The 45,373-nt window shown below is 69.3% G+C and carries 42 protein-coding genes; 20 read left to right on the forward strand and 22 right to left on the reverse strand.

All coding sequences use genetic code 11. The features are described 5' to 3' along the window. Window positions 1-172 precede the first annotated feature (172 nt). The gene (locus ABZ441_RS24300; protein WP_358977781.1) at window positions 173-757 is read right to left on the reverse strand and encodes a hypothetical protein; all 585 of its coding nucleotides are present in this window, start codon (window positions 755-757) and stop codon (window positions 173-175) included. 342 nt (window positions 758-1,099) lie between these two features. Between ABZ441_RS24300 and ABZ441_RS24305 the strand changes: the two genes are divergently transcribed. From ABZ441_RS24305 to ABZ441_RS24320, 4 genes are all read left to right on the forward strand, one after another. Then, on the forward strand, window positions 1,100-1,444 hold the full coding sequence (locus tag ABZ441_RS24305; protein ID WP_358977783.1) for a MerR family transcriptional regulator: 345 nt from the start codon (window positions 1,100-1,102) through the stop codon (window positions 1,442-1,444). 306 nt (window positions 1,445-1,750) lie between these two features. Beyond that, a complete protein-coding gene (locus tag ABZ441_RS24310; RefSeq protein ID WP_014155340.1) occupies window positions 1,751-1,954 on the forward strand; it encodes a cold-shock protein in 204 nt (67 codons plus the stop codon). Between the two features lie 303 nt (window positions 1,955-2,257). Continuing rightward, window positions 2,258-3,826 carry a DEAD/DEAH box helicase gene (locus ABZ441_RS24315; protein WP_358977786.1) on the forward strand — a complete coding sequence of 523 codons (1,569 nt, stop codon included), beginning with the start codon at window positions 2,258-2,260 and terminating at the stop codon, window positions 3,824-3,826. A gap of 64 nt (window positions 3,827-3,890) precedes the next feature. Next, window positions 3,891-4,199 (forward strand): SCO5918 family protein, encoded by a 309-nt coding sequence (locus tag ABZ441_RS24320; RefSeq protein ID WP_358977787.1) that lies wholly within the window; start codon window positions 3,891-3,893, stop codon window positions 4,197-4,199. Window positions 4,200-4,277: 78 nt separating this feature from the next. Here ABZ441_RS24320 and ABZ441_RS24325 read toward each other — a convergent pair whose 3' ends face one another. Continuing rightward, a complete protein-coding gene (locus tag ABZ441_RS24325) occupies window positions 4,278-5,186 on the reverse strand; it encodes a zinc-binding dehydrogenase (protein ID WP_358977789.1) in 909 nt (302 codons plus the stop codon). Between the two features lie 262 nt (window positions 5,187-5,448). Between ABZ441_RS24325 and ABZ441_RS24330 the strand changes: the two genes are divergently transcribed. After that, window positions 5,449-6,213: a glucose 1-dehydrogenase gene (locus tag ABZ441_RS24330; RefSeq protein WP_358977791.1), complete on the forward strand. Its 765-nt coding sequence runs from the start codon at window positions 5,449-5,451 to the stop codon at window positions 6,211-6,213. 17 nt (window positions 6,214-6,230) lie between these two features. Here the strand turns inward: ABZ441_RS24330 and ABZ441_RS24335 are convergent, their stop codons facing one another. After that, window positions 6,231-7,142: a ScbA/BarX family gamma-butyrolactone biosynthesis protein gene (locus ABZ441_RS24335; RefSeq protein ID WP_358977793.1), complete on the reverse strand. Its 912-nt coding sequence runs from the start codon at window positions 7,140-7,142 to the stop codon at window positions 6,231-6,233. Between the two features lie 106 nt (window positions 7,143-7,248). Here ABZ441_RS24335 and ABZ441_RS24340 point away from each other — a divergent pair, with 106 nt between their 5' ends. Together ABZ441_RS24340 and ABZ441_RS24345 are read left to right on the forward strand one after the other, a co-directional pair. After that, on the forward strand, window positions 7,249-7,905 hold the full coding sequence (locus tag ABZ441_RS24340) for a ScbR family autoregulator-binding transcription factor (RefSeq protein WP_358977795.1): 657 nt from the start codon (window positions 7,249-7,251) through the stop codon (window positions 7,903-7,905). Between the two features lie 79 nt (window positions 7,906-7,984). Continuing rightward, complete coding sequence (locus ABZ441_RS24345; RefSeq protein WP_358977797.1) at window positions 7,985-8,719, forward strand: peptidoglycan recognition protein; 735 nt, start codon at window positions 7,985-7,987, stop codon at window positions 8,717-8,719. 18 nt (window positions 8,720-8,737) lie between these two features. On the opposite strand, the gene ABZ441_RS24350 is transcribed toward ABZ441_RS24345, so the two are convergent. Then, window positions 8,738-9,103, reverse strand: a complete 366-nt coding sequence (locus tag ABZ441_RS24350; protein WP_358977799.1) for a PH domain-containing protein — start codon at window positions 9,101-9,103, stop codon at window positions 8,738-8,740. 125 nt (window positions 9,104-9,228) lie between these two features. On the opposite strand from ABZ441_RS24350, the gene ABZ441_RS24355 reads away from it, so the two are divergent. Further along, window positions 9,229-10,107 carry a transglycosylase family protein gene (locus ABZ441_RS24355; protein WP_358977801.1) on the forward strand — a complete coding sequence of 293 codons (879 nt, stop codon included), beginning with the start codon at window positions 9,229-9,231 and terminating at the stop codon, window positions 10,105-10,107. Between the two features lie 84 nt (window positions 10,108-10,191). Here the strand turns inward: ABZ441_RS24355 and ABZ441_RS24360 are convergent, their stop codons facing one another. Continuing rightward, complete coding sequence (locus ABZ441_RS24360) at window positions 10,192-10,410, reverse strand: hypothetical protein (RefSeq protein ID WP_358977803.1); 219 nt, start codon at window positions 10,408-10,410, stop codon at window positions 10,192-10,194. A gap of 175 nt (window positions 10,411-10,585) precedes the next feature. Between ABZ441_RS24360 and ABZ441_RS24365 the strand changes: the two genes are divergently transcribed. Continuing rightward, window positions 10,586-11,347, forward strand: a complete 762-nt coding sequence (locus ABZ441_RS24365) for an HAD-IA family hydrolase (RefSeq protein WP_358977805.1) — start codon at window positions 10,586-10,588, stop codon at window positions 11,345-11,347. Beyond that, on the forward strand, window positions 11,347-13,776 hold the full coding sequence (locus ABZ441_RS24370) for a glycosyl hydrolase family 65 protein (protein WP_358977807.1): 2,430 nt from the start codon (window positions 11,347-11,349) through the stop codon (window positions 13,774-13,776). The genes ABZ441_RS24365 and ABZ441_RS24370 overlap by 1 nt, the downstream gene beginning before the upstream one ends. 82 nt (window positions 13,777-13,858) lie before the next feature. Here the strand turns inward: ABZ441_RS24370 and ABZ441_RS24375 are convergent, their stop codons facing one another. From ABZ441_RS24375 to ABZ441_RS24385, 3 genes are all read right to left on the reverse strand, one after another. Continuing rightward, the gene (locus tag ABZ441_RS24375) at window positions 13,859-14,551 is read right to left on the reverse strand and encodes a class E sortase (RefSeq protein WP_358977809.1); all 693 of its coding nucleotides are present in this window, start codon (window positions 14,549-14,551) and stop codon (window positions 13,859-13,861) included. Between the two features lie 79 nt (window positions 14,552-14,630). Then, window positions 14,631-16,295, reverse strand: a complete 1,665-nt coding sequence (locus ABZ441_RS24380) for an ATP-binding cassette domain-containing protein (protein WP_358977812.1) — start codon at window positions 16,293-16,295, stop codon at window positions 14,631-14,633. A gap of 584 nt (window positions 16,296-16,879) precedes the next feature. After that, window positions 16,880-17,998 (reverse strand): NADH:flavin oxidoreductase, encoded by a 1,119-nt coding sequence (locus ABZ441_RS24385; RefSeq protein ID WP_358977814.1) that lies wholly within the window; start codon window positions 17,996-17,998, stop codon window positions 16,880-16,882. 289 nt (window positions 17,999-18,287) lie between these two features. On the opposite strand from ABZ441_RS24385, the gene ABZ441_RS24390 reads away from it, so the two are divergent. Further along, window positions 18,288-19,172 carry a sulfurtransferase gene (locus ABZ441_RS24390; RefSeq protein ID WP_358977816.1) on the forward strand — a complete coding sequence of 295 codons (885 nt, stop codon included), beginning with the start codon at window positions 18,288-18,290 and terminating at the stop codon, window positions 19,170-19,172. Between the two features lie 99 nt (window positions 19,173-19,271). Here ABZ441_RS24390 and ABZ441_RS24395 read toward each other — a convergent pair whose 3' ends face one another. After that, entirely contained in the window at window positions 19,272-19,529 is a 258-nt protein-coding gene (locus ABZ441_RS24395; protein ID WP_358977818.1) for a hypothetical protein, read from the reverse strand. A 1,130-nt stretch (window positions 19,530-20,659) separates the two neighbouring features. On the opposite strand from ABZ441_RS24395, the gene ABZ441_RS24400 reads away from it, so the two are divergent. From ABZ441_RS24400 to ABZ441_RS24415, 4 genes are all read left to right on the forward strand, one after another. Beyond that, complete coding sequence (locus tag ABZ441_RS24400; protein WP_358977820.1) at window positions 20,660-21,259, forward strand: hypothetical protein; 600 nt, start codon at window positions 20,660-20,662, stop codon at window positions 21,257-21,259. A gap of 610 nt (window positions 21,260-21,869) precedes the next feature. Next, window positions 21,870-22,640 carry a polysaccharide deacetylase family protein gene (locus tag ABZ441_RS24405; protein WP_358977822.1) on the forward strand — a complete coding sequence of 257 codons (771 nt, stop codon included), beginning with the start codon at window positions 21,870-21,872 and terminating at the stop codon, window positions 22,638-22,640. Between the two features lie 242 nt (window positions 22,641-22,882). Beyond that, complete coding sequence (locus tag ABZ441_RS24410) at window positions 22,883-23,092, forward strand: hypothetical protein (RefSeq protein ID WP_358977824.1); 210 nt, start codon at window positions 22,883-22,885, stop codon at window positions 23,090-23,092. A 290-nt stretch (window positions 23,093-23,382) separates the two neighbouring features. Then, a complete protein-coding gene (locus ABZ441_RS24415; protein WP_358977826.1) occupies window positions 23,383-23,895 on the forward strand; it encodes a GNAT family N-acetyltransferase in 513 nt (170 codons plus the stop codon). Window positions 23,896-24,063: 168 nt separating this feature from the next. Here ABZ441_RS24415 and ABZ441_RS24420 read toward each other — a convergent pair whose 3' ends face one another. After that, entirely contained in the window at window positions 24,064-24,984 is a 921-nt protein-coding gene (locus ABZ441_RS24420) for an MBL fold metallo-hydrolase (RefSeq protein ID WP_358977828.1), read from the reverse strand. 238 nt (window positions 24,985-25,222) lie between these two features. On the opposite strand from ABZ441_RS24420, the gene ABZ441_RS24425 reads away from it, so the two are divergent. From ABZ441_RS24425 to ABZ441_RS24435, 3 genes are all read left to right on the forward strand, one after another. Continuing rightward, entirely contained in the window at window positions 25,223-25,432 is a 210-nt protein-coding gene (locus ABZ441_RS24425) for a hypothetical protein (protein ID WP_358977830.1), read from the forward strand. Beyond that, window positions 25,419-26,816, forward strand: a complete 1,398-nt coding sequence (locus ABZ441_RS24430) for an amidase (protein ID WP_358977832.1) — start codon at window positions 25,419-25,421, stop codon at window positions 26,814-26,816. Before ABZ441_RS24425 ends, ABZ441_RS24430 begins: the two co-directional genes overlap by 14 nt. Window positions 26,817-26,916: 100 nt before the next feature. After that, the gene (locus ABZ441_RS24435) at window positions 26,917-27,477 is read left to right on the forward strand and encodes a TetR/AcrR family transcriptional regulator (RefSeq protein ID WP_358977834.1); all 561 of its coding nucleotides are present in this window, start codon (window positions 26,917-26,919) and stop codon (window positions 27,475-27,477) included. Window positions 27,478-27,859: 382 nt separating this feature from the next. Here the strand turns inward: ABZ441_RS24435 and ABZ441_RS24440 are convergent, their stop codons facing one another. The 3 genes from ABZ441_RS24440 to ABZ441_RS24450 form a co-directional block, all read right to left on the reverse strand. Beyond that, on the reverse strand, window positions 27,860-28,693 hold the full coding sequence (locus ABZ441_RS24440) for a PIG-L family deacetylase (RefSeq protein WP_358977836.1): 834 nt from the start codon (window positions 28,691-28,693) through the stop codon (window positions 27,860-27,862). A gap of 308 nt (window positions 28,694-29,001) precedes the next feature. Continuing rightward, on the reverse strand, window positions 29,002-30,177 hold the full coding sequence (locus ABZ441_RS24445) for a hypothetical protein (RefSeq protein WP_358977838.1): 1,176 nt from the start codon (window positions 30,175-30,177) through the stop codon (window positions 29,002-29,004). Between the two features lie 289 nt (window positions 30,178-30,466). Further along, the gene (locus ABZ441_RS24450; protein ID WP_358977840.1) at window positions 30,467-31,048 is read right to left on the reverse strand and encodes a helix-turn-helix domain-containing protein; all 582 of its coding nucleotides are present in this window, start codon (window positions 31,046-31,048) and stop codon (window positions 30,467-30,469) included. Between the two features lie 142 nt (window positions 31,049-31,190). On the opposite strand from ABZ441_RS24450, the gene ABZ441_RS24455 reads away from it, so the two are divergent. Together ABZ441_RS24455 and ABZ441_RS24460 are read left to right on the forward strand one after the other, a co-directional pair. Next, window positions 31,191-32,009, forward strand: a complete 819-nt coding sequence (locus ABZ441_RS24455; RefSeq protein WP_358977842.1) for an SDR family oxidoreductase — start codon at window positions 31,191-31,193, stop codon at window positions 32,007-32,009. Continuing rightward, the gene (locus ABZ441_RS24460) at window positions 32,006-32,959 is read left to right on the forward strand and encodes a DMT family transporter (protein WP_358977845.1); all 954 of its coding nucleotides are present in this window, start codon (window positions 32,006-32,008) and stop codon (window positions 32,957-32,959) included. The genes ABZ441_RS24455 and ABZ441_RS24460 overlap by 4 nt, the downstream gene beginning before the upstream one ends. A gap of 608 nt (window positions 32,960-33,567) precedes the next feature. Here ABZ441_RS24460 and ABZ441_RS24465 read toward each other — a convergent pair. From ABZ441_RS24465 to ABZ441_RS24505, 9 genes are all read right to left on the reverse strand, one after another. Next, window positions 33,568-35,025, reverse strand: coding sequence for an FG-GAP repeat protein (locus tag ABZ441_RS24465; protein ID WP_358977847.1), 1,458 nt, complete (start codon window positions 35,023-35,025; stop codon window positions 33,568-33,570). Between the two features lie 854 nt (window positions 35,026-35,879). After that, window positions 35,880-36,551: a nucleotidyl transferase AbiEii/AbiGii toxin family protein gene (locus ABZ441_RS24470; RefSeq protein WP_358977849.1), complete on the reverse strand. Its 672-nt coding sequence runs from the start codon at window positions 36,549-36,551 to the stop codon at window positions 35,880-35,882. Then, window positions 36,548-36,895: a transcriptional regulator gene (locus ABZ441_RS24475; RefSeq protein ID WP_358977851.1), complete on the reverse strand. Its 348-nt coding sequence runs from the start codon at window positions 36,893-36,895 to the stop codon at window positions 36,548-36,550. The genes ABZ441_RS24470 and ABZ441_RS24475 overlap by 4 nt, the downstream gene beginning before the upstream one ends. A 351-nt stretch (window positions 36,896-37,246) precedes the next feature. After that, entirely contained in the window at window positions 37,247-37,639 is a 393-nt protein-coding gene (locus ABZ441_RS24480; RefSeq protein WP_358977853.1) for a hypothetical protein, read from the reverse strand. 585 nt (window positions 37,640-38,224) lie between these two features. Beyond that, window positions 38,225-42,934 (reverse strand): putative T7SS-secreted protein, encoded by a 4,710-nt coding sequence (locus ABZ441_RS24485; protein ID WP_358977855.1) that lies wholly within the window; start codon window positions 42,932-42,934, stop codon window positions 38,225-38,227. Window positions 42,935-42,937: 3 nt separating this feature from the next. Then, the gene (locus ABZ441_RS24490; protein WP_358977857.1) at window positions 42,938-43,588 is read right to left on the reverse strand and encodes a hypothetical protein; all 651 of its coding nucleotides are present in this window, start codon (window positions 43,586-43,588) and stop codon (window positions 42,938-42,940) included. Beyond that, complete coding sequence (locus tag ABZ441_RS24495; protein WP_358977859.1) at window positions 43,585-44,043, reverse strand: hypothetical protein; 459 nt, start codon at window positions 44,041-44,043, stop codon at window positions 43,585-43,587. The genes ABZ441_RS24490 and ABZ441_RS24495 overlap by 4 nt, the downstream gene beginning before the upstream one ends. A gap of 504 nt (window positions 44,044-44,547) precedes the next feature. Next, window positions 44,548-44,949 (reverse strand): PIN domain-containing protein, encoded by a 402-nt coding sequence (locus ABZ441_RS24500; RefSeq protein ID WP_358977861.1) that lies wholly within the window; start codon window positions 44,947-44,949, stop codon window positions 44,548-44,550. Further along, the gene (locus tag ABZ441_RS24505; protein ID WP_358977863.1) at window positions 44,946-45,194 is read right to left on the reverse strand and encodes a type II toxin-antitoxin system CcdA family antitoxin; all 249 of its coding nucleotides are present in this window, start codon (window positions 45,192-45,194) and stop codon (window positions 44,946-44,948) included. Before ABZ441_RS24505 ends, ABZ441_RS24500 begins: the two co-directional genes overlap by 4 nt. Window positions 45,195-45,373: the final 179 nt, after the last annotated feature.

Below are 45,373 nucleotides of genomic sequence, written 5' to 3' on the forward strand. Positions count from 1 at the left end.
TCAGGCTCAGGAGCAGGCCGGCCTTGGAGCTCGAGGTCTTCCTGGGCATCCGTGCGCCTCCCGTCATCGCTGCGCGTCCCCTCCGTCCACGTAACCGGCTCCGGGGCGGGTCCGCAATCGGGGGCCCTCCGGGGCGGCTGCCCGGACGCGCGGTCCGGACGGCTTCGGTGGCTCAGGCGAAGAGGAAGCCGGCCGCCGTCGCGGCCCCCACGGCCGCACCCGCTGCCGTCTGGGCCACCGAGTGGTAGCGCAGGGCCACCCGCGACCAGCACACGGCGAGGACGGCGGCGCCGGCGCACAGCCACCACAGGGAGTGCGTGACGCCGAGCAGGGCGACCACGGCCGACGCGACCGCGGAGTCGACCGAGATCTTCCAGAGCGTGTTGACCGCCAGGAGCACCGTCGTCATGACCCACAGGGAGATCATCGCGATCAGGATGCCGGGGGGTGCACCGCCGAGAACCATGATCAGCGCACCGGTGCCGAGCGAGCCCAGGATCACCAGGAAGATCGGCGCCCGCTGCGTCCTGTCCACCACGTGCCGGTCGCCCCAGGTGCCGCGACCGCGCTCCCACTCGATGTAGCCGGCGGGGACGAGGCCGGCGCACAGGGCGCCGAGGAAGCCCCAGGGGAGCCCGGTCCAGTTTCCGGCGGAGGCCAGTCCGATGCCGAGCATGCCGACGAGCAGTACATTGCGGGGCTGCAGGACGTCCGTGACCCTGCGGGCCGTCGTCGTGGTCCTGTCCGTGCCGCTCATGTTGTGTGTGCTCCGGGTCGCGCGGGCCGCGCGACCGGGCGGTGCCGGGGGCCGCGCATCAACGTAGCCCTTCACGACGGGGGATGCGTGAAGGGCTACCCATGCAGTATGACCTTTCGCGGGTCCGCGGACAACTGACCGGTCGGTCAGCCCTGTTGGGGTTGCCGTGCGATTACGGAGGGCTCCCGCCGGGGCGCCGCGCGGCAGCGGGCGCCGTGCGTGCGACGCCGGAGACCGGGGAAACCTGTTTCGGCGGCAATAGACATGTCCTATCCCTACGCCTAGGCTTTCTTGTGCAGCCAGGCCATATCGGTGGTCCGGTGCGCAGCAGAAGAGGTGCAGATGCCCCCGGAATCCCCGTCGCAAGCTTCGGACCGTCTCGACGACGACGACTACCCCGCGTACACGATGGGGCGGGCCGCCGAGATGATCGGTGCGACGCCAGGCTTCCTCAGGGCCATCGGCGAGGCGCGCCTGATCGCCCCGCTGCGCTCCGAGGGGGGCCACCGCCGCTACTCGCGTTACCAGCTGCGCATCGCGGCCCGCGCCCGGGAGCTGGTGGACGGCGGCACGCCGATCGAGTCCGCCTGCCGCATCGTCATCCTGGAGGACCAGCTCGAGGAGGCCCTGCGCCTCAACGAGCAACTGCGCCGGCCGGCGTCGGGCCGGGGTGGCACGGATTCCTGACCGGCGTGCGGGTGCATATCTGTTTCGGCGGGCACAGAAATACGCGCTATGAGCGGTGAGGGTTTATGCCGTGTGTGACGGAGTGAAGCCGTAGTGATATGGCGTACAGCTCGCTCGTACCCGAATCGTGCTACTGTTGATCTCAGTTGCAGTTGTGGTTCCCAAAACTTCAAGTGCACTCACCTGTCATCACTTCGGTGGGCGCACTTTTGTATTTCCGGTCTCTTCCGGACGGGGCAATCATTTGCGGCGACGTAGGGCTCGCACAGTGTGGGCCCACGGGCAACGCCCCGAAGGAGATTAGACATGGCTACCGGTACCGTGAAGTGGTTCAACTCGGAAAAGGGCTTCGGCTTCATCGAGCAGGAGGGTGGCGGCGCTGACGTGTTCGCCCACTACTCGAACATCGCCGCCCAGGGCTTCCGCGAGCTCCAGGAAGGCCAGAAGGTGAACTTCGACGTCACGCAGGGCCAGAAGGGCCCGCAGGCGGAGAACATCACCCCCGCCTGATCACACAGGCGTACGGCGCAGCTGGGGCCCGCACCTTCGGGTGCGGGCCCCAGCTCGTTGCGTTTTCCCGGCCGCTGCCAGGGGCGTCGCACCGAGTGGGTAATTCCCGGTGTGTGCGCGAGGCGCGGTGCATCACTGCAGTCATATGGAGTGCCGAATCCTGCTGGTTCATCCGGCGGACGCATTCCGTTATTCGATATTTCACCGGCTCGTTCTTGCGATTCTTGATTCCTGGCGCCGTACATGGCTGCAGCCGCCCGGAAGAATCCCTCGATACGTGCCATTCGAGGGAAAGGTTCTCCATTGAACCGCGATCGCACATCTCGCACGAACGACCGATTCTCCAGGACGCGCTCCGGGGGATCCGCCGGCAGCCGTACCGCCAACGGATTCCGCTCGGCGGGATCCGGCCGGCCGGGCGCCCCGGGTTCGCAGGGCCGCTCCGGGGGACCGAAGCGCTCCGGCGGCTACGGCCGCCGCTCCTCCGCCGTCACGGGTGAGTTCGCCCTGCCGGTGACCATCACCCCCGCCCTGCCCGCCGCGGAGTCCTTCGCGGACCTGGACATGCCCGCGCCGCTGCTGGCGGCGCTCGCCTCCGAAGGCATGTCGGTGCCGTTCCCGATCCAGGCGGCCACCCTGCCGAACTCGCTCGCCGGACGGGACGTCCTCGGCCGGGGACGCACGGGATCGGGCAAGACGCTCGCCTTCGGCCTGGCCCTGCTGGCCCGCACCGCGGGCAACCGCGCCGACGCGCGCCGTCCGCTCGCCCTGGTCCTCGTCCCCACCCGGGAACTGGCCCAGCAGGTCACCGACGCGCTCACCCCGTACGCCCGGTCCCTCAGGCTCCGGCTGGCCACGGTCGTCGGCGGCATGTCGATCGGCCGCCAGGCCAGCGCGCTGCGCGGCGGCGCCGAAGTCGTGGTCGCCACTCCGGGCCGGCTCAAGGACCTCATCGAGCGCGGCGACTGCAAGCTCGACCGGGTCGCCATCACCGTCCTCGACGAGGCCGACCAGATGGCCGACATGGGCTTCATGCCGCAGGTCACCGAGCTGCTGGACCAGGTCGGCCCCGACGGCCAGCGGATGCTGTTCTCGGCCACCCTGGACCGCAACGTGGACCTGCTGGTCCGCCGCTACCTGAACGACCCGGTCGTCCACTCGGTGGACCCCGCCGCCGGCGCGGTGACGACGATGGAGCACCACGTGCTCTACGTCCAGGGCGCCGACAAGTACGCGACGACGACGGAGATCGCCGCCCGCGAAGGCCGGGTGATCATGTTCCTGGACACCAAGCACGCGGTGGACAAGCTCACCGACCACCTCCTGCACAGCGGTGTGCGGGCGGCCGCTCTGCACGGCGGTAAGTCGCAGCCGCAGCGGACCCGCACCCTCGACCGGTTCAAGACCGGTCATGTCACGGTGCTGGTCGCCACGAACGTCGCCGCACGGGGCATCCACGTCGACAACCTCGACCTGGTCGTCAACGTCGACCCGCCCAGCGACCACAAGGACTACCTGCACCGTGGCGGGCGTACCGCGCGCGCCGGGGAGTCCGGCAGTGTCGTCACGCTCGTGCTGCCCAACCAGCGCCGCGAGATGACCCGGCTGATGGCCGACGCCGGTATCACGCCGCAGGTCGCCCAGGTCCGCTCCGGCGAGGCCGAGCTCAACCGCATCACCGGAGCACAGGCACCGTCGGGTGTGCCCGTCACGATCACCTCGCCGGTGTCGGAGCGCCCCAAGGGCAACGGTTCCGGGCCTCGCGGCCGACGAGGTGCGCGTCCCGGCCAGGGCCGCCGTTCCAACGCCAACACCGCTACGCCGCAGGCGCGTGCCGCCGCAGCGCAGCGCCGGACCAACAAGGCCGCGTAGTCGTCCGGCCGGACCTCCGGCCGACCGTTTCCCGCATTTACCGCGACCATCCTGTTGAGGCACCATGCGCTGTGTCATCGCCCGTTTCCCCTTCGACCTCTTCAAGAACGAGGTCGAGGACTCCATGAAGGGCGTCAAGCCCGAGCCCGTCACCGGTGACGCGGTGGTCATCAGCCGCCGTGTCTATCCCGTCAAGCAGGTCGGCGAGATCATCACCCGCCAGGACCGCAGGGACTTCACCGCCGGCGAGGTGACCAGGGCGCTGTCGCGTCTCGGCTTCACCTGCCGCCCGGCGGAGGCGCCCGCGCCCGCGGCGCCCCTCACTCCACTGGAGAACGCGTCCGCCCTGCTCGGGACGCCCGGCGACGCCTGAGGCGTCGCGCTTCGACGCACCGCACCCCCCGAGGCCGTCCGGCCTCGGGGGGTGCGGTGCGTCCGGGCCGTGGCCCGCTCAGGGTGTCAGGATCAGCTTCCCGGTGGTCCGGCGTGCGAGCAGGTCCTCATGGGCGCGACGGGCATCGGCGAGCGGGTAGCTGCCGCCGGGTACGGGCTTGAGGCGGCCCTCGGCGACCAGGGCGAAGAGCTCCTTGAGGGGACCGCTCACCGCGCCCGGAGCGGCGAGGGCCGGGCGTAGCCAGAATCCGACGACGGAGGCGTTGAGCCGGCCCAGCCGGCCCGGATCGACCGGGGTGAAGCCGGTGCGGTCGGCGTTGCCGTAGGTCACCAGGCGGCCGTACGACGCCAAGGAGTCCAGGGCCCGGTCGAAGAGGTCTCCGCCGACGGCGTCCAGGACGACGTCCGCCTTCTCCGCCAGGGGGTAGCTGATCACCGCGTCCGCGCCCAGGTCCAGGACGAGCCGCTCCTTGGCCGGGGCGGAGACCTGGGCGAGTACCCGGCCCGCTCCGAACTCCCGGGCCAGCTGGACGGCGAGGCTGCCGACACCTCCCGCCGCGGAGTGCACGACGACGGTCTCGCCCCGCTGCAGGCGGGCCGACGACCGCAGCAGGTGCCAGGCCGTCAGCCCCTGCATCATCAGGGCGAGCGCCTGTGCGGCGCCGAGCTCCTCGGGGATGTCCAGGACCGCGGACTCCTTGGCGGTCACCTGCTCCGCGTACCCGTGCGAGACCCGGGCCAGCACCCGCCTGCCGTCCGGGGTGCGGCCCACGACCTCGCTGCCCGGGACGTACGGCAGGGCGTCGGCGCCGAGGTAGGAGCCGTCCACCTGATGGGTGTCCGCGAAGTTCACCCCTGCGGCCTCGACGGTGAGGAGCACCTCCCCGGGCCCGGGCACGGGGGCGGACAGTTCCACGGTGCGGAGCACTTCTGGACCACCGAAGCGGTCGAACTGGACAGCGAGCATGCCGCACGGTATCGCAGGCCCCTCCGGGCAGGCGGCGGAGTCGGTGCTCCGCTGCCGGTATTTCATGAGGAGAGTCGCCAAAACAGTACAAACGGTTTGTTATGGCGGTGACCCTGCGTCGGGGTCCGGGGGCATGGAACGGGCACTCCCCGCCGTAACGCCCGGCCCCCCGTACGCCCCGGAGCCGTGGCGGTCCGGGGCAGGACCGGGCGGTACGGAAACGCCCGTGGCCGCGGCGCGGAGGGCCTGCGAGACTGCGGCCATGAGCGATCTTCTCCACGACAGAGTCGTCCTGATCACCGGGGCGAGCAGCGGAATCGGTGCGGCGGCGGCGCGGGTGTTCTCCGAGGAGGGCGCGACGGTCGTCCTGGCGGCGCGCAGGGAGGACCGACTGGCGTCGCTGGTGGCCGAACTGCGGGACAAGGGTGCCCAGGCGTCCTACGTCGTCTGTGACGTCACGGTGGCGCAGGACGCCGCCCGCGCCGTCGGCTTCGCGGTCGACACCTACGGACGGCTGGACTCGGCCTTCAACAACGCGGGACTCGGAGGCGACCGAACTCCCCTGCACCTCATGGGTGATGACGTCTACGACGCGGTCATGGACGTCAATGTGCGCGGTGTCTGGAACTGCCTCCGGCACGAGATCGCGGCCATGCTGACGAACGCGGGCGACTGCTCCATCGTGAACAACAGCAGTGTGGGCGGCCTGGTTGCCATACCGGCGGCCGCTCCCTACATAGCGGCCAAGCACGCTGTCGTGGGTCTCACCAGGGCCGCTGCGGACGAGTACGCCCAACAGGGCATCAGGGTCAACGCGGTGGCGCCCGGCACCACCCGCAGCGAGATCACGGCCGACTGGTTCGGACGCAATCCGGGCCTGGAGGAGATGGTCAACAGCCGTACGCCGCAGGGCCGCACGGCCGAGCCGGAGGAGATCGCCAACGCCGTCGCCTGGCTGCTCAGCGACCGTTGCCCCTTCCTCACCGGCACGGTGATGCCGGTGGACGGCGGCTTCATCAACCAGTAAGGGCGCCCGGTCGCCCGTCAGCCGCAGGGTCCGCTCAGCCGGCTCCGGAAGACCGTTTCCCCGTCCTGTGTCGCCGTGACCAGGACCGAGGTCTCCCCGGGGACGGCGGGCAGGACCTCCGCCCCGATCCAGCAGGGGCGGTCGAACTCGGCGTAGCGTTCGAACACGCTGGTGACAGTGGTCGATTCGAAGCTCGCCGGGAACAGGGCGGCGTTGGCAGCCTGTTGGGCCGCTTCCATGAGGGCGAGCCCCGGGACGTGGTCGACCGGGTGGTCGTACAGCACCTCGTTGTCCACGTCGTTGCGCAGCTGCCAGTGACGGGGCCCTTCACCGGCCGACAGGGCTACCTCGACGGGTGCGCTCCTGCCGACGGTGCGGTGATCGACCGGAGCGGGCAGTGGCCATGCGTTCCAGTCGACGTTGAAGTGCTCGCCACGGAGCCGGCGGTATACGCGGGTGGAGAGCCAGCCGAATTCGGAATCCGCGCGGGCCACCGTGCTGTCACCCTGGAGTATGCGGAACTCCATGTCGAGTGAACTGACCTTCTTCCCGCGCTTCTTGGCATTCTTGACGGTGACCTCGACGGCAAGGTCGCAGGACGCGTCAGGGGGTACTGCGAACCCGGGTGTGACGGTGAAGTCGAAGTAGCTCAGCACGGTGTGATCGGACAGGGGTGCGCCGTAAGCCGCATGCGCGATGGTCAGACCACTCTGCCGGACGGTCTGTGTGAGCATCCGCTGGTCGTAGGCGAGGTCGCCGACGGGGGCCGGCCACCTGGCGGACAGCGAGAACTCGCCATCTTCCCTGCGCCACCAAGACGTGAGGAGAACCATGTCGGAACGTCCCAGGTGGACGTACTCCTTGCGGATGCCGTCCCGCCCCTCGGCTGCGGAGAGCGGGGGATGCGGAACAGCGGGTATGTCGGGCACGGCCCTCCCGGGACATGGCGCAAAATAGGTGTTACGGCGCTGATATGATACCGGCTAACCGGTACTTTTTGAAGCAGCGTCATGCACGTTCAAAGGGGAGCGCGAGTTGGCACGACAGCAACGGGCGATCCGCACGCGCCGAATCTTTTTGCAAGCCGCTGCCGAGGTCTTCGACGAGCACGGCTACGACGCAGCCACCATCGCCGCGATCCTCGACCGGGCCGGTCTCACGCGGGGCGCCCTCTACTTCCACTTCACGTCGAAGGAAGAGCTGGCCCGTGGTGTCCTCCAGGAGGCGGTGACCTCGGACGGGGTCACTCCGCAGACCTTCAAACTGCAGGAGTGGGTGGACATGGCTCTCCTGCTCGCTTACCGGCTGCCACGGGAACCCCTGCTCAGCGCCTCGATCCGGCTGTCCGTCGACCCGCGGGCGCGCGGACTCTTCGGCACCCGCTGGCCGGACTGGATCGCTCTCGGGACGGAGATGCTGACCGAGGCCAAGGAGCGCGGGGAGCTGCTTCCGCACGTCGATCCGGAGGCCACGTCCCGGCTGGTCGTCGGGGCATGGACAGGGGTTCAGCTGGTGACCGAGTCCATGGCCGAGCCGCCGGACCTGGTCGCCGAGATATCCGCACTCTTCGAGCTCATCCTCCCCAACAACGCGGTACCCGGTGTGCTGGCCCGGCTGGACACGTCCCCGCACCGCGCGGCACGGATCATGGAGCAGCAGGCGGTGGCCGCTTCCTGGCCGCCCGTGCGGTGACACGCGGCACGCTGCCACATGTCACCCGATCGGGCGCGTGGCGCCTGCGACGTTGCTGGTCAGCGCGCATGGTGGCCCTATGTGGCTTCGCCGAACAGCCGTGTGCGCCATGGTCGTACCGCTGGCCTTCCTGGTCCTCAGGGACGCGCCGGTGCGGCTGGGCGCACCCGAGCACGCCACCGCGAAGCAGGCCGCTCCGGGCGGGGCCCCGCGGCCCGCGATCGTCAGCCGGGCGCAGTGGCACGCGGACGAGAGCTTGGTGAAGGAGGACGCGGTGTACACGGGGACGGTGAAGGCCGTCTTCGTCCATCACACCGGTCACACCAACAGGTACGACTGCGCCGACGCCCCCAGGATGCTCCGGGCCATGGAGGAGATGCACGTACGGGGCGAGGGCTGGGACGACATCGGCTACAACTTCGTCGTCGACCGCTGCGGGACCATCTACGAGGGCCGGGCGGGCGGCGTCGGGCGCTCCGTGCGAGGAGCCCACACCACCGGGTTCAACGCGCACAGCGTGGGGATCGCGGCCCTCGGCACCTTCGGCCCCGGCGTGCCGGTGCCCAAGGCGCTCATCGAGGGGATCGCGAGGGTGGGCGCGTGGAAACTGGACCGCACCGTCGACCCGCGGGGCTTCGTGCGGATGGTCTCGACGAACGACGACAGCCTGTACGAGCGCGGCGAGGTCGTCCACCTCCACGCCGTGGCCGGCCACCGCGACACCTTCCAGACGTACTGCCCCGGCGAAGCGCTCTACGCGGCACTGCCCGCTGTCCGGGCCGCGATGGCCGGACTGCGGGACGTGAAGCGGTAGCGGACCACGGGGCGGCCCTCAGCGCGCGACGTACTGGGTGAGGACTGCCTGCACCTCGTAGATGTCGACTCCCTTGGTGAACGTCTTCTGGATCGGGGTGGCGGAGCCCGAGATCCAGATCTTGAGCTCGGCGTCCAGATCGAAGGTGCCCGCCGTCTCCACCGCGAAGTGCGTGATGCTCCGGTACGGGACGGAGTGGTACTCCACCTTCTTGCCGGTGATCCCCTGCTTGTCGATGAGGACGAGCCTGCGGTCGGTGAAGAGAATCGTGTCGCGGATCAGCAGATACGCGGCGTGCACCTGCTCCCCGTGCCCGAGAAGCCGCGCGTAGTCACGCTGCGCGGCAGCCGGATCGACGGTGTGCGCGTTACCGAACAGTGCCATGAGATGCCCCCCACCCGAGTGAATGTGCGGGCGTTGAACGCGTCAAAGCCCAGGGAAAAGCATATCGGCGGCTTATCTGTTCGTGCCCTTGCACACCATCCGGAGCACAGCGGAGGAATACCGTCATGCCGGCATCACCCCTCGCCAAGCGGCCCGTCGAATCGGTGCTCGCACTTCTGCTCGTACTCCTGAGCGTGCTGGGCCTCTCCGGCCGCAGCGCCGCGGACTCCCCGGCCCAAGCCCCCGTCCAGGCGGCGCCGGCCCCGGCCGCCCCCGTCCGGGCCGCCGTCGCGCCGACCGTCACCGCGCCGACCGTCGCGGCCGGTACGGACTGGGACCGCATCGCCGAGTGCGAGAGCAGCGGCCGCTGGAACATCAACACCGGCAACGGCTACCACGGCGGACTGCAGTTCGCCCCCTCCACCTGGCGGGCCTACGGCGGCGGGCAGTACGCACCCCGCGCCGACCTCGCCACCCGGTCCGAGCAGATCGCGGTCGGTGAACGCGTCGCCCGCTCCCAGGGAATGGGCGCCTGGCCCACTTGCGGTCGCCTCGGTGCAGGCGGTTCGTCGAACTCGTCCTCCTCGTCGTCCGCCCCGTCCGGCAGCGTCGACCGGAACGACACGGCACAGTCGGCCCCGCAGCGGGAGTCGTCCGGCACCTCCGCCGGCAGCGCGTCGTCCGGAGGTAGCGCGTCCGGCAGCTCGTCGTCCGGCAGCTCGTCGTCCGGCAGCTCGGCGTCCGGTGACGAAACGGGCAACGGGAACGGCAACGGGAGCAGCAGCGGGAACAGCAGCGCATCCGACAGCGGCGTCGCGCAGCATTCCGAGGACCTGACCGACGCGGAGACGTACGTCGTCGAGAAGGGCGACTGCCTCTCGGTGATCGCGGAGCGGGCGGACGTGTCCGGCGGCTGGCACGCGCTGTACGAACTGAACCGTGAGGTGCTCGACCAGGGACCGCACCTCGTCTTCCCCGGTCAGCGCATCCGCCTGGACGCCTGAGCCATGGCACCCACCGCGAGGTGCACGCGCCGCCCGGAAGAGGCGGGCCCCGCTGTTCGGATCAGGTCCGACCGCGAACGCCCCTCACCGGCCGACGGAGCCCGCGTCCCGGGCAGCGCCGGACGATGCACCGGACTCCGCCTCGTAGCTGTGGCACTCAGGGTTGTGACACGGTCCGGGTCCCCAGTGCGGGACGAAGATGCCGAGGGTCTTGTGCCGCGCCAGCGTGGTCGCGACGGGCTGCTTGCAGGCCGGACACACGTACTCCGCCTGTCTGTCGCTCTGAAGCTTGGTTCTGGCCATGGTTTTACGGTAGCTCCGAAGGGGACGTAGAGAAACTTTTGCGACTTTTTACCGGGGGAGCCGCGAGAACCTGCCGTTCCAGCGGCGGATTCGCCCCGGTGGCCACAAGGAGCGGTCCGGACAGGAACCTGGTGCCATGGAACGGGGGACGCCTCGACGAAGGGACCACCCGGTCATGGCACGCGCACCGTCACCGGCCTCAGTCCTGCTCTCCGTTCACGCCGTGGTCTTCGACACGGACGGCGTGATCACCGACTCCGCTCCGGCGCACGCCGCGGCCTGGAAAAAGGCCTTCGACGCCTGTCTGGACACCCACGAAGGGCAGCGGCCGTTCGACGGGAAGGAGGACTACCGGCGCTACGTCGACGGAAGGTCACGCAAGGACGGCGCCGCCGCCTTCCTCGCGTCCAGGGGGCTCGACCTCCCCGAAGGCAGCCCCGACGACTCCCCGGGCACGGGGACGGTGTGGGCCGTCGCCGCGCGCAAGGACGAGGCGTTCACCCGGAGCCTGCGTACCCGTCCGATCGCGGTCTGGCCAGGTACGGTCCGCCTCCTGCACGTGCTGCACGACGCCCGTGTGCCGTTCGCCGCCGCGTCGGCGTCCCGGCACGCGACCGAGCTGCTGGCCGGGGCGGGTCTCCTCGACCTGTTCACGGCGGTCGTCGACGGCAACGAGGCACACCGTCTGGAGCTGCCGGGCAAACCGGACCCGGCCCTGTTCACCGAGACGGCCCGGCGCCTGGGCGTCCCGCCCGGGGACACCGCCGTCGTGGAGGACGCGCTGGCAGGGGTGGAGGCGGGCCGGCGCGGTGGTTTCGGGCTGGTCGTCGGCGTGGACCGGTCGGACAGCCCCCAGGGCGCCGCGGATCTGCGCCGTCACGGTGCCGACCTCGTGGTGGCCGACCCGGGGGACCTGCTCATCGACGGGGAGGACTGATGGCGCGCGGCTGGATATGGGCGTACGAGGGATACGACCCGGAGAAGGAGCGGCTGCGCGAGGCGCTGTGCACCCTCGGCAACGGCTACTTCGCCACCAGGGGAGCCGCGCCCGAGACACCTGCGGGCGAGTCGCACTACCCGGGTACGTATGTGGCCGGCTGCTACAACCGGCTGACCTCCTCCGTCCAGGGCCGCCAGGTCGAGAACGAGGACATGGTCAACCTTCCCGACTGGCTGCCGCTGCGCTACCGCATCCGTCCCGCCGGCGCCCGCCCCGGCCCGTGGCTCACCCCCGACCACGAGCACCTCGTCGACCACCGGCAGTCGCTCGACCTGCGTGCCGGGACGCTGTACCGGCACTCGGTGTACGAGGACCGCAAGGGCCGGCGGCTGACGGTCGGGCAGGAGCGACTGGTGCACATGGGCGACCCCCATCTCGCCGCGCTGCACACCGTGTTCACCGCCGAGGGCTGGTCGGGGGAGCTGGAGGTGGAGTCGGGGATCGACGGTGACGTGCGCAACGCGGGAGTCGCGCGCTACCGGGAGCTCGCCAACCGACACCTCGCCGGGTGGGAGACGGGCGCGGAGCCGGAGCAGGCGGTGTGGCTGCGCTGCCGCACGGTGGAGTCGGACATCGGTGTCGCGCTGGCCGCCCGCACCGTGGCCTCCTGCGGTCCGGAACGCAACGGCGAGCACCGGGCCGAACCCCGGCAGGAACCGCGCGCGGTCCATCAGACGCTGCTGCTCCCGCTGTCCCCGGACTCCGGCGCGGTCGTCGACAAGACGGTCGCTCTCTTCACCTCCCGGGACCCGGCGATCGGCAGCCCGCTGCGGGCCGCCGTGTCCGCGGTCGAAGGCGCTCCGCCGTACGCCCGGCTGCTGGCCTCGCACCGCCGGGCCTGGGCGGATCTGTGGCAGCAGGTCAAGCTCGAGGTGCCGGGCGAGCCCGGACGCATCCTGCGGCTGCACCTCTTCCACGTGCTCCAGACCCTTTCCCCGCACACCGCGGAACTCGATGTCGGCGTGCCCGCCAGAGGGCTGCACGGGGAGGCGTACCGCGGGCACGTCTTCTGGGACGAGCTGTTCGTCCTGCCCTTCCTGAACCTGCATCTCCCGGAGATCTCCAGGGGGTTGCTCGACTACCGCCACCGGCGGCTCCCCGCGGCCTGCGCCGCCGCGCGCGCGGTCGGCAGGGCCGGGGCGATGTATCCGTGGCAGAGCGCCGACGAGGGACGCGAGGAGACCCAGGAGGTCCATCTCAACCCCCGCTCAGGACACTGGCTGCCCGACCGGTCACGGCTGCAGCACCATGTCGGGACGGCGGTGGCGTACAACGTGTGGCAGTACTGCCAGGCGACCGGAGACACGGAGTACCTCTACTCCAAGGGCGCCGAGATGCTGATGCAGATCGCCCGCTTCTGGGCGGACAGCGCCGAGTGGGACGAGACCGTCGGGCGCTACCGCATCCGGGGTGTCGTCGGGCCCGACGAGTACCACGACGCCTATCCGGACTCCGACGCGGCGGGGCTGGACGACAACACGTACACGAACGTGACGGCGGCCTGGGTGCTCGCACGGGCCGGTGAGCTCTGCCGCGACCTGCCCCCGAGCCGTCGCCGCCAGCTCCTCGAACTGATCCGGCTGGACCCGGCGGAACTGGACCGCTGGGACGACGTCTCCCGACGGCTCCACGTGCCCCACCACCGCGGTGTCATCAGCCAGTTCGACCGGTACGGGGATCTGGCGGAGCTGGACTGGGAGGGGTACCGGGGGCGGTACGGGGACATCCGGCGCCTCGACCGGATCCTGGAGGCGGAGGGTGACACCGTCAACCGTTACCAGGCGTCGAAGCAGGCCGACGTGCTGATGCTCGGCTACCTCTTCTCACCCAAGGAACTCGCCGCGCTGTTCCGGCGGCTGGGCCACGAACTCGACGACGAGACCTGGCGGGCCACCGTCGACTACTACGTGGGACGCACGAGCCACGGCTCCACGCTCAGCTCCCTCGTCCACGCCTGGGTGCTCGCCCGGGTGCACCGCGACGACGCATGGGCGTACTGCGAGGAGGCGCTGATCGGCGACGTGGCCGACATCCAGGGTGGTACGACGGAGGAAGGCATCCACCTCGGGGCCATGGCGGGCACCCTCGACTTCGTGCAGCGCGGGATGACGGGCCTGGAGACGCGTGGCGACGCCCTGTGGCTCGCGCCGGCCACGCTGCCCCAGCTCTCGAAGTTCCGGATGCGGCTCCGGTTCCGCCGGCACTGGGACGTCGACCTGCGCCTGCGGGCCGAGCGTCTGCGGATCGCCGTGCCGGACTCGGAGCGCCCGGGTGTACGGGTCCGGCTGGACGGCAGCGCGTACGTCGTCGACCCGGGTACGGCGCGGTGGCTGGAGCTGCCGACCGACATGCCCGGAGGTTCGTGAACGGCCGTGCCGACGCGGCCGGTCCATTTCAGGAAGTCCGGTTCAGGGGTCCGGTTCAGGGGTCCGGTTCAGGGCGCCCGGTTCAGGCGGGCCGGGAGGACACGAGTACGCCGATCCTGTCGATGCGGTGCTCAGGATTGTGGTGGGCGTCGCGCCAGAAGTTGCCGGCCGCGTCGTCCTCGGGAGTCGCGCACGAGGAGAGAGTGATCATCGCGCGGGTCGGCTTCTCACCGGGCTCGCCCGGCACCTCGGCGCGCTGTTCGGCGAGCGAGCGCTCGGACCGGAAGGACGTCTGCCGGTTCTCTGTGATCCGGTACTCGTAGACCGTGCCGCCCTCCGTGACGAGGACCGCGTCACCCTTCGCCAGCGCGGGCAGCTCCCGGAGCGGGCCGCCGGCGGAGAGCCGGTGGGCCGTCACCAGGTAGTTCCCGATCTGACCCGGCCCGACGCCGCCCTGCTCGCCGTACGGGCTGGCGGCCACCCCGCGGTCCTGGATGCGGGTCCCGGGTCCGTCGTCCGTGGTCCCCTCGTACGGAACCACGCGCAGGTCGGTCACTCCGATCGACGGGATCGTGAGCTCCGCGGTCTCCGTACGGGGGTCGGTCCGGTCGGACGGCGGGCCGGTGGACGGGCCCGCGGGTGCCGTCACCGCCGTGGCGGCGACCGGCGGAGGCCCGGCGGCCGCCGCAGCGGCCGGACCCCCGGCCGCGAGCAGGAGGACGGCGATGCCCGCGAGGGCCCGGGGAACGTTGCGGGGAACACGGGGACGGTGCATGGCGTGATCCGGATCAGTAGCCGGTGGTGTCCGGGGCGGGCCCCGGAGTGCGACCCGCACCCTTCCAGTACACCACCGGCTACCCGATCGCGTCGGGTGCGCCCAGCAGCTCGCGCACCTCCTCGGCTCCCAGCTCCGTGAGCTGCTCCCCCACGAGCAGCCAGCGGGTGATGCCGACCGACTCGAGGAACGCCAGATCGTGCCCGGCGATCAGCAGCGCGCCCTCGTAGGACCCGAGCGCGCTCGTCAGCTGCCGCACACTGGCCAGGTCCAGGTTGTTGGTCGGCTCGTCCAGCATCAGCAGCTGCGGTGCCGGTGTGGCGAGCATCGTCGCGGCGAGGGCGGCGCGGAAGCGTTCACCGCCCGACAGCGTGCCGGCCGGCTGCTCGGCGCGCGCCCCCTTGAACAGGAAGCGGGCCAGCTGCGCCCGGATCTCGTTGTCGGTGGTCCCGGGCGCCGCCCGGGCCACGTTCGCGGCGACGCTCAGACCGTCGTCCAGCACGTCGAGGCGCTGCGGCAGGAAGCGCAGCGGCACATGGGTCCGGGCCTCGCCGCACGCAGGCGCGAGCTCCCCGGTGAGGGTGCGCAGCAGCGTCGTCTTGCCCGCCCCGTTGCGGCCGACGAGTGCGATCCGTTCCGGCCCCTGGACATGGAGCGAGCCTCCCCGCAGCCTGCCGAAGCGGGGAGTGAGCCCCTGCACGCTCAGCACCGTACGGCCCGCCGGAACGGCGGTGTGCGGGAGTCTCACCCGGATCTCGGTATCGTCCCGGACCGCCTCCGACGCGGTGTCCAGCCGCTCCCGCGCGTCCTGGAGCCGGTCCTCGTGCAGCCCGCGGAGCTTGCCCGCCGCCTCCTGGGAGGACCTCTTGTGGGCCCCGGCGACGATCCTCGGCGCACGCCGCTCGGCGTCCATCTTCCTGTTGTGCCGCTGGCGGCGGGCCACCTTGGTACGGGCCTCCTCCAGCTCGCGCTTCTGGCGGCGTACGTCGGACTCGGCCGCCCGCACCATGCGGCCGGCCGCTTCCTGCTGGGTGGCCAGGGCCTCCTCGTAGGCCGACCAGCCACCTCCGTACCAGCTGACCGAACCGGCGCGCAGATCCGCGATGCGGTCCACCCGTTCCAGCAGGTCACGGTCGTGGCTGACCACGACGAGCACGCCGGAGCGCCAGGACTCGACGGCCTCGTACAGCCGGCGGCGCGCGAACACGTCGAGGTTGTTGGTCGGCTCGTCGAGGAGCAGGACGTCGGGGCGCTCCAGCAGCAGTGCCGCCAGCCGCAGCAGCACCGTCTCGCCGCCGGACAGCTGACCCACGGTGCGGTCGAGCCCGATGCCGCCGAGGCCGAGCGACCCCAGGGTCGCCAGGGCCCGTTCCTCGACGTCCCAGTCGTCGCCGACCGTCTCGAAGTGGGCATCGGCGACGTCGCCGGCCTCGATCGCGCGCAGCGCCGTGCGCCGCTCGGTGATGCCGAGGGCGTCCTCGACGCGGAGGTCCGTGTCGAGGGTGAGGTTCTGCGGGAGGTGGGCGAGGTGCCCGCCGACGGTCACCGAGCCCGCGGACGGCTTCAGCACGCCGGCCAGCAGCCGCAGCAGGGTGGACTTGCCCGATCCGTTGGTCCCGACGAGTCCGGTGCGGCCCCGGCCGATGCTGAGGGACAGCCCGTCGAAGACTCCGGTGCCGTCAGGCCACCGGAAGGACAGGGCGGAGCAGCTGAGGGACGCGGCGGGGGTGGTGGGACGGTTCATGTGGTCCTCGCAGTCGCAAGCGTGTGAACAGGGGCTTCGTGTGCGAGCACCACGCGGCGACCGGCCGGGGGAGGAGGGGGGTGCGGTCCTCCGGACGACGGGGGACGGTTCATGCACCGAGGTCGCATCCACGCGGTGGGTCACGCGGCGGCAGGAGAGCCGGCAGGGCGTGACGGGCTACGGCAGGGGCCGTACCGCGCGATGATCGCGGACCTCAGATGCGCAACGTCCACCTCTATCGGAGACGACAGGACTCGAAAACTGTACCCCGGGCCCGGCACGGGCGCGCCTGACTTTCCGGCGGATCCGCCGCGCCGGGGGCGCCGTATGCCGGGTCCCTGTGCCCGGGACCACCGAGGACCGCCGCGGGGGCGCCCGGACGGGTGCGCACCCGCTGCGGCGCACTCGACCTCGGTCCTGCTCACGCGGTGAGCCCGCCTGAGCGCGCCGCGAGCCGCAGCACGGGACAACGGTGCCGGGTGACCCGCTCGCCCCCGTCGGGTTCGCGGGCGCGGGCCGCGCCGCAGTACGCCGAGGGGGCACGCCGGTATGTTCACCCGCCGTGCCCCCGGCTCCGCGCCCGGTCAGCGCAGGGTCTTCAGCATCTCCGCACCGAACGGTGTGATGTCCTCCGTACGCCCGCGCAGGGTCTTCGTCGCCCACTCGGGGTCGGCGATCAGCGCACGGCCGACGGCGACCATGTCGAACTCGTCGCGCTCCATCCGGTCCAGCAACTGGTCGATGCCGGTGACCGAGGAACTGTTGCCCTGGAAGGCGCCGAAGAAGTCGCCGTCCAGGCCGACCGAGCCGACGGTGACCGTCGGCCTGCCGCTGATCTTCTTCACCCACCCGGCGAGGTTCAGGTCGGAGTCCTCGAACTCCGGCAGCCAGTACCGGCGGGTGGAGGCGTGGAACACGTCGACGCCGGCCTCGGCCAGCGGCGTGAGGAGGGTGTCCAGTTCCTCGGGCGTCCGGGCCAGCTTCGCCTCGTAGGAGTCCATCTTCCACTGGGACATGCGGAAGAAGAGGGGGAAGGAGTTGGACACGGCCGCGCGGCACGCCGCCACGATCTCCGCCGCGAAACGGGTGCGCGCGACGATGTCGCCGCCGTACGCGTCGGTGCGGCGGTTGCTGCCCGACCAGAGGAACTGGTCGATCAAGTAGCCGTGGGCCCCGTGCAGTTCCACCCCGTCGAAGCCGAGGCGCTCCGCGGCGGCCGCCGCGTCCGCGAAGGCGGCGATGACGTCGTCGAGGTCCTTCTGCGTCATCGCGCGGCCCTTGGGCTCGCCGGACAGGGACACACCCGACGGGCCGACCGGCTCGGCGTCGGCCACGGGCGGGGCGCCCTCGGCGCGCGTGACACCGACGTGCCACAGCTGCGGAACGACCGTCCCGCCCTCCCGGTGCACGGAGTCCACGACTCCCGCCCAGCCCGCGAGCGCGTCCTCGCCGTGGAAGCGCGGCACCCGGTCGCTGGTGCCCGCGGAGGCGTGGTCGACGTAGGTGCCCTCGGTGATGATCAGCCCCACGCCGCCGGCGGCGCGGCGGGCGTAGTAGTCCGCGACGTCCTGGCCCGGGACGCCGTTCGGAGAGAACTGCCGGGTCATGGGCGCCATGGCGATCCGGTTCCGGGAGGTCAGTCCGCGGACCGAGAAGGGGCGCGAGAGAGCATCTGTTGCACGGCGGGCATTCTCGTCTGTCACTGCGTGTCCTGTTCGTCGCGTGGGGGCAGATCCATCCCTCGCCAACATGCGCACCGTGCTCCGGCATCCCGACACCGGACCCGATGTGGTCAAGGTCTCCCCGTCCGGTTCGCCCGCCGCCCCAGGATCACCGTGCGAGCGGTTCGACGGCGGGGCGGGGCCGCTCCTGGGCGGGCTCCGCGGCCGACGGGGCCACGGAGGAGGATGTCGCAGCCGAACTCGAAAGTGCGGCGGGCCGGTTCTCCGACAAAAGCCGGTGGCGGCCCGCCGATTCCTCCGGAGGTCCCGCATGATCCCGACGACACGCGCCGAAACCACTGACGACGGACCGGCCCGCCCCCTCATCGGGGCCGGCCCGCTGGCCGCTCGGCTCGGGGAGGGCGTGGTCCTCCTCGACGCCTCCGTCGGTGCCCACCGGGGTGCGGCCGTGCGCATCCCCGGGGCACGCCCCTTCGATCTCGACGGAGAGCTGTCCGACCACGCCTCCGCCGTGCCGCACACCATGCCCGGTACCGAGGAGTTCACCGAGGCGCTGCGGGCACTCGGTGTGCACGACACCGACACGGTCGTCGTCTACGACGCACAGGGCGTCTACTCCAGCGCCCGCGCCTGGTGGATGCTGTGCGCCATGGGCTTCGACAGGGTCGCCGTCCTCGACGGCGGTCTGCCGGCCTGGATCGCGGCAGGCCATCCGGTCGAGCCTTCGCCCGCCGCGTACGACGGGCCACGCGGCACCTTCACCGCCCGGCCCCGGCGAGGTCTGATCGTGGACGCCGGTGCTGTCACCGAGGCCCTCGCCGATCCGGCCGCCGCCGTCCTCGACGCCCGCACCGCGGACCGTTACGCCGGTACGGCGCCCGAGCCGCGCCCAGGTCTGCGAGGCGGTCACATGCCGGGTTCCGTCAGCCTCCCCTTCGGAAGGCTCCAGCGGGACGGCGGCGTGATGCGGCCGGCTCACGAGCTGCGCACGGTGTTCAAGGCGGTGGCAGGGCGCCGTGAGCAGCTGTACTTCAGCTGCGGCTCCGGGGTCACCGCCTGCGTCCTCGCGCTGGGGGCCGCCCTGGCCGGCTATCGCGACCTCGCCGTGTACGACGGCTCGTGGAGCGAATGGGGCCTGCCCTCCGACCGCCCGGTTGCCACCGGTGAGGCTCCCGGGGCATTCGGGCCACGGTGACCGCAGGGCGTCACGGTGGGCAGCTCACCGAGCTGATGGTGGAGCCACCCGAAGGGCGGCAACTGCACTGCCGACAGCGGAGCCCTGGCGACGATGCGGTCAGCACCGTCGATGCCACCACGCCGACTCCGGTTCTGTCGCGGGGTCGTGGTGTGTGCGTCCGAGGAGCACCGTGTCCAGGCGCTCGACCTTCGCGCGGAGTTCGGTGGCGGCCCGTGGTGGAAGCATGAACAGCGCGTCCGCCAGCTTGTCCCGTGCCCAGCCCTCGCCGCAGCAGGAGCAGGTGAACTCCGCCTCCGGCCGACTCCAGCGGCGCTCGGTGCCATGGACACGCGCGGACCATACGCTCAGTGCCACCGACACGATGCCCGGAGACAAGCGTTCCCGTTCGAGAACGCGGACGGCGGCATTCGCCGCCCCCGAAAGGCCCGGGACATCGCGGTACCGCACCCAGGGACTCCCCCGGCCGCGTTCGCGCGGTCGAAGCGAAGCCGGTGATCTACGCGGCATGGACCCTTCGTATGCATGTCATGGGTGCATGTTTCCACAGGCCGGGCCGGCGGGACAGGGTTTCGCGGGAGCGAGGAAACATGCTCGCCGGGGTCGGTCGACCGCGTGGGCGGACTCCCGCCCGGCATCCCACCGGCGGTGTCCGCACACCGGGGCGCCGGCAAGCGGTCCGAACGCTCCCTCTGCTCCCTCGGCTCCGAGAGGCGTAGCCGCAACAACGGGGTCGGCGAGCGAGTCCGCATCTGCGCCGGCTCGCCGGACGGACGAGTACGTATTCGGCACAGGCTTCCACGCTGATGAGAGTTTTTTCGGACCTGCGGTGCATTCGATATTCGCCTGCCCCATGAAGAAACGCCGTGCCCATGTCACGGGGGCAGAGGCATCGAGTACACCGGTACAACTGTGGAACTTCTTGGGGTGATCACAAGGGTGATCGGACGGCGCGACAGGTTTGCGACCCGGAGAACGGCTGGATCGATGCGATCTCCACCGCAGGACACAAAAAAGATCCTCCGTTGGTCGCAACCTCGGCGCCGTCCCCGGCACGCTTCATTGCTGTCCAAGGAATTGCCTTTTCAGTGGCGCGGGGGAGATATCAGCCGGATTCGGCTTGATCTCAGGAATGTCCGGCTCGGGCGCACCGGATTCCCGGTAACCCTCTTCATTCCGTCGCGGGCGCACCGGCCCGACGGGCCTCCTCCCGCTGCCGACCTGGGCGATCGTCATCAGGACTGCCCATATGGACGGCTGCCCCATCGCGCACCCTCCTCCCGGGTCGTGCCCCTTCTCGGCTCGACCCGGGAGGAGGGTGCGCGGCAGTTTTTGTTCCTTGCGGGTGACGATGGGGCGCTCCAGATTCTGCGCATTTTCGTGGCGGAAAAAATGGGGCTGTAGGGGAGTGCGCAAGGCTCTGGCCGTTCGTTTTCCGTGATAGAGTCCAGATGGAATTATCGGCGCCGCGAAAAAAGGGGAATGGCGTGAACACCGAGAAGGTTACGGCTCGACGTCTCACGGGTGGAGAGGTATCGGAGTTGGGCCTCCAGGACAGTATTTTCGTCTCGGCGGAGACGGATGACCTTCCTCTCGACTGCTACGCACCGGCTTTCCTTACCGAGCCGGGTAAGAATTTCGAAGGAGGGTCCTTCGTCGCGAGGACGATCTTCGGCCAGGAAATTCATGTTCTCCCCGACAACGCCGAAGAGTCCGGGATCTGGGTCGCCGACAAGGCAGGCGAAGAGATCGAGGTTCTCCAGAGTGCGGGTGTCCTCCTGAACCTCGCCCTTTTCGTGCCGAACGGGAGCAAGGAATCCCTGGAGGCGCTGTACTCCGCCGCGCGCGATGCGTTCGGCGCGGGGATCGTTCAGCGCTGGAGCGAGGAAACCGTCGCGGTGCCGGACGTCAAGGTCGACCTCTACGAGGAGCCTGCCCGGGGGCGGAAGAACACGAGCAGCCAGAACCGCGACCGCCGCGCCCTGGACATCTACCCGACCCGAGTGCGGTTCCTGGAGCCCAGCGATGGCTGGAGGTTCGTTGTCGAACCGCACAAGGAGATGGTCGATGAGACGCCGACGATCTGACCTGATGGCAGGTTAGGTCTCGATCCGTGGTGGGAGCCCGTCAGCTTGCTGACGGGCTCTTCTGTATTCACGGGCGCGGGGGCAAACCACTGGCCCGGATGCCGTCCGTCTGAGACTGCGGACTGTCGACGCCGGGTGAGGTGCAACGGGCGCCGTTCAACGGGCCGTTCATGCGGACCAGCACTCGTTGACCACCGGTCGGCCGGCCGGGCAGGCGCCGCCGGGCACGGCGGGCCGAGACGCTGTCGCGTACCTCGTCACCGGTGGGGCGGCAGGCACCCGGACGGAGGTCGGGGCTGTCCGAACGGGCCGGCGGAACTCGTCGGTCACGGTCGGGCGGACCGGATGGGCGACGGCCATCGCTCCTGCTCACGGGGCCGATGACGGAGGGGCTGCGGTTCCTCCGCCGGAATCCGTGCGGATCGTCGTCCGCCACCCTGACCGGAACTTCTTCGAGTCGGTTGCCTCCTCGTGTGTCGCGGATCTCCTGTGTTTGTCGTCGGCTCCCTGCGGGTTCGTCTGCGGTCGGTAACAGGGGGATCGCGAGGGGGTGTTCGTGTGACTTCATGGGGACACGGCATCGGGCGGGGCAGTGAAGGGGCAGGCAGACATGGCAAGGCACAAGGGAAGGGGATGGCACGGCAGGCTTCTCGGGGCGGGGCTCGGGGTGACGGCGCTGGCCGCTGCCACCTCGGTGTGGACCGCCCAGGCCGATCCCGCCGGAGGGCGGCAGCCGCAAGCACGTGCCTCGGCGCCGGATGCCCGCTCGCAGGGCCAGGTGGCGGCGGACATCGCGCACGCGTCGGACCGCGGCGCCCGGGGCGTCAACATCACCATCGACGACGGACCGGACCCGGTCTGGACGCCGCAGGTGCTGCAACTGCTGAAGGACAGCGGCGTGAAGGCCACGTTCTGCATGGTGGGCACGCAGGCGCAGGCCTATCCGGACCTGGTCAAGAAGGTCGTGGCGGCCGGGCACCGGCTGTGCAATCACACGGTCTCGCACGACACCACCATGGACACCCGGTCCGAGGAGTACCAGTCCCAGCAGATCCTCGAGGCCGAACGCATGATCACCGAGGCTTCCGGAGGCGTACGGCCCCAGTACTACCGGGCCCCGGGTGGTGCCTTCACCCCGTACAGCCGGCAGCTCGCCGCATCTCGGGGAATGCGGCCGTTGGGCTGGAACGTCGACTCCAAGGACTTCGAACATCCCGGCGTGGACACCATGGTCGCCACCGTCAAGAGCGAGATCTCCAACGGGCCGACCGTCCTCTTCCACGACGCCGGAGGAGACCGCTCCCAGACCCTGGCCGCTCTGCGCGAGGTGCTGCCCTGGCTGAGGCAGCAGGGGTACTCCTTCGGCTTCCCCGTGCGGTGAGTCAGACCCGTCGGGTGGCGATGCGGCCTGCTCCCGGTGTCGGCCACGCGCCTTTCCCCGGGGACGGGCCAGCCGATGGCGGAGGCGGAGTTGTCCGCCGACGGCTGTGACGACGCGGTGGCCGCCTCACCGGACGTCGCATGCCGGCACGTGGCCGTCCGTTGCGGTCGCTGCCCCTCGCCGGGCACAACTGAGGTGCAGCAAGCTTGCCGAGAGGCCGTCGCCCGGCTTTGATCACAGGCATGACCATCGGCGCGGCCATCAGTCTTGTCGACGACCAGATTCTCAGCCACCAGATCCTCCGGGGCATCGTGACCCTGCGGGATCATCTGGGCTGCTCGCTCCATGAGGCTCTGGATGCCTTCGTCGCCCGGTACGAAGTGCTGAGGGTGGAGCAGCCGAAGGCCTTCGTGTGCGGTCACGACGAGTACTGGGCCAACTTCTGCTCCTGAGACTCCGCCGGCCCGGTGCACCCACCATCCCGGCTTCTACGGACCTGCCGGTCGACGACCCGGTACGCCTGGCACTTCGGCCTTGTCGCGGTGTCCCATGAGGAGCCCGGTACTTGAGCCGACAGGGGGCCTCGAACTGCGAGGACACACCTCTCGCGTGGAGCCGTCCGGGTCTGCGGAAGTCCGCCGCTGACCGCCCTGACCGCCACGTGATGGCGCACGCTGTTCGGGGATCTCGGCTGCCCCGAAATCCACTGTGCGGATCTTCTTCGGACTGCTGGGATGGGTGCATGAGTCTCTTGCCGGCCGAGGTGGCCGAGGCCGTCGTCCGTGTCGTTGTCCGTGATCTGACGCCCGCTGACCTGCCGGCCTGTTCCTGGGCCGGTTCGGCGACCCATATGGGCAAGGTGGCACGGGAGTTGGAGCGTGCAGAAGCTGGTGAGGTGGACTACCTGGCGCTCTGCACTCCGGTTGGTCTTCCGGTGGCGATCGGCGGTGTCGACTACCAGGTGGTGGAAGGCGCGGGCACGCTGTGGCAACTCGGGGTGCTCCCGGCCCTCCAGTCGTGCGGTCTGGGCGCCGTGCTCATACGCGCCGCGGAGGACCGCATCAGGGCACGCGGACTGCGGCGCGCGGAACTCAGGGTGGAGGAGAGCAATCCACGCGCCCGGGCGCTGTACGAACGCCTGGGGTACGTGGCCTACGGCAGCCGGCCCGACGCCTGGGACGTGGAGGCGCCGGACGGTTCACTGCGCCGGTACGAGACCATGTGCACGCTCATGCACAAGGACCTGTCTCACTGATCGCTTCAACGTGAGGCTCACAGCCGTCTCGAGCTACGACGTAGAGGCGAGTTGGAGCAGTCCGGGGTTGCGGCCGGCGATCTCGGGGGTGATCCCACGTGCGTGGGTAGGGGATGCCGATACCTTCGGGTTGCTGCGAGAGCTGGGCGCGGTCCTCCTGGCCGTACTTCACACACGACTGTCCGGCGCAGCGGGTACGAGTCTGTACGCGTTGTCCTGGGGGACGACACGGCCCCCGGTGGGCGGCGGGAAGTGGCTGCCCAGCAGCAAGGTCCGGGTGCCGGAGAGTGAGCGGAGAATGCGCTGTCTGGTCGTGGCCGCTTCCCCCGTGTCGATGTCCACGCAGCTGCCCAGGCCGGGGTGGGCCAGCTGGACCGGGTGGTGGATGCAGTCTCCGGTGATGAGTGCGCTCTCACCGTGGCTGCGCACCTCCACTGCCACCTGCCCCGGTGTGTGGCCCGGAGTAGGCAGCAGACGGACGCCCGGCACGATCTCCGTGCCTTCGGCGGGGACGTCGACGAGGTCGAACAGGCCCGCGTCCCTGATGGGGTGCACCGAGTCCCGGAACATCTGGCATCGTGCCTCATCCATATCCACCCCCGCCCAGTAGTCCCATTCCGTGCGGGTGGCTAGGTAGCGCGCGTTCGGGAAGGTAGGGACCCAACTGTCACCCCTTTCACGAGTGTTCCAGCCGACGTGATCGGTGTGGAGGTGGGTGAGGACGACCAGGTCCACGGTCTCGGGTGCGAAGCCGGCCTGCGTGAGCCGTCCCAGGTAGTCGGTGTCCAGGTTGTGCCAGGCGGGATTGGCCCGCTGTTTGCCGTTTCCGATGCCGGTGTCGACGAGCACCCGAAGGCCGTTCACCTCAACCGCGAAACTGTGGCTCGCCAGACGCAGGACGCTCTGCTCGTCCGCGAAGTCGGGCCGCAGCCAGTGCGCCCGGGCGACGACCTCCGGGCCGGCTCCGGGCAGCAGCCAGGGTCCGGTCTGCGGGGGAAGGTGGATCTCGTCCACACGCCGGATGGCGACGTCTCCTACCGACCACGTCGGGATGTGGTTGTGGGCTCCGGTACCGGTTTCAGCGGTCATGAGGTGTTCCTTACCTGCCGTGAGTGAGAAGGGGTGAGTGCTCCGGAAGTGGAGTGCGTCGCATGGCAGGGCCCGCGGAGGGGCTCTGTGTGGCTTCCCCTCCCTGGGCTAAAAGCAACGGGTTTGCGTTTAGGTACCGTAGGTCCTAGCGTCCACTAAGGCAAACGGTTAGCGTTTGGCTGTTCAGGGGTGGACCGCGGTCCACCGCGAAGCGACCTGCAGAGCCGAGAGGGCGGTCATGGGCACAAGTGAAATCACCCCACAGGGAGCGGCCCGATGGGCGCTTCGGGCAGGGCTTCCGCTGGGCGGCGAACGGCACGAGGCGGTGGCGGGTACCGCCCGTCACATCCAGTCCGTCGTCGCCACCTTGCGGGAGCTCGACTTCGAGGACACCGCACCGGCGGCCGTCTTCATCGCCGTGAAGGAGGTCTCCGATGCGGCCGTATGAGTTGTCACTCGCCGAGGCGGCCCGCGCCGTGCAGGCGAAGGAACTGTCGCCGGTCGAGCTGACAGATTCCGTTCTGGGCCGCATCGACGCGGTCGAGGAGCGGCTCCGGGCCTACGTCACCGTGGATGCCGACGCCGCGCGCCGCTCGGCGGCCCGTGCCGAGCGTGAGATCGCGGCCGACGGACCACGCGGCCCCCTGCACGGCATACCCATGGCCCTGAAGGACCTGATCGACGCCGAGGGCATGCCGACCACGGCGAGCTCCCGCGTCCGGGCGGAGCACGTCGCGGACAGCGACAGCGCTGTGGCCGCACGCCTGGCCGGGGCGGGCGCGGTCCTGATCGGCAAGACTCACACCCACGAATTCGGCTACGGTCTGACCACGCCGCAGACCAGCAACGCCTGGGATCACAGCCGTGTCGCCGGGGGGTCGAGCGGCGGCTCCGCCGTGGCCGTGGCTGCGGGAGAGGCCACCTTCGCACTGGGCACGGACACCGGCGGCTCCATCCGCGTCCCCGCTGCGCTGAACGGTGTGGTCGGACTCAAGCCGACCTACGGCCTTGTCTCCCGGCACGGCGTCACCTCGCTGTCCTGGTCCCTGGACCATGTCGGCCCCCTCACCCGCACCGTCCAGGACGCGGCACTCGTCCTGGACGCCCTGGTGGGCCACGACCCGCGCGACCCGGCAAGCCGGCCGTTCGCGCTGCGGGGCGACCTGTTCCGCCAGGAAGGAGACCTGAAAGGACTATGCGTCGGAGTGCCGCGCAACTATTACTTCGAACGGATCTCTCCCGAGGTCGAGGCAGCGGTCCGGCGGGCCGTCGCACGGCTCCAGGAGCTGGGGGCCGACGTCGTCGAGGTCGAGATCCCGATGGCCCGCTACGTCCAGGCGATCCAGTGGGGGCTGATGGTCCCCGAGGCCACGGCCTACCACGAGCACACACTCCGCTCCGTCCCCGAGCTGTACACGCCGGACGTACGCATCCTGCTGGAGGCCGGTGAACTCGTCCTCGCCGGAGACTATGTGCGAGCCCAGCGTGCGCGGACCATGATGCGCGACGCCTGGACGCGGATGTTTCGCCACGTCGAGGTCATCGCCGCTCCCGCGGTGCCGACGACCGCCGTCGAGGCGGGCCGGGAAACCGTCGAGTGGGTCGACGGAAGCGTGGAAGCCGTCTCCGACAGCTATGTCCGGCTCTCGGCGCCGGCCAACATCACCGGGGTCCCGTCGCTCACCCTCCCCGTCGGCCACGACCACGCGGGCCTGCCCATCGGCATGCAGCTCATGGGCCGTCCGCTGCACGAAGCGACCGTGCTGCGGGTGGGGCGCGCCTACGAGCTGGCGGGCGCCGGCACAGGACGACTCGCCCCGATCGCGGCCTGAGCGCGCGGCGCCCGGCCGACGAGCCGTCGGCCGGGCAGCGCGCCCGGGCTGCGGCAGGAGGCCCGGCTAGAAGCAATGAATTTGCATTAAGGTGGATGGCATGAGCCCCAAGCCCATGGTTCGCCCGGGAGGGCGCAGCACTCGCGTGCAGGAGTCCGTACACGCGGCAGTCCGTGAACTGGACGCCGAAGTCGGGCGGGACGCGCTGACCGTCCCCCTCGTCGCGGCCCGCGCCGGGGTGACGCCGTCGACCGTCTACCGCCGGTGGGGCGATCTGCAGGAGCTCCTCTCCGACGTCGCGGTCGAGCGCCTGCGTCCCGAGGTGCCCCCGGCCGATCTGGGCAGCCTCCCCGAGGACCTCGGCGTATGGGCGGAGCAGTTCCTGGACGAGATGGACTCTCCGCCGGGTCGCGCCTACATCCGTGACGCGCTCCTCGGAGACCCGAACGGCAGCAACGCCGGACAGTGCTCGGCCTACGCCGCCGATCAGATCGACCTCGTGCTGGCACGCGCGTCGGAGCGGGGCGAGGCCGTCCCCGACACGGAGCAGGTCATCGACCTCGTCGTGGCTCCCATGATGTACCGGATTCTGTTCCGCCCCAGTCGGCTGGACGCCGCGTACGCGCGCGACCTCGTCGGGAACGCCCTCGGCCGGCACTGAGGCCTGGGGTCGCCCGCCACGTCCGGTCCGATCGGAGCCGTTGCGTGAAGCCGACGGACCGCGAGGCTGTCATTCACCGGGGCGCCGCAGCTCCCGTCGCCCGGGCATCACCCCAGACTTCGGCCGCATGTGGCCTCTGATCTGGGGTGATGGTCGTTGCGGCCCTGAGCTCAAGGTCCCGGTGAAGCTCCCGGAGACCGCTGGCCACCGAAGCCACCGGAGCCTCGTGACACGGCCCTTCGTGCTGAGTCGGGGGCGGTCGGCCCGGTCGTGGGACTCGACGCCGGCCCACGCGGACGCGCCTTCTCCTCGGAGTGAGAGGGGGAGGTCGGGCCCTGGAGGTCGAAGTGCTGCCGCGGGGCCGGGTGGGCGGGCAGGCGGATCAGCGCAGTCCGGCGAAGAGATCGTTCTCGGGTACGGCCGCGCCGGTGGAGTCCTTGACGCGTACGAAGGTCTCCGTACCCATCAGCTCGCCGAACCTCTCCTTGCCCATCCTGAGGAAGAAGATGTTCTCGCCCTGACTGGCGTGCGCGGCCAGCGCATCGAACTTCTGATCGCTGAACGCGGCGGTGTCCACCCACGTGGTGATCTCATCGTCGGGGAGGCCGATCTCGGCCAACGCGGCCGCCTCTGCGGGATCCGGCTCCGGCATGTCCCCCTGGAACTCGCGCATGGTCTCCCCGAACCGCTGCATCATCGAGCGGGGCATCGTCGTCCAGTACACCTTCGGTGTCAGCGCGGTCATCTCCAGCGCCGCCATCGTGATGCGGTTGGCCTGGATGTGATCGGGGTGGCCGTAGAAGCCGTTCTCGTCGTAGGTGACGACCACATCGGGTCGGTAGTGCCCGATGAGTTCCGCGAGCCGGGCGGCGCCTTCCTCGACGGGGGTCCGCCAGAAGGCTCCGGGGGCGTCGTTGCTGGGCCAGCCCATCATCCCGGAGTCGGCATAGTCCAGCATCTCCAGATCGCTGATCTTCAGGACGTCGCAGCTCGCCTCGAGTTCCCGCCGGCGCATCGACGCGACGGCCGCCGGATCATGCCCGGGATCGCCAGGCTTGGTGCCCGCCGTTCCGTCGCCGCAACCGCCGTCGGTACAGGTCACGAGAACCGTGCGGATGCCTTCCGCGGCGTACCGCGCGAGGACGCCTCCGGTTCCGGTGGCCTCGTCGTCGGGGTGGGCGTGTACCGCCATGAGCGTCAAGGGCCGGTCAGTCATGAAAACAGTCCTCCTGCAGAGCTACGTACTGGTCCGAACACGCGGCGGGCACACCGCGATCGTGGGGACCGGGTCCTGGTGGGGGAGGCCTTTCGGTATCCGTTTTCCCCGCCCGTGCCGCGCCGGTCCTTCGATCGATGCAACCGTGCAGGCCGGACCGCCTGTTCCCGGTGCGACCGCTCGGTCTTCCGGGCATCGGCGTTTTCAGGGGCACAGGCGCCGCGGATGGGCGGTCTCTGCCAAGGTGCCTGAGTTGCGCCGCCTCTGATGGCGCTCCGAGGCGAGACTCCTCGAAGTGGGCCGGTGGCTCAGAGAGGGATGAGGCGAACCTGGCTGTCGCAGAGCTTGATCATGTCGTCGTCGCCGTCCGAGGCATGCAGGGCAACCGCCCGGCTGCCGCAGGAGCAGTTCTCCGCGGAGAACTCCGCGACCGCCGCGTCCGTGACGTCCTCGAGATCCGGGATGTAAGGGCGGACGTCGGGCAGTGGGGTGCAGAAGGTGACGTTGGCGGTCAGTAGTGCCTCGTCCGTGTCGGCGAAGGAGAGCGAGACGTAGGACTTCACCGCTGTGTCGCCGAAGTGCTCCTGCGCGCCGTGCAGGCAGGCGGCGACGTAGGCCAGGCACCTCCGGACGAGGAGGGGCGCGCGTTCGTCCGTCGCGGAGGGCAGGTCGTGGTCCGTCATTCCCCTGCCGTTGACCGTGGTCTCCTCCGCGAGCCGGTCGGAGTAGCGCGGAAGGTTCTCAGGGAGCAGATCGGTCAGCACCCGCCCGCCGGCGGGTGTCACGGACCATCCTCGCTCAACGACTTCACGGAACACGGGAGGGATGTCCTGAGGGCTCGGTCCTGCGGTGCCCGTCTCCCGCAGGAGCGCCCTCATCCGAGCATTGCTTCGCATGTCCAGCCCCCGCACAGCGGCGTCGGCGCGCGCGAGTCCCCGTTCTGCCGACCATACTGCGGACTTCTGGAGCGTAGGCCCGTCGACCCGGGCCGCGCCCGCTGCGTATGCGGCCCAGAGCAGTTCCCGGCAGCCGAAGAAGGATTCCCCCCAACTGTCCACCCAGATGTGCACGCGGGACGGTCCGGCCTGTGTGGCGTCCCACCACTCCCAGCCCCGGGAGTCCTCGTCGGGGTCGAAGCGGTACAGCCAGTCCTGCAACTCCCACGGCCGGCTTTCCTCCATGTGCTCCACGTACCCGTCACGGCCGGTCCTGGCGAACTGCGGGGCGCGCTCCTCGTCCTCTGAACCGATGACCCCGAACCAGTCCGGAACGTCGTCCACCGGGAGGCTCTCCTGCTCGAAATCCGCAGTGCCACCCAGTCGAAGAGCAGGCATGAGGACCGAACGCAGACGCTGCTCGTACTCCGCGGCGTCGCCGTAGGTATGGACGACGAAGCGAGAGAGGACGGGCGGGGCGGATTCGGCACCGGGGCGATCCCGGAGTCGATGGAGTTCGACGGTCAGACTGCCGCTGGTATGCATCACGGTATGAAGTCTCACCCGTGTGTCACTCCGCCTGCCGCATCAGCCTGACCGCGGCGTTCCTCAACTCTTCGTCCGAAAGGTCATCGGGCCCGGTGGACTCCTGGTCGCCCGGCCTCGGCCAGCTCTGGCACCGATGGCCTGGGCGAGCTGCTCCGCCCCATCGGCGCGGTGATGGATACGTTCATGCGGCTGTGGCGCGGGGAGCCGAGGCAGTACCGCTGCCGCGCGGGTTCCGGTGGCGGTCCGGATGGCGGTGTTCGGCCGATAGTCGCCCGGGTCCGCGGCGAGCTCAGGTGCGTGGGCCCGCGCCGTGCAGCAGGGTGTCGATGATGCGGGCGGCGAGGGTGTCGGTGTCGATACCGGTGTCGTCCGGGCTCCCGTGCAGGGACTCCCCGAGGAGCGCGTAGTAGACGCGCCGCACCCAGTGGAGGTCGGCTGCCTCGTCGATGAGCTTGTCCGCCCGGGCCCGTTCCAGCACTGTGATGCAACGCCGGCCGATGTCCTCGTGGAGGGCGGCCGCCTCGCTGTCGGGATCGGCCGGCAGTTCCAGGGCGAATGTCCAGGCGCCCTTCACCTCGAGCACGTTGGCCGTGATCCGGTGCAGTGCCACCAGCGGAGGGGCGGTGTCCGGCCGGCCGTCCTCCACGGCTTGGGCGAGTTGGCGGGCTGCGGACGAAGCCAGCGCCTCGATCAGCGCCTGCCGATGGGCGAAACGGCGGTGGATCGTCGTCCTGGCCACCCCCGCCGCGGTCGCGATCTGCTCCATCGACGCGCCGGGATCTTTGGAGAGCACGCGTTCGGCCGCCTCCAGGATCGCGCGCACGCTGCGCTCCGCGTCCGCCCGCAACGGTCGTGCCGCTGTCTCACTCATGACGCCTCCCGGCCCTCCGCTTGAGCTTCGAAACGGTACATCATTGAGTCACCTTTGAATTAACTGCATCGAACCTGTTGCAGTTAGCTGCAGAGTCGATACTCTTTGGTCGCAGATCCTCGTCGAGTGAAGGAGATTTCCCGTGCGCAGTGCAGCGCTCATCACCGGTGCCTCGTCCGGACTCGGAGCGGAGTTCGCCGCGCAGCTCGCCGCCCGTGGATGCGATCTGATCCTGGTGGCGCGTTCCGAGAGCAGGCTCACCGCCCTCGCCAAGCGCCTGGCCGCGGAGCACGGCATCCGCGCCCACGTCCTGGTCCAGGACCTCGCCGAGCCCGATGCGGCCCGGCAGATCGCCGGCCGTCTCGCCGCCCGCGGCCTGAGCGTCGACCTGCTGGTCAACAACGCCGGATTCGGCACGTGCGGTCGCTTCGAGGACATCGCGGCGGACCGTGACCACGACCAGTTGATGGTCAACGTCGTCGCACTCGTCGACCTCACCCACGCACTGCTCCCCGGCATGCTGGAGCGTGGCACGGGCGCAGTCGTGAACGTCGCTTCCACCGCGGGCTTCCAGCCCTCCCCGTACTTCGCCGTCTACAGCGCGGCCAAGGGCTTCGTGCTGAACTTCGGGCTCGCCCTGCGTCAGGAGTACCGCGGGCGCGGCGTTCGCGTACTCACTCTGTGCCCCGGTCCGGTCGACACCCCCTTCTTCGACGCCATCGGCACCCGCAAGGCGGCCGTCAACGGCTCGATGACCACGCCGGAGCCGGTTGTGCGCGCCGCTCTGCGCGCGCTCGATCGCGACCGCGGCTACGTCACCCCCGGACTCGGCAATGCCCTGGCCGCGCATCTGCTGCCGCGCCGGCCGCGCACACTGGTCGCCGCCTTGGCCGAGCGTGTCACCCGGAGGGTCCTCAGCCCCGCGAGCACCGCCTCACAGTCGAAGGAGTACGCGGCATGAGTTCCTCCACCGTTCCGGCCGCGGGTGCCGCCGCCGCGATGCTGCTCGTCGGTACTTCGACGGCCGTCTCCGCGACGATTGCCGATTACCCCGTCCTCATCGGTCAGGCCCTGCGCTACGCGCTCGCCGCTGCGATCCTCCTCGCCGTGGTACGCCACCGCCGTTTACCCCGCGCCGGCCTGACCGCCCGTGACATCCTGCTCCTTCTCGCGCTGGCCGCCACCGGCCTGGCGGGCTTCAACATCTTCCTCGTCGAAGCCACCCGGCACGCGAGCCCGGCCACGATCGGCACGGTGGTCGGAGCGATCCCCATCGTCCTCGCACTCGTCGGGCCGTTGACGGAACGCCGTCGGCCGGCCGTGCGCACCGTCGTCGCCGCGGTTGTCGTGACCCTGGGCGCTGCCGTCGCCGCAGGGCTCGGCGGCGGCAGCCTGCGCGGTGTGCTGCTGTCTCTGGGGGCACTCGCCGGAGAGGTCGCCTTCTCGCTCCTCGCCCTTCCGCTGCTGCCCAGACTCGGCCCCATGAGAGTCGCCGCCTATCCTGCGGCGCTGGCCGTGCCCATGCTGCTGGCCGCGAGCATCGCCCTGGACGGTACGAGCTCCCTTCGCCTGCCCACCCCCACCGAAGCGGCTGCCTTCGGTTACCTCGGTGTACTCGTCACAGCCACCGCCTTCTTCCTCTGGTACGACGCTCTGCGCCGACTGGGCGCAGCGCGTGCCGGACTTTTCGCCGGACTCGTTCCGGTGGGTGCACTGGTCACCACAGTCGCACTCGGGCTCGGCGAGGCGGGCCTCGCAGATGTTGCCGGCGCACTGCTCGTCGGCGCCGGTGTCCTGATCGGTCTGCGGCAGCCTGTGCCGACCGGTGCTGCGGGGCGGGTCGGCCGTCCTGTCCGGCGTTCCCGGAGCGAAGACGAGCGGCGGGTGCGGCCGTCATGCGAACTTCGGTAGCGCAGGCCAGGTGACCAGGTGCTCGGCACCGGGAGCCGTCCGCATCGCACGGTGAGGTGTGTCCGGCCCGAACCGGCTCGGGAACAGGGGCGTCGAGTACGGCGGGGAGGTCCGTCCAGGCCGTCGAGCCGTCCGCTTCACAGCCCTCGTCCCGCACCACCGGGTTCGGCGCCGCCGGTGCGGGGCTGCCTCTGGGCCGCCGTGGCAGAGACGGGCTCACGGGGTGAGAACCGCCTTGCCCCGGATCCGGCCGGTCTCACTGAGCCGGTGGACGTCGGCCAGTTCGGCGAGAGGGTGTGCCGCGAACGGCGCAGTACCAAGGCTCGCCGCAACTCACCCAGCATCGCCCGCGGATCTTTGATGCCGACCCGTCGCTCGGCGATCCGATCCGCCAGTGCGGTCCCCTCAGCCATCTTTCCTGGGCCTGACCTGCGGAGACTCGACTTCCGGTGCAGTCGGTGCCGTTGCGGTCCAGCCCTCTGTTGACCGACGCTGTCCGCCCCGGGTGGTGCACGGGTGGTGCGCGGTAGCGCCGTGTACCTGACTGTGGCGTCGTCCGGGCAACTACGGGCGGTACGGCATTGGGGGGCTGCTGCCCGTCTGGCGCGTCATATCACCCAGAGCAGCCCATTGCCGCCCAGGAGGGTGCCGTTTTGCTGGGTGAGGCCGACGGAGGACGCGGTGAACATACGACTGCCCGCGGCTGTCGGTCCGGAGGTGCCACCGGGGAGGACCCAAACAGCGCCCGTGGAGTTGTTCTCGGCGGCCGCTCCGACGAACAACTCGGCTTTGCCGTCCTTGTTCACATCACCTGCGGCGACCGTCGTACCGAAGAAGTCGTCGACCTCTGAGCCGCCGGGGACACTTGCTGTGTCCTGATTGAAAGCGTACGCCCCGGTACCGAGGGCGCCCGTGCGTCGTCCGGGGATGACGGACACCTGCCCGGCCCGGCCGACCTTGCCAATGGATTCGTACGGCGCCCCGACCACGATGTCGGCCAGCCCGTCACGGTTGAGGTCGGCCACCGCCAAAGCGCCGCCGAAGGCGTCGTACTTCTCACTTCCGCCGGGGACGCCAGCGGTGTCCTGCGTGATCTGAACGGGTGCCGCGTCGGCCGCGATGCCGAGCGCCGAGCCGTACCAGACCAGGATGCGACCGCCCAGCGCGCCGTCGACCCCGGCGACTTCGGGTTCGTCCGGGTCGCCGACCACGAGATCGGCGAATCCGTCGCCGTTGAGGTCGCCGGTTGCGGAGATCAGGCCGTTGCCCTTCTGGAGACCGGGTGAGACACCGGGCTTGTGGACGTCGTTCTCGGGGTTCACGAAGACCATGCCACCAGAGAGACCACTGAAGCGGTAGGTGACGTTCACATGGTCCTGGGCTCCGTCCCCGTTGAAGTCGCCGAGCGCCACAGACTCGCCCCAGGACCTGTCCGCCGGCCCTGCCGCGTTGCCGAACGATCCGGTGCGACTGAAGGGGCCGGTGAAGCGGACGGCCCCGTGCCAGCCGCCCGCCAGGACTTCGGTCTTCACTCCCGGGCCGGCGCTGACAGCAGCCAGGTCCAGGCCGTAGTACAGCGGATCGCTCTCCGGTGTCGGCAGGTTGGTGCCTGTAGTGAGGCCGGAGCTGCTCCCCCACAGCACCGTCACTGCCCCGGCATCGATTCCCTGGGCCGTGCCCTCGTAGGGCGACGAGACGATCAGGTCCGCGTACCCGTCGCGGTTCAGGTCCGCCGTGGCGGTGGCGGCACCGAACCGGTCGTATGCCTCGGCGGTGCCCGGCACGCCGGCGGTGTTCTGCGTAATGATCTTCCGCCGGGTCGTCGACAGTCCCGACTTCGACCCGTACATCACGACGACCGCACCGGCCGCCTCCTTGCCCGTCACGTCGGCGCCGGGGGCGGGCAGGACGGCGTCACGGTAGCCGTCGCCATTGAAGTCACCGGGTACCGCCCCGTGCACGGCGACCGCGGGACTGGCCGGCAGCAGCGTGGCGCCGACCAGACCGGCGACCAGCAGGGCGGCGGCTCTCCACCTGCGCCCGGTCAGAACACGGTTCATTCTCATGTTGAGTCCCCTCCACCCCGGGCACACCTTCCGTGCACCCAAGCATCGCGACGGAGTGTAAAGGCGTGCGGAGGGCTGTCGCCGGGCGGGGATACCGTAGAAAGCCTTTTGAGGCGATTGAAGCAGCGTCCCAGTGTTCCCCAAGTGTCGCTTCAGTCGCTGTGATTCGACGCGCGATCAGATCGGGGGCGGCTTGAGCATGCTCATCAAGAGACCGTCGCATCTGATACCCGGTGTGAGCGGTGTTCTCGCCTACCGTCACACGGCGCGTGCGGTTCGAAGCATCCCCGGCTTCGTCACTGGGCTGCAAGATCCGGGGATGTTGCAGCCGTCTGTAACCGGGCACCCCGGACAGCGCTCACGCCGACTGTCCGCTTCCAACAGGACAGTCGGACAGCTGGGACACCTTCGAGCGCCCCGCTATTCTGCTGCGCGGCGCGGACCAGAGGGTTGAGGAACCACGGCGTTCGATCGTTCGCTGTGCCCATGTGGGTCCTGGTGGGGCAGTCGCCGGACTGTCGGTGGATTCGGGGGAGCGTTGCAACCTGCCGGACCTGGCCTTGAACTGGTCCACAAACCAAAGAAGCCCCCGGCCGCTGGCCTGGGGCTTTTTCATGGAGCGGGTGACGAGAATCGAACTCGCGCTCTGAGCTTGGGAACCAACGGTTCTTGGAATGGTGCAATCGCCCTGACCTGCATGTTTGCCCGGTCCGGGTGAGGGCGCCGAGGTCTCTGGAAGCCGTACATGACCGCTGCTGTCCGCTCCGAAGGGCACGGATGGGGCACGACGGCCGAGGGGCGATCAGCCCCTCGCGCGAACCGCAACCTGTCGCGTGTTCGGCATCGTCGGGCCATCAGTCCTCGTGCGGGGACGCGAGCTCGTGAAGTCGTTCCCCGATGTCGTCGGCCCAGGTCTGTGCCCACTGACGCAGCCCGGCGATCGCCTCCTCGCCGAGTCCGTAGGCGGCGAATTCCGTGTCATCGATCCAGTCGGCTCCGCCCAGCCGAGCTTGGAGCTCGCTGAGATCGAAGGAGTCCCGGGCATGGCGCCGGCCGAGTTCCTCGAGTTCGACGGGGTTCCAACGGCCCGTGGCGGCCTGCACGTCGATAAGGTCCCTGGCGAGTCCGCGGTCGGCCAAGGCGCGGACCTTCGTGCCCACGACATCTTCGAGGGACAACACCAAGCCGTGCTCGGTGTGTACGGGTGGCCGCCAGAGTGCCTCCTTGAGGATGTCGACCTCGCACTCTTCACGGCTGACAGGGTCGGTGACGATCAGGCGCGCGGACAGCGGGTCTGTTTCCAGAGCACTGACCTGCCACCCGCGCTGCTCCAAGCCGGTGCGTACGGCAGTCGCAATGTTGTCCATGCGCTCGGGGTTTTCGGTCGCGACATCGAGGTCCTGGCTGAGCCGGTCGACCAGGCCGTGCGCCTGGACTGCGTAGCCACCGGTAAGCGCCAGAGGATATTCGCCACCTACGGCGAGCACGTCTGCAAGCAGGCGACGGTGCAGACCGGTGAGGTTCACGCAGCGGCCTGGGTACGGTGAGCCAGCTCGTCGAAGGAGCGTTCCCAGACTTCACGGACATCACGGCTGATCAGCGTGCGCAGTGTGGGCCACAGGCTGATGAGAAGGTCGCGATTGAGGTACTGGATCAGATCGTCGTGCTGGCCCTCGGCCAGGACGATGCGGTAGCAGCTCATCCGAAGACGGGGCTGGTCGAGGTCGAACGTGGTCAGTCCCGACCACGCCAGGTGGAGGGGCAGGCTCACTGTGCCGTGCTCGGGGCCGGCGAGCTCGGAGAGCGCTGCGGGCGCGCGCCGGGCGAACTTGGCACGGCGGAGATCGGAAAGGCTGGGCTGTGATGCCATACGTCGATTATCCAGGGAGAGGCCACAGAAGCCGACCGGACGGTGACAAGGTGCCGCATACGAAGAAGCCCCGGGCCGCTGGCCTGGGGCTTTCATTATGTGGAGCGGGTGACGAGAATCGAACTCGCGTTCTGAGCTTGGGAATCAACGGTTCTTGAACGACTGCATCGGCTCTGACCTGCCTATTTGCTCGAGACGTACGAGGTCGGAGCGGTCTCCGGGCGCCGTGCATGACCGCTGTTGTCCGCTCCGCCGGGCACGGATGGGGCACGGGCGGTGGCGGTGCTGCGGATGTCTGCTGCGGTGCGCGCCGATGTCGGTGAGGACGCCGGTGCGCGCTCACGCTCACGCTCATGACCAGTGGGAGCAGTCTTCCGCGAAGATCTCCGCGACCGCTGCGGCCGCCACGCGCTCGATGTCCGGGATGTAGGGGCGGACGTCGGGCAGTGGGGTGCAGAAGGTGACGTTGGCGGTCAGTAGTGCCTCGTCGGTGTCGGCGAGGGAGAACGAGACGTAGCACTTCACCGCTGTGTCGCCGAAGTGCTCCTGTGCGCCGTGCAGGCAGGCGGCGACGTAGGCCAGGGACCTCCGTACGAGGAACGGCGCGCGTTCGTCCGTCGCAGTGGGCAGGTCGTAGTCCGTCATTCCCCTGCCGTTGACCGTGATTTCCTCCGCGAGCCGGTCGGAGTGCTCCGGGAGGAGGTCGGTCAGCACCCCGCCCACCCGACGGGCGTCGTGGACCATCCTTGCTCCCGACTTCACAGAGCATGGGAGGGATGCCCTGGCAGATCAGTCCTGCGCTGTCCGTCCTCCGCAGAAGCGCCGGGACGGGCGCACACACGTGCCGGCAACCCTCTCCGTGCTAGCGATGCCACTTCGATGAATGCCTACAACACCGTTGAGCGCCTTCGGTGGTTCGGGCCAAACCTAACCGGGCCGGACCCGGCTGGACCGCCGAGTAGCCGCGGGGTGAAAATCCCCTTGGCTACTCGGCGGGCTATTGGTGCTTCCCTTCCTCTGAGTTGAGGAATTCCTCAAGAGATGTCAGCAGGGCGACCACGGCAGTGGCTTCTTCCTCCGAGGTGCGGGGGGCGCCCGGATCCCAGAGTGAGCTTCTTGCCGGAAAGGCCCTTTTTAGTACGAGCCAGACCCAGCTCATATTCGAGCTGGCCTCGAAATCTTTATTGAGCCATGCGTGAAACTTCTGGAGCTCCCCTCGCGGATCGCCGGCAGAGTATCCGTAGAGGAACGAAACGTGAGTGGCGAACGTTCCGTCCACTCCAAACATGAGCGGCCTTTTGCGGAGGTGAGGTAGGATTTCGTGAAGCATCAATCGAGTGGCCTCCAATGCAGGATATCGAGATAGTTGGGGTCCCATAGTTCGTCGTATTCTTGCTTGCTCAGGCCGGTGCGACCGGTGAAGCCGTCGTAGACGCGCCCGTTATGCATGACTACGTCATGGTGGAACCATGCTGGGTCGGTATTCCTGTAGGGCCCCATGGCGAAGTTCTCAGCGAGCGGGTCGGGTATGGCGTTGCTTATTCTGTAGCGGGTTCCACCGCCCAGCCGCTCCTGGATCTGCACAGCTACTTCCTCGCAACCGTTCCAGTTACTCGGGTCCTTGATGTCCAGCGGCTTCCAGTCGTCGCCGAGGTCCGGGTAGTCGGTGGGTGCCAGCCCCAATGGGTCGGCCTGCGCGTGCGGGTTCTTTACGTACGTGTTCGGGTTGGGGGCCGGGGAGAGGCCGAGTGGGTCTGGTGTGGTGTATCGCGCGGTCTGTGGGTCGTAGTAGCGGTGGTGATTGTAATGGAGGCCGGATTCCGGGTCGTAGTACTGGCCGGGGAAGCGGAGCGGCGTGTACGCGTAGGCGTTGCTGTTCCATGTCGTGGAGCCCCAAAGGGTGGCCTGTGCGCGCCAAGCAATTTCACCGGATGTGCTGATGAGTTCGGTGGGTGCGCCGATCAGATCGGTGGCTATGGCGAAGAATCGTGCATCGATTTCGCGCTGAGTGTGACCATCGATTCGGCGTTCCGTCTGGGCAATGGGAATCTGGCCCTGGTGATCCCAGGTAAGTGTGACCGGGGTGGGCAGTACGCCGGGATGCGTGGTGGTTTGTTCGGCAAGGACGCTACCGTCCCAGCTGAACACGGTCTGCTCGGCCACTGATATGCCGTCCGGGGACATGCGCTGCTTTCGGCGGCGGCGCCCAAGTGTGTCGTAGGAATAGCGCCAACGGGTCCCGTCAGGAGTTGTTATGGCGGTGAGCCTGCTGTGAGCGTCGTACGAGTAATGCCAGGTGTCGGGCTTTTTTGACAAGCGGGCCTTGGTGCATTTCACCAACCGTCCGGCATCGTCGTACTCGTACCGCTTCGCTCCTGCTCGCATCAAGCGATTGCCGCTGTAGGTGCGGTCGCCCATGGCGTCGCTATCAAAGTGATGTCCCGAAAGAACGGCTGCCGTCTGATTTCCTACAGAGTCGTAGGTATACCTTTCGGTCAACTTGCCTGCGGTAGCGCTAGTGATCCGGCCGACGGGGTCGAGCTCGAAGCGCTGTGTACCGTGCAGAGTGTCGTTCACAGTAACGACATAGCCGTCAGCGCCGTACGTGTAGGTGCGATGCTTCAGGGAGCGGCCGCCCGCGATCAGTCTTTGGTCGAGCAATTGGCCGGTCCCATCCCAGGATGAGGCTAGGTTCAGCCCGGTGCCGAAGGCCCGGTCGATTTCACGGCCTGCGGTGTCATGGGTGAAATCGATGTGCTGAGCGCCCGCCGTCATGTGGGTGCGGCGACCGGCGGCGTCATGGGCGTAGGTCGATATGTGGCCAGTGGGAGTGACTCTGCGTGTGCGTCGGCCCAGGGCATCGTACGCATACGTTGTGGTGCGGCCGTCGGCCATCTCCGTCTTGATCAGTCCGCGTCGATCGTACTGATACAGCAGTTCACTGTCGGGGCCCCCGGCCCGCACCAAGCGGCCTGCGCCGTCGTACTCGAACGTCGATATTTCGCCCGCGGCGTCCTCGCGGATCACTCGCCCCAGCGCGTCGTGTGCATAGGAAATGGTTTCGCCAACTGGAGTGGTGCGAAGTACGAGCCGTCCTGCGGGGTCGTACGTGTAACTGGTGGTGCGCTGGTCGAAGTCCGTCTCTGAGATCAACCGCCCGGCGGAGTCGTACGTATAGGTCCAGGGCGCCCCCTGGGGGTTGGTGACTCTGGTCAGACGGAGTTCCGAGTCGTAACTGAACTCGTAGTGGCCACCGTCCGGTTCTGTGCGAGCTGCCAAGGTGTCGAAGTGGGTGTACTCGAAGCGTGTCGTGCGGCCGGCGGTGTTCGTATGGCGAATGCAGTTTCCTTCGCCGTCGTAGATCCAGGACTCGCTCATGCCATTTGGCCCTATGCGGCGGCTGAGGTTCCCGTCGATCGACCACTCGAATAGGGTGACCGAGCCTGAGTGATCGGTGACGCTTACGGGACGGCCGAAGGCGTCTCGCTCGTAGCGCAGGCTGCCGCCCAGCGGATCTGTGACTTCCATGGGGAGTCCGGCTGTGTTGCAGCTCAAGGTAGTGACCGCGCCCAGCGCATCGGTGGCTGAAGCGAGACCGCCGCGGGCGTCGTAGGCATATCGAGTGGCGTGCCCAGCAGGGTCGGTGACCGTGGTTCGATTGCCACGACCATCGAACTCCTGGCCGCGACTAGCGCCATCCGCTGCAACGAACGATGTGGGAAGACCGAGCCGGTTGCGATGCAGGCCGAGTCGGCTGCCGTCCGGGTGTGCTACCGCAGAGAGCTTTCCGTTCGCGTCGTAGGCGAACGCGGTAGTCTGCCCGAGAGGGTCCGTGCGGCTGAGCCGGTTGCCGCGTGTGTCGTAGGTGAACCGGGTGGTGTGGCCCAGCGGGTCGGTGGTCGCGAGGACGCGGTTTCCCGCGCCTATGAGGTGGCGTGTGGTGTGGCCCTCGGCGGTGGTCAGGGTGGTGGTTCGGTGCCCCGTCGCAGGATCGGGCCGACCGTAGCCGAGAGTGACGTGGAAGTGGCCTGCCTCGCCGCCCTCGGAGATCACCCGATGCTGATCGTCGTACGTGTAGGCGTAGCGGCGGCCGTTGGAGTCGACCCAGCCCGTCACTCTGCGGTGGTCGTCGTACGCGAAGGTCAGGGTGGCCCCGGAGGGCTTGGTGACCTCGGTGAGGTTGCCGTCCGTGTAGCCGTAGGCCATGACGGGCCGGGCAGGTCCGTCATCCGGGCGGTTGTCCGCACCGGTACGTGCTGGAGCCAGCACCAGCGCCGTGACACGGCCGCCGGCCGTGGTTACGGACAGGTGGTAGCCGGCTGAGTGGACCAGTGCCAGGGGTGTGCCGTCGTCCGCACGGTCCAGGGCGACGGTGTTGCCATTGCTGTCGGCGACCTCGACGAGCCAGGCTTCGCCGTCGTCACCGGGTTCCGTACCGCCAGGGCCGGCGAAGTGCTTGGTCAGCCGGGCGTCGGGGTCTGTGAGCGTGTAGTCGCCGGCCTCGTCGCGGTCCAGGGTGGAGCGTGAGGTCCCGCTCTCGGGGCGTGTGGGCAGTCCCGGCACGGGGTGCGGGTAGTTGATCAGCAGCCCGTTGTCCGTTACGTGGATGACACCGTTGGCATCGATCTCCAGACGCTCGTCTACCGTTGAGGACCAGGACGGGCCGAAGAACCGGCCGGCGGTGTAACCCGACTCCACCCGGCGAGTGAAGGCAAGGGGCAACACCCCGGGCAGCACCAGGTCGGTCTGTGGGAGGAACATGCGGCCCGAGGCAAGGTCGACCGGGTCGGTGCCTCCACTGGTGCGCTCGCTGTCGGGCCTGTTGTGGGTGCCTTCGGGGGCGTCGTCCACGAGGCGGCGGGCCTTGTTCGCGTCCTGTGCGAGGTCCGCGAGCTCTTTGGCGACCCGGGCTCCCTTGACTCCGGCTCCGGCGCCGCCGGTGGCGGCGGTGAGGACCAGGTCGGGGACGAGCCGCCCGAACCCTTCGGCCGGGTCCTTCATGAAGTTGGTGACCATCTGTTTGCCGGCACCCCAGGGGTCGTTGGCGACCTGGACCAGTCCGGCAGCGGTGTTGTTCAGCGAGAGGGCGTATTCGGCGGGGTGGGTGAGGTTGTACGGGTCCGTCGGGTTGACGCTGCGCGCGAAGGTGACGAGGCCCGCTGTGCCCTTGGCGATGCCGCCGACGAAGTGGGTCTTCACCACCTCGTACTCGGCGAGCCCGTCCGCGACCTGCTCGGCGTACCTGGGCTTCTGCGGCGCGGTGTCCCGTGCGGCCGCCACCGCCGTACGGGCCGTTGCCGCGGCCGTGTTGCGTTGTGTCCGTGCCTCCGTCAGCAGCCGCTGAGCCTCTTCTATGCGGGCCTTGCCGGGGTCCTTGAACTCACCGGGCCTGGGCGGCAGCGTCGACGGATCGCGCTCGTCGGCGGGCATGGCGTTGTACTTGTCGGCGGCCCGGTTGTAGGTGTCGCACTGTTCCTTGTGGGCGTCCATCGCCTCCTCGGACGCCTTGGCGCCCGCTTTCCACGTGTCGATCGCCGTCTGTGCCTGCCCCTGCGCCCATTCGACGGTCCCGGCGAACGACTCCAGTGCCCCAGCGGCCTTCTCGAAGGCGTCGGCGGCCTTGAACCACTTCGGCGGCTCGACGGACACCGAGTCCCGGAACGCGTCTGCCGCCTGCCCCTTCAGAGCGGAGGAGTCCAGTCCCCTCATGCCGCCGCCGACCTTGTCGAAAGCGCCCTGCAGGTCTTTGAGGTGGGACGCGGTCGAGCGGAGCTCGGATGGGCTTCCGTAGATCAGCTTCGTCTTGTCCTCGGTCTGCCCGAGGTCCATCTCGTCGACCTCGGCGCCCATCCGGTTCGCCACCGAACGCGACTGCTCGCGCACCCAGTCCGCGCCGGAATCCCAGCCCGCGTCCTGCAGCCGGTCGGCCGTCCAGGTCCCGGCGTCCTCGACCCGGTTGCCGGCCCACTCGACACCGTCCTCGACGGCGTCCTCGACGACGTCCGGAGTGAGGTCGCTGACGATATCCCCGAGTCCCATGGATCAGTTCCCCCCGTTGTCCTGCTGCTGTTGCCGGGCCCGTTCCTCGGGCGAGGGTCCGAACGTCTCGTCCACGGAACGGTCGAAGGCTTCCTGGTCGACGCCGAGCAGGTCGTTCAGCTGGTCTGCCTGACGGCCGCCGTTCCCCTCGGTCAGCAGCGCCCGCCCGGTGTCCTTCCAGGTCTGCCCGGCCTCGTCCGCCGCCCGCTCGAAGGACTCCGCGCTGTAGTCCGGGCTGAGGTAGTCGGGGGTGAACACGTCGCCCCAGTTCTGCTTGACGATCTCGTCCTCGGACGCGTGCGGGTTGCCCACGGCGGCGTTGACCACGACCTTCATGGTGCCCTGGACGTACTGGTCCTCCTCCCACAGGATTCCGGCGGCCAGGCCCAGCTTCGCCGCGATGGCGTTGGCGTCCTGGACCAAGGCCCGGACACCCCACTCCCACCGCTCGCAGAAGTCCTCGAAGTCCACCGACAGGCCGTGGTGACCCGCCTCCATGCCGGTCATCGACAGGTCCGACAGTCCCTTGCCCAGCACCGCCCCCGTGCCGGTACCGAACTCCTTCAGCTCGGCCACCGCCGCCCGCAGACCACTGGTGATCTGCTGGACACTGGCCCGGTCAACGTTCAGATCCTCAGCGTCACCGCCGCTCATCGACCCCGTCCCCCGTCCCGGGTCCGTGCACCGACCGTGGCTTCCGCATCCTGCGCGTCGACGGCGACCGCGTCAGGCACGATCCCCGTCACCGGAGGAAAGAGCATCGAGCCGTCCGGATCGGCGATGTTCATCGCGATCCCGGCCGGCACCCCCATCGCCGGAATGATCTCGTCCAGAAGTCGCGCCCCGCGCAGCTCGGCGAACTCCCATGACCGCCCGACAGCACCGGCTTCGCTCCCGGTGCTGCGTGCCTGGGCGAACCGGGCCAAAGCCTCCTCGTCGGTGAACCCGCAGACCCAGCGGATCCCGCCGGACTCCGCGGTCCACAGCCCACCACCGTCGAACGGAACCAGCACCAACGCCCGCCGCAACTCACCCAGCATCGCCCGCGGATCTCCGATGCCGGCCCGCCGCTCGGCGATCCGATCCGCCAGCGCTGTCCCCTCAGCCATCGAGCCCCCGTTCACGTGCCACCGTCCACTGGTCCCGGTGTCGGTCCCCGGGTTCGAAACACCGTAGGACACCACGCTCGGTATGAACCAGCGGTTCCACCGCCCCTGCCGACCCCAGGGCGGTCTCCGTGGACCGGTGGCCTGCGACGCATGGACGGGATCGACAGGGCGTGCGACCGGAGGCGCGGGCTGGTCAGGATGAACCGACCGGCCCCGTAAGACGTAGCGTGGCCGGACAACAAAGAAGCCCCCGGCCGCTGGCCTGGGGCTTGTTCATGGAGCGGGTGACGAGAATCGAACTCGCGCTCTGAGCTTGGGAATCAACGGCTCTCGCGCGACCGCATCGGCTCTGACCTGCATTTTTGGTCGAAACGTGCGAGGTTGGAGTGGTATCCGGGCGCCGTACATGACCGCTGTTGTCCGCTCCGATGGGCACGGATGGGGCACGGGCGGCGGCAGTGCAACAGAACCTGCCGAGGTGCATGCTCCGGGTGGGCTGGAGGGTCAGAGAGGGATGATGCGGACCTGGCTGCCGCAGAGCTTGGCCATGTCGTCGCTGTCGGACGTAAGCAAGGCGACGGGTTTCGGCTGGCGGAGCGCGACCTCGGCGACCGTTGCGTCGATGGCGTACTTGTGTCCGTGCAGTCCGGTGCCTTTGAGGAGCTCCGCTGCCGCTTTGGCTGCTCGCTCGGTGACCGGTTCTACCTTGATACGGGACAGGGCCCAGTTCAGGCGGGGGATGTTGGTACGGGAATGGCTGACTTCCACGATGGTGTTCGCCCCGATCACGAGGTCAGCTCCCATGTCGTGGAAGACCTGCAACATCGCGAGGAACTTGCGATCCTGCGTGATCCAGGCGGAGAGTCCTTCCGAGTCCAGGACAACGGTTTCGATGCGCTCGCTCACGCGGCGTCCGCGTCCTTGGAGGAACTGACGGCGCCGAAGATCTTCGCGTGGGCCTCGGCGAGCTCCTCGTCGCTGAAGCCTCCATGCTCTTCCTCGTGCCGGCGAAGGTCATCGCCCAGAAGCTGGTGCCGGATCTGGCGGGCCACGGCTTCCGCTACATAGCCGGAGACGTTGTCCGTGAGCTTGCGGAGCTCCGCCACCTGATCGCTGGGGAGCGTAACGGTGATACGAGTAGTTGAAGACATATAGCAAGCATACTAGAGTATGCGCGCAAGAGTCTGCGTGTTGCCACCCCATCGCGACTCTCCGTGACGCTCGCCATGCAATGTGGGTGAGGCGCCACACGTCGCGAGGTTGCCTCTCCTTCGGCCTCGACGTGCGGTGCGAAGCTGTATGGACAAGCTCCTGTGTGCCCGGGACGGTT

The sequence above is a fragment of the Streptomyces sp. NPDC005752 genome (genome assembly GCF_040630715.1).
In the GTDB taxonomy this organism is placed as follows: Bacteria; Actinomycetota; Actinomycetes; order Streptomycetales; family Streptomycetaceae; genus Streptomyces.

What these genes read in the sequence shown, in the direction of transcription:
- ABZ441_RS24360 (WP_358977803.1), bottom strand. Translation starts at nt 10,410, where the DNA reads ATGGCCAGAACCAAGCTTCAGAGCGACAGACAGGCGGAGTACGTGTGT.
- ABZ441_RS24330 (WP_358977791.1), top strand. Translation starts at nt 5,449, where the DNA reads ATGAGCGATCTTCTCCACGACAGAGTCGTCCTGATCACCGGGGCGAGC.
- ABZ441_RS24320 (WP_358977787.1), top strand. Translation starts at nt 3,891, where the DNA reads ATGCGCTGTGTCATCGCCCGTTTCCCCTTCGACCTCTTCAAGAACGAG.
- ABZ441_RS24375 (WP_358977809.1), bottom strand. Translation starts at nt 14,551, where the DNA reads ATGCACCGTCCCCGTGTTCCCCGCAACGTTCCCCGGGCCCTCGCGGGC.
- ABZ441_RS24475 (WP_358977851.1), bottom strand. Translation starts at nt 36,895, where the DNA reads ATGGCATCACAGCCCAGCCTTTCCGATCTCCGCCGTGCCAAGTTCGCC.
- ABZ441_RS24430 (WP_358977832.1), top strand. Translation starts at nt 25,419, where the DNA reads ATGCGGCCGTATGAGTTGTCACTCGCCGAGGCGGCCCGCGCCGTGCAG.
- ABZ441_RS24345 (WP_358977797.1), top strand. Translation starts at nt 7,985, where the DNA reads ATGTGGCTTCGCCGAACAGCCGTGTGCGCCATGGTCGTACCGCTGGCC.
- ABZ441_RS24300 (WP_358977781.1), bottom strand. Translation starts at nt 757, where the DNA reads ATGAGCGGCACGGACAGGACCACGACGACGGCCCGCAGGGTCACGGAC.
- ABZ441_RS24410 (WP_358977824.1), top strand. Translation starts at nt 22,883, where the DNA reads ATGACCATCGGCGCGGCCATCAGTCTTGTCGACGACCAGATTCTCAGC.
- ABZ441_RS24490 (WP_358977857.1), bottom strand. Translation starts at nt 43,588, where the DNA reads ATGAGCGGCGGTGACGCTGAGGATCTGAACGTTGACCGGGCCAGTGTC.
- ABZ441_RS24405 (WP_358977822.1), top strand. Translation starts at nt 21,870, where the DNA reads ATGGCAAGGCACAAGGGAAGGGGATGGCACGGCAGGCTTCTCGGGGCG.
- ABZ441_RS24450 (WP_358977840.1), bottom strand. Translation starts at nt 31,048, where the DNA reads ATGAGTGAGACAGCGGCACGACCGTTGCGGGCGGACGCGGAGCGCAGC.
- ABZ441_RS24480 (WP_358977853.1), bottom strand. Translation starts at nt 37,639, where the DNA reads ATGGTCCACGACGCCCGTCGGGTGGGCGGGGTGCTGACCGACCTCCTC.
- ABZ441_RS24495 (WP_358977859.1), bottom strand. Translation starts at nt 44,043, where the DNA reads ATGGCTGAGGGGACAGCGCTGGCGGATCGGATCGCCGAGCGGCGGGCC.
- ABZ441_RS24305 (WP_358977783.1), top strand. Translation starts at nt 1,100, where the DNA reads ATGCCCCCGGAATCCCCGTCGCAAGCTTCGGACCGTCTCGACGACGAC.
- ABZ441_RS24380 (WP_358977812.1), bottom strand. Translation starts at nt 16,295, where the DNA reads ATGAACCGTCCCACCACCCCCGCCGCGTCCCTCAGCTGCTCCGCCCTG.
- ABZ441_RS24365 (WP_358977805.1), top strand. Translation starts at nt 10,586, where the DNA reads ATGGCACGCGCACCGTCACCGGCCTCAGTCCTGCTCTCCGTTCACGCC.
- ABZ441_RS24505 (WP_358977863.1), bottom strand. Translation starts at nt 45,194, where the DNA reads ATGTCTTCAACTACTCGTATCACCGTTACGCTCCCCAGCGATCAGGTG.
- ABZ441_RS24440 (WP_358977836.1), bottom strand. Translation starts at nt 28,693, where the DNA reads ATGACTGACCGGCCCTTGACGCTCATGGCGGTACACGCCCACCCCGAC.
- ABZ441_RS24485 (WP_358977855.1), bottom strand. Translation starts at nt 42,934, where the DNA reads ATGGGACTCGGGGATATCGTCAGCGACCTCACTCCGGACGTCGTCGAG.
- ABZ441_RS24435 (WP_358977834.1), top strand. Translation starts at nt 26,917, where the DNA reads ATGAGCCCCAAGCCCATGGTTCGCCCGGGAGGGCGCAGCACTCGCGTG.
- ABZ441_RS24355 (WP_358977801.1), top strand. Translation starts at nt 9,229, where the DNA reads ATGCCGGCATCACCCCTCGCCAAGCGGCCCGTCGAATCGGTGCTCGCA.
- ABZ441_RS24460 (WP_358977845.1), top strand. Translation starts at nt 32,006, where the DNA reads ATGAGTTCCTCCACCGTTCCGGCCGCGGGTGCCGCCGCCGCGATGCTG.
- ABZ441_RS24415 (WP_358977826.1), top strand. Translation starts at nt 23,383, where the DNA reads ATGAGTCTCTTGCCGGCCGAGGTGGCCGAGGCCGTCGTCCGTGTCGTT.
- ABZ441_RS24350 (WP_358977799.1), bottom strand. Translation starts at nt 9,103, where the DNA reads ATGGCACTGTTCGGTAACGCGCACACCGTCGATCCGGCTGCCGCGCAG.
- ABZ441_RS24465 (WP_358977847.1), bottom strand. Translation starts at nt 35,025, where the DNA reads ATGAGAATGAACCGTGTTCTGACCGGGCGCAGGTGGAGAGCCGCCGCC.
- ABZ441_RS24370 (WP_358977807.1), top strand. Translation starts at nt 11,347, where the DNA reads ATGGCGCGCGGCTGGATATGGGCGTACGAGGGATACGACCCGGAGAAG.
- ABZ441_RS24420 (WP_358977828.1), bottom strand. Translation starts at nt 24,984, where the DNA reads ATGACCGCTGAAACCGGTACCGGAGCCCACAACCACATCCCGACGTGG.
- ABZ441_RS24325 (WP_358977789.1), bottom strand. Translation starts at nt 5,186, where the DNA reads ATGCTCGCTGTCCAGTTCGACCGCTTCGGTGGTCCAGAAGTGCTCCGC.
- ABZ441_RS24310 (WP_014155340.1), top strand. Translation starts at nt 1,751, where the DNA reads ATGGCTACCGGTACCGTGAAGTGGTTCAACTCGGAAAAGGGCTTCGGC.
- ABZ441_RS24390 (WP_358977816.1), top strand. Translation starts at nt 18,288, where the DNA reads ATGATCCCGACGACACGCGCCGAAACCACTGACGACGGACCGGCCCGC.
- ABZ441_RS24425 (WP_358977830.1), top strand. Translation starts at nt 25,223, where the DNA reads ATGGGCACAAGTGAAATCACCCCACAGGGAGCGGCCCGATGGGCGCTT.